Annotated in this window: 54 protein-coding genes, 1 tRNA gene and 1 pseudogene (2 of these 56 only partly in view); 10 read left to right on the top strand and 46 right to left on the bottom strand. The window is 31.0% G+C overall.

The window, feature by feature from the left end; translation table 11 throughout:
- From psmA to MSM_RS09315, 11 genes and pseudogenes are all read right to left on the bottom strand, one after another.
- A protein-coding gene (psmA, locus tag MSM_RS01190; protein WP_004034323.1) for an archaeal proteasome endopeptidase complex subunit alpha crosses the window boundary here: on the bottom strand, positions 1-585 show its 5' portion. The gene continues 168 nt to the left of window position 1, outside the view; 585 of the gene's 753 nt are visible here — the first part of the coding sequence; it begins with the start codon at positions 583-585; the stop codon falls past the left edge of the window.
- A 694-nt stretch (positions 586-1,279) separates the two neighbouring features.
- Positions 1,280-1,642 carry an Rpp14/Pop5 family protein gene (locus MSM_RS01195; protein ID WP_011953780.1) on the bottom strand — a complete coding sequence of 121 codons (363 nt, stop codon included), beginning with the start codon at positions 1,640-1,642 and terminating at the stop codon, positions 1,280-1,282.
- Positions 1,632-2,336, bottom strand: a complete 705-nt coding sequence (gene rnp3, locus MSM_RS01200; RefSeq protein WP_004034331.1) for a ribonuclease P protein component 3 — start codon at positions 2,334-2,336, stop codon at positions 1,632-1,634. The genes MSM_RS01195 and rnp3 overlap by 11 nt, the downstream gene beginning before the upstream one ends.
- A gap of 114 nt (positions 2,337-2,450) precedes the next feature.
- On the bottom strand, positions 2,451-2,726 hold the full coding sequence (locus tag MSM_RS01205) for a hypothetical protein (RefSeq protein WP_004034333.1): 276 nt from the start codon (positions 2,724-2,726) through the stop codon (positions 2,451-2,453).
- 222 nt (positions 2,727-2,948) lie between these two features.
- Entirely contained in the window at positions 2,949-3,668 is a 720-nt protein-coding gene (locus MSM_RS01210; RefSeq protein ID WP_011953781.1) for a zinc ribbon domain-containing protein, read from the bottom strand.
- Positions 3,669-3,677: 9 nt separating this feature from the next.
- Positions 3,678-4,286, bottom strand: coding sequence for a zinc-ribbon domain-containing protein (locus tag MSM_RS01215; protein ID WP_011953782.1), 609 nt, complete (start codon positions 4,284-4,286; stop codon positions 3,678-3,680).
- 77 nt (positions 4,287-4,363) lie between these two features.
- On the bottom strand, positions 4,364-4,897 hold the full coding sequence (locus MSM_RS01220) for a zinc-ribbon domain-containing protein (protein ID WP_011953783.1): 534 nt from the start codon (positions 4,895-4,897) through the stop codon (positions 4,364-4,366).
- 186 nt (positions 4,898-5,083) lie between these two features.
- Entirely contained in the window at positions 5,084-6,448 is a 1,365-nt protein-coding gene (locus tag MSM_RS01225) for an MATE family efflux transporter (RefSeq protein ID WP_011953784.1), read from the bottom strand.
- 7 nt (positions 6,449-6,455) lie between these two features.
- The gene (locus MSM_RS01230) at positions 6,456-6,749 is read right to left on the bottom strand and encodes a 2TM domain-containing protein (protein WP_004034823.1); all 294 of its coding nucleotides are present in this window, start codon (positions 6,747-6,749) and stop codon (positions 6,456-6,458) included.
- Positions 6,750-6,906: 157 nt separating this feature from the next.
- A pseudogene (locus MSM_RS09415) lies at positions 6,907-6,963 on the bottom strand (hypothetical protein); the annotation flags it as partial.
- Positions 6,964-7,003: 40 nt separating this feature from the next.
- Positions 7,004-7,207, bottom strand: a complete 204-nt coding sequence (locus tag MSM_RS09315; RefSeq protein ID WP_011953785.1) for a hypothetical protein — start codon at positions 7,205-7,207, stop codon at positions 7,004-7,006.
- Between the two features lie 522 nt (positions 7,208-7,729).
- Here MSM_RS09315 and MSM_RS01240 point away from each other — a divergent pair.
- The gene (locus MSM_RS01240) at positions 7,730-8,017 is read left to right on the top strand and encodes a winged helix-turn-helix domain-containing protein (protein ID WP_004034351.1); all 288 of its coding nucleotides are present in this window, start codon (positions 7,730-7,732) and stop codon (positions 8,015-8,017) included.
- Positions 8,018-8,086: 69 nt separating this feature from the next.
- Here the strand turns inward: MSM_RS01240 and MSM_RS01245 are convergent, their stop codons facing one another.
- From MSM_RS01245 to MSM_RS01295, 11 genes are all read right to left on the bottom strand, one after another.
- Positions 8,087-9,292, bottom strand: coding sequence for an ISNCY-like element ISM1 family transposase (locus MSM_RS01245; RefSeq protein ID WP_011953615.1), 1,206 nt, complete (start codon positions 9,290-9,292; stop codon positions 8,087-8,089).
- Positions 9,293-9,457: 165 nt separating this feature from the next.
- Positions 9,458-10,432 carry a zinc ribbon domain-containing protein gene (locus MSM_RS01250; RefSeq protein WP_011953786.1) on the bottom strand — a complete coding sequence of 325 codons (975 nt, stop codon included), beginning with the start codon at positions 10,430-10,432 and terminating at the stop codon, positions 9,458-9,460.
- Positions 10,433-10,441: 9 nt separating this feature from the next.
- On the bottom strand, positions 10,442-11,344 hold the full coding sequence (locus tag MSM_RS01255) for a double zinc ribbon domain-containing protein (protein ID WP_029143404.1): 903 nt from the start codon (positions 11,342-11,344) through the stop codon (positions 10,442-10,444).
- Positions 11,344-11,853: a zinc ribbon domain-containing protein gene (locus tag MSM_RS01260; RefSeq protein WP_011953787.1), complete on the bottom strand. Its 510-nt coding sequence runs from the start codon at positions 11,851-11,853 to the stop codon at positions 11,344-11,346. The genes MSM_RS01255 and MSM_RS01260 overlap by 1 nt, the downstream gene beginning before the upstream one ends.
- A 1-nt stretch (position 11,854) precedes the next feature.
- Positions 11,855-14,113 carry a DHH family phosphoesterase gene (locus MSM_RS01265; RefSeq protein ID WP_011953788.1) on the bottom strand — a complete coding sequence of 753 codons (2,259 nt, stop codon included), beginning with the start codon at positions 14,111-14,113 and terminating at the stop codon, positions 11,855-11,857.
- Between the two features lie 29 nt (positions 14,114-14,142).
- A complete protein-coding gene (locus MSM_RS01270; protein WP_048058664.1) occupies positions 14,143-14,592 on the bottom strand; it encodes a hypothetical protein in 450 nt (149 codons plus the stop codon).
- Positions 14,593-14,869: 277 nt separating this feature from the next.
- Positions 14,870-15,262, bottom strand: a complete 393-nt coding sequence (locus tag MSM_RS01275) for a desulfoferrodoxin family protein (protein ID WP_011953789.1) — start codon at positions 15,260-15,262, stop codon at positions 14,870-14,872.
- Between the two features lie 193 nt (positions 15,263-15,455).
- Positions 15,456-15,824: a Fe-S cluster assembly scaffold protein NifU gene (nifU, locus tag MSM_RS01280; RefSeq protein WP_011953790.1), complete on the bottom strand. Its 369-nt coding sequence runs from the start codon at positions 15,822-15,824 to the stop codon at positions 15,456-15,458.
- A 15-nt stretch (positions 15,825-15,839) separates the two neighbouring features.
- Positions 15,840-17,027 (bottom strand): cysteine desulfurase family protein, encoded by a 1,188-nt coding sequence (locus tag MSM_RS01285; RefSeq protein ID WP_004034366.1) that lies wholly within the window; start codon positions 17,025-17,027, stop codon positions 15,840-15,842.
- A 33-nt stretch (positions 17,028-17,060) separates the two neighbouring features.
- A complete protein-coding gene (locus MSM_RS01290; RefSeq protein ID WP_004034368.1) occupies positions 17,061-18,359 on the bottom strand; it encodes an O-acetylhomoserine aminocarboxypropyltransferase/cysteine synthase family protein in 1,299 nt (432 codons plus the stop codon).
- Between the two features lie 317 nt (positions 18,360-18,676).
- Positions 18,677-24,871 (bottom strand): Ig-like domain repeat protein, encoded by a 6,195-nt coding sequence (locus MSM_RS01295; protein ID WP_048058601.1) that lies wholly within the window; start codon positions 24,869-24,871, stop codon positions 18,677-18,679.
- A 217-nt stretch (positions 24,872-25,088) separates the two neighbouring features.
- Here MSM_RS01295 and MSM_RS01300 point away from each other — a divergent pair, with 217 nt between their 5' ends.
- Complete coding sequence (locus MSM_RS01300) at positions 25,089-25,613, top strand: flavodoxin family protein (protein ID WP_011953792.1); 525 nt, start codon at positions 25,089-25,091, stop codon at positions 25,611-25,613.
- Between the two features lie 7 nt (positions 25,614-25,620).
- Here MSM_RS01300 and cysS read toward each other — a convergent pair whose 3' ends face one another.
- The 9 genes from cysS to MSM_RS01345 form a co-directional block, all read right to left on the bottom strand.
- Positions 25,621-26,967: a cysteine--tRNA ligase gene (gene cysS / locus MSM_RS01305; RefSeq protein WP_011953793.1), complete on the bottom strand. Its 1,347-nt coding sequence runs from the start codon at positions 26,965-26,967 to the stop codon at positions 25,621-25,623.
- Positions 26,968-27,002: 35 nt separating this feature from the next.
- Positions 27,003-27,074 (bottom strand) — tRNA-Cys (locus MSM_RS01310).
- 53 nt (positions 27,075-27,127) lie between these two features.
- Complete coding sequence (locus MSM_RS01315) at positions 27,128-27,511, bottom strand: transcriptional regulator (protein ID WP_004034373.1); 384 nt, start codon at positions 27,509-27,511, stop codon at positions 27,128-27,130.
- A 9-nt stretch (positions 27,512-27,520) separates the two neighbouring features.
- A complete protein-coding gene (cysE, locus tag MSM_RS01320) occupies positions 27,521-28,234 on the bottom strand; it encodes a serine O-acetyltransferase (RefSeq protein ID WP_011953794.1) in 714 nt (237 codons plus the stop codon).
- A gap of 90 nt (positions 28,235-28,324) precedes the next feature.
- Positions 28,325-29,272 carry a cysteine synthase A gene (cysK, locus tag MSM_RS01325; RefSeq protein ID WP_011953795.1) on the bottom strand — a complete coding sequence of 316 codons (948 nt, stop codon included), beginning with the start codon at positions 29,270-29,272 and terminating at the stop codon, positions 28,325-28,327.
- Between the two features lie 148 nt (positions 29,273-29,420).
- Entirely contained in the window at positions 29,421-30,050 is a 630-nt protein-coding gene (gene nth, locus MSM_RS01330; protein ID WP_029143406.1) for an endonuclease III, read from the bottom strand.
- 6 nt (positions 30,051-30,056) lie between these two features.
- The gene (gene aroA / locus MSM_RS01335) at positions 30,057-31,373 is read right to left on the bottom strand and encodes a 3-phosphoshikimate 1-carboxyvinyltransferase (RefSeq protein WP_011953797.1); all 1,317 of its coding nucleotides are present in this window, start codon (positions 31,371-31,373) and stop codon (positions 30,057-30,059) included.
- Between the two features lie 91 nt (positions 31,374-31,464).
- A complete protein-coding gene (locus tag MSM_RS01340) occupies positions 31,465-32,184 on the bottom strand; it encodes an SAM-dependent methyltransferase (RefSeq protein ID WP_048058602.1) in 720 nt (239 codons plus the stop codon).
- Positions 32,185-32,287: 103 nt separating this feature from the next.
- Positions 32,288-35,005: a valine--tRNA ligase gene (locus tag MSM_RS01345; protein WP_011953799.1), complete on the bottom strand. Its 2,718-nt coding sequence runs from the start codon at positions 35,003-35,005 to the stop codon at positions 32,288-32,290.
- Between the two features lie 449 nt (positions 35,006-35,454).
- On the opposite strand from MSM_RS01345, the gene MSM_RS01350 reads away from it, so the two are divergent.
- Both MSM_RS01350 and pheT read left to right on the top strand, forming a co-directional pair.
- On the top strand, positions 35,455-35,814 hold the full coding sequence (locus MSM_RS01350; protein WP_004034808.1) for a hypothetical protein: 360 nt from the start codon (positions 35,455-35,457) through the stop codon (positions 35,812-35,814).
- Positions 35,815-35,839: 25 nt separating this feature from the next.
- Positions 35,840-37,501 carry a phenylalanine--tRNA ligase subunit beta gene (gene pheT, locus MSM_RS01355; protein ID WP_011953800.1) on the top strand — a complete coding sequence of 554 codons (1,662 nt, stop codon included), beginning with the start codon at positions 35,840-35,842 and terminating at the stop codon, positions 37,499-37,501.
- Between the two features lie 109 nt (positions 37,502-37,610).
- On the opposite strand, the gene MSM_RS01360 is transcribed toward pheT, so the two are convergent.
- The 4 genes from MSM_RS01360 to MSM_RS01375 all read right to left on the bottom strand — a co-directional run bounded on the left by MSM_RS01360 (position 37,611) and on the right by MSM_RS01375 (position 41,811).
- Positions 37,611-37,793, bottom strand: coding sequence for a hypothetical protein (locus MSM_RS01360; RefSeq protein WP_004034384.1), 183 nt, complete (start codon positions 37,791-37,793; stop codon positions 37,611-37,613).
- 2 nt (positions 37,794-37,795) lie between these two features.
- On the bottom strand, positions 37,796-38,209 hold the full coding sequence (locus MSM_RS01365) for a secondary thiamine-phosphate synthase enzyme YjbQ (RefSeq protein WP_011953801.1): 414 nt from the start codon (positions 38,207-38,209) through the stop codon (positions 37,796-37,798).
- Positions 38,210-38,329: 120 nt separating this feature from the next.
- Complete coding sequence (locus MSM_RS01370) at positions 38,330-39,784, bottom strand: ATP-binding protein (RefSeq protein ID WP_011953802.1); 1,455 nt, start codon at positions 39,782-39,784, stop codon at positions 38,330-38,332.
- Between the two features lie 248 nt (positions 39,785-40,032).
- Entirely contained in the window at positions 40,033-41,811 is a 1,779-nt protein-coding gene (locus MSM_RS01375; protein WP_011953803.1) for a right-handed parallel beta-helix repeat-containing protein, read from the bottom strand.
- 253 nt (positions 41,812-42,064) lie between these two features.
- On the opposite strand from MSM_RS01375, the gene MSM_RS01380 reads away from it, so the two are divergent.
- Positions 42,065-45,214 carry a right-handed parallel beta-helix repeat-containing protein gene (locus MSM_RS01380; RefSeq protein ID WP_011953804.1) on the top strand — a complete coding sequence of 1,050 codons (3,150 nt, stop codon included), beginning with the start codon at positions 42,065-42,067 and terminating at the stop codon, positions 45,212-45,214.
- Positions 45,215-45,266: 52 nt separating this feature from the next.
- Here the strand turns inward: MSM_RS01380 and MSM_RS01385 are convergent, their stop codons facing one another.
- The 4 genes from MSM_RS01385 to MSM_RS01400 are packed head-to-tail and all read right to left on the bottom strand — an operon-like array spanning position 45,267 to position 47,662.
- Positions 45,267-45,485: a hypothetical protein gene (locus MSM_RS01385; protein WP_004034393.1), complete on the bottom strand. Its 219-nt coding sequence runs from the start codon at positions 45,483-45,485 to the stop codon at positions 45,267-45,269.
- 10 nt (positions 45,486-45,495) lie between these two features.
- A complete protein-coding gene (gene rpiA / locus MSM_RS01390) occupies positions 45,496-46,161 on the bottom strand; it encodes a ribose-5-phosphate isomerase RpiA (RefSeq protein ID WP_004034778.1) in 666 nt (221 codons plus the stop codon).
- Between the two features lie 20 nt (positions 46,162-46,181).
- Positions 46,182-46,619: a UPF0179 family protein gene (locus MSM_RS01395; RefSeq protein WP_004034396.1), complete on the bottom strand. Its 438-nt coding sequence runs from the start codon at positions 46,617-46,619 to the stop codon at positions 46,182-46,184.
- Positions 46,616-47,662: an NAD(P)-dependent glycerol-1-phosphate dehydrogenase gene (locus MSM_RS01400; RefSeq protein ID WP_011953805.1), complete on the bottom strand. Its 1,047-nt coding sequence runs from the start codon at positions 47,660-47,662 to the stop codon at positions 46,616-46,618. The genes MSM_RS01395 and MSM_RS01400 overlap by 4 nt, the downstream gene beginning before the upstream one ends.
- A 151-nt stretch (positions 47,663-47,813) precedes the next feature.
- On the opposite strand from MSM_RS01400, the gene proS reads away from it, so the two are divergent.
- Genes proS through thiD form a run of 3 tightly spaced genes read left to right on the top strand, consistent with a single transcriptional unit; the run spans position 47,814 to position 50,649 of the window.
- Positions 47,814-49,223 carry a proline--tRNA ligase gene (proS, locus tag MSM_RS01405; protein ID WP_004034774.1) on the top strand — a complete coding sequence of 470 codons (1,410 nt, stop codon included), beginning with the start codon at positions 47,814-47,816 and terminating at the stop codon, positions 49,221-49,223.
- Positions 49,224-49,233: 10 nt separating this feature from the next.
- Positions 49,234-49,908 carry a 2-phospho-L-lactate guanylyltransferase gene (cofC, locus tag MSM_RS01410; protein ID WP_011953806.1) on the top strand — a complete coding sequence of 225 codons (675 nt, stop codon included), beginning with the start codon at positions 49,234-49,236 and terminating at the stop codon, positions 49,906-49,908.
- Positions 49,909-50,649 carry a bifunctional hydroxymethylpyrimidine kinase/phosphomethylpyrimidine kinase gene (gene thiD, locus MSM_RS01415; protein WP_004034405.1) on the top strand — a complete coding sequence of 247 codons (741 nt, stop codon included), beginning with the start codon at positions 49,909-49,911 and terminating at the stop codon, positions 50,647-50,649.
- Positions 50,650-50,652: 3 nt separating this feature from the next.
- On the opposite strand, the gene MSM_RS01420 is transcribed toward thiD, so the two are convergent.
- Together MSM_RS01420 and MSM_RS01425 are read right to left on the bottom strand one after the other, a co-directional pair.
- Positions 50,653-51,411: an ABC transporter ATP-binding protein gene (locus MSM_RS01420; protein WP_004034406.1), complete on the bottom strand. Its 759-nt coding sequence runs from the start codon at positions 51,409-51,411 to the stop codon at positions 50,653-50,655.
- Between the two features lie 10 nt (positions 51,412-51,421).
- Positions 51,422-52,162: an ABC transporter permease gene (locus MSM_RS01425; RefSeq protein WP_011953807.1), complete on the bottom strand. Its 741-nt coding sequence runs from the start codon at positions 52,160-52,162 to the stop codon at positions 51,422-51,424.
- Between the two features lie 169 nt (positions 52,163-52,331).
- Here MSM_RS01425 and MSM_RS01430 point away from each other — a divergent pair, with 169 nt between their 5' ends.
- Entirely contained in the window at positions 52,332-53,267 is a 936-nt protein-coding gene (locus MSM_RS01430) for a CPBP family intramembrane glutamic endopeptidase (RefSeq protein WP_004034408.1), read from the top strand.
- 17 nt (positions 53,268-53,284) lie between these two features.
- Here the strand turns inward: MSM_RS01430 and MSM_RS01435 are convergent, their stop codons facing one another.
- A complete protein-coding gene (locus MSM_RS01435; RefSeq protein WP_011953808.1) occupies positions 53,285-55,408 on the bottom strand; it encodes a heavy metal translocating P-type ATPase in 2,124 nt (707 codons plus the stop codon).
- Between the two features lie 10 nt (positions 55,409-55,418).
- The gene (locus MSM_RS01440) at positions 55,419-55,679 is read right to left on the bottom strand and encodes a DUF6110 family protein (protein ID WP_011953809.1); all 261 of its coding nucleotides are present in this window, start codon (positions 55,677-55,679) and stop codon (positions 55,419-55,421) included.
- Between the two features lie 174 nt (positions 55,680-55,853).
- Here MSM_RS01440 and fdhD point away from each other — a divergent pair, with 174 nt between their 5' ends.
- The gene (gene fdhD / locus MSM_RS01445) at positions 55,854-56,684 is read left to right on the top strand and encodes a formate dehydrogenase accessory sulfurtransferase FdhD (RefSeq protein ID WP_011953810.1); all 831 of its coding nucleotides are present in this window, start codon (positions 55,854-55,856) and stop codon (positions 56,682-56,684) included.
- 2 nt (positions 56,685-56,686) lie between these two features.
- Here fdhD and MSM_RS01450 read toward each other — a convergent pair whose 3' ends face one another.
- The 3 genes in view from MSM_RS01450 to MSM_RS01460 are tightly spaced (at most 59 nt apart) and all read right to left on the bottom strand, a layout consistent with a single transcriptional unit that may run on beyond the window.
- Positions 56,687-57,013: a carboxymuconolactone decarboxylase family protein gene (locus tag MSM_RS01450; RefSeq protein ID WP_011953811.1), complete on the bottom strand. Its 327-nt coding sequence runs from the start codon at positions 57,011-57,013 to the stop codon at positions 56,687-56,689.
- A gap of 59 nt (positions 57,014-57,072) precedes the next feature.
- A complete protein-coding gene (locus MSM_RS01455; RefSeq protein ID WP_004034457.1) occupies positions 57,073-57,498 on the bottom strand; it encodes an RNA-binding protein in 426 nt (141 codons plus the stop codon).
- A 30-nt stretch (positions 57,499-57,528) separates the two neighbouring features.
- A protein-coding gene (locus tag MSM_RS01460; protein ID WP_004034464.1) for a 50S ribosomal protein L15e crosses the window boundary here: on the bottom strand, positions 57,529-57,671 show its 3' end. Its footprint extends 412 nt past the window's final position; the window shows 143 of its 555 coding nt (coding positions 413-555); its start codon lies beyond the right edge, outside the window — the gene reads right to left on this strand; its stop codon occupies positions 57,529-57,531.

The following is a 57,671-nucleotide window of genomic DNA, read 5'->3' on the forward strand; positions in this document are numbered from 1 at the left end:
TAGTGCTAAATTAATAGCTTCATTTAAATTCATGTCATCTTTATATTGATCTTCAAAGATATCCATAGCTGCAGATCTGCCTGATCCAATAGCAGTTGCTTTATATTCAATTAATGCTCCACTAGGATCTGTTTCGAATAATTTGCAAATACCGTCATATACTCCACCAATGATTAAAGCAGAACCGAATGGCCTTACCCCACCGTTTTGAGTATACATCTGTAACATATCACATAATTTTTTAGATAAGCTATCTACCCTAATAGGTTCACTGTATGTGATTTTATTTATTTGAGCTTCCACTCTTGCTCTTTCAACTAAAGCTCTAGCATCAGCAACAAGACCTGAAGTTGCTGCTCCAATATGTTCATCTATTTTGAATATTTTTTCAATAGATGTTGCTTCAACTAAATTAGAAGTAGTTCTTTTATCAACTGCTAAAACAATACCTTCAGAACATTTAATTCCTATTGAAGTGGTTCCTCTTTTAACAGCTTCTCTTGCATATTCTACTTGGAAAAGTCTTCCATCTGGGCTAAATACAGTAATTGCCCTATCATATCCAGCATTTTGTAAAGGTTGCATAAATTAATACCTCACATTTTTTTAATATTATAATAAACTTAAGTTCAACTACTATAAAAATACAATTATTTTAAAAAATAAACCAAATTCTCCATGAAATGGTATTTCATTACATATCTGTAATGATATAGTTTTTTAAATCTTTTTTCCATAAATTCAATTCATATTTATATGCGTATATTATTAATAAAGTTTTCTATTTTAAAATAACTAAAAGTTATTAAAAACTTTTTCATAACCAAACAGCAAAAAATTAAGGAAAAAACCAATTAATAATTCACTATTTAAAAGAAATTTTTTATCAATTTTCACTTTTAGTGTTTTGATAAAAAAGAGTCTAAATCTCATGGTTTTGTTTGTAAACTTTCCAATAGCTTACAAACGTTTTTAGACTCATAACAACTTTTTTTAAAATAATTTTTTTCACAGTTTACATAATAATAAAAGTAATAAAAAAATTATAAACTTTACCAAAAATAAACGGATGATGTAAAATGATAAAGTTAAATTTAAGTTTCACCTCTCCAAGAGGTGAATCATGTGTTAAATCATATAACAATAATTTTAGATGTAATTTTAATCATATTACATATTATTAATCTAATAAGATAAACGATTAAAATAATTGATAGATGAATATAAAAGTTTTTGATTTTTTACGCCCACGAGCTGAAGTTTTGCGTAATTTTTCCTTTTATTTTTCAATAAATTTCTGACAGGCTTTGATAGTTCCGGATAAACCGATAGTTGAAACTGAAATATCTTTTCTATTATGTTTATAAATTAAAGCAAGAGAAGCCCTTACCTCATCAACATACTCTCTTTGGCAGCGAAGAATTGCCTGATAATGATTATACTCATCGGTTTTTTCAAGCTCATAAAACTTCATAACCCATAAACTAAAATTGCCTGTTCCATTTTCACCAAAAAAGCGAATACATCCATTCCAAACAATATTAACCAAATCATCTTTAGAAATAACACTTTTAACTTTAATATCCAATGCCAAATACCTGTTATTTTTCCTAAGTGTAGGGGGAAGAACCTTAAGCTTCATCATTAACCTCCCTAACTCCTTTTAAAACCATGTTTTTCCTGTTTTTATTAAATTCCAAAATGTTTTCAGCTGAGGTAAATGATTTGTCAATTTCACTTTGAGTTAATCCAACTGAAAGAAATACTGAGCTGAAATCTTTAGTTGTCTTAATATCAAAAACGGACTCTGCTCTTGAAGACAAAATTAACGGGAAGTCAAATTTCTTATGTAATGAAATTACATCCTTAATATTAGCTATTGTTTTAGCCCTATATGTTAAATAAGATTTCAAAATATCTATAAAGCAAATTTCAACAGCTACATTATTATTCAAAGATTCTTTAGCCAAAACCTGATTAAGACCACTGTCATATCGTTTTAAATAAGGTCTTGATAAAACATCCAACTGGATATTTTCCAAAACAGCCCGATTTACTTTTAAATCTCCACCAATTACACTAATGCATGATGATTTATTTCTGAACTTTCTGGCTATTTTTCTAATTTCATTAACATTGCCGGAATCTATTTCTAAAGTATAATCTATGCCAATGTCCAAATTATCCTGCAAATCCTTTTTAAACTCTAAAGCTTTGGCAAATTTATTTTGATTATAAGAAAAATTAATATGATCCCAACCATACTTTGAAGCTTCCTCAGCTAATTTCAAATTATTATCATAGCTGTTTCCTTTAACATTTAAATCAAAAAACATTTTAAAAATCCTATTGAATCATTTATATTAAATATTAAATTTTATTTATTATTAATAGTTATGGAAAAAGCATTAAAAAAAAGAAAATAAATTTTTGTAGACTACTACAAAAATCTAAAAAATTCCCAATGGAGGAGAATTAAATATTGCATAGACAATTAAAGCCATAAATACAATATTTATAAGAACTCCAAATTTTATAGAACTATTAATATTTTCCCGCCTGGAATATTGGAAAACAATATAAAAATAATCTGCAGAGATTAAAAAGAACAATAAAAACATGAAATAAGTAAATGGGAATAGACTTACATCACTTCCAGTTACCAAAGTTCCTATCATAGCTAAAACAAGCAGGAAAATAAAAATATTACCATATCTAATATTCATATCTAACACATATTTTTTTAAAATATTTATTCTTTTATTTAAAAAAACTAGAATAAATTATCACATTCATCAGATTATTACTTAAAAATTTGATGATTATTATATTATTTATAATTAGGATAATAAATACTTTTATAATTTTAGAATAAACATGAAAAAATAATTGACAGAATACTTAAAAAATGAACAAAAAAATAAAAAATAAGTGATTGCAATAATCACTTAAACAGAAACCGATGACGGCAAAGTACCGGTACTTCCATATTGAAGCAAAATAGCTATTTCAATATCCAACATTTTAGACGGAGAAATATCTGGAACACCACCTGCATAAATTCCGACATAGTTTGGAACCTGACCGTTTCTATCAATCCATGAAGCAAATCTGTCAGACATATCCACATAATTAGCCTGAGCTATTGAATTTGAATAATCACGACCGCTAGGATGAGGTGCATAAGACGGATTTCCAACAGAAATAGTTGCTCCGCTATCTCCATGACCAATCAGGGACACGGATTTTGTTAAAATATAGAGACACTGTGATTTGGATAAGGACAATGACTTATAATTAACCGGGAAATTGCCACCATTATCTTTAATAGCCTGTGCTAATCCAGGTGCTTCAGAAACTGGAAAACTACTTAAAGACAGTGACTGGACTCCGGAATCCCCACTTACAGAAGATGATGATGAAGAAGCATCTGAAGACATCCCCTCATCAGAACCGCTGAACATTCCAGTACCGATAGCTGCAAAAACAACAATCAAAACAACTATCAATGCAACTAAACCTACAATAATTATATTTTTGCTTTTTTCGTCATCTCCTGCAGATGCAGGAACATGACTTAAAGTTCCTTTATTTTTAATTTGACTTCCACAATATTTACAAAATTTTGAATTATCAGGTAAATCTTTTCCACATTTAGGACAAAACATTAAAACTCCTCATTCGTATTTATAAAATTCAACAGACCAACTTACAGTTTCATAATAATCAATATTGAAAGTTTCTGAAGACGATGATTCATAAGTAAGAGAATCATACCTACTTGCAACTGCACTTCTAGAACCCCAATCAACACCAGCTGACTGACCGTTAGAACCTGAAACATATAAATGATTAGTAGCATAATTTTTAATAGGATATGCTGTAATCTTAACCATTATTTTACCTGCAGGAACACTAACAGCCTGGGAACCTGAACCTGAACCCGAATATGAACCTATTAATTTCCATTCACCAGATTTGCTTGAGCTGGATTCAGAACTTGAAGTGGAACTAGATTCATCAACTGAAGATGTGGAATCAGCTGAACTATCTGAAGAATAGTCGCTTGACTGATCTGCACCACCTTCATTTAAATTTATTGCAAAATAGCCGATTGCGCATATAAGAACAATAATAATTGCAGTTAAACCAACAATCAAATATTTTGTATTATTTCCATTTTTTTGTTGAGTCGGGGCTTCATTTTGCTGGACTAACGATGCACCGCAACGGGTGCAAAATTTAGCTTTTTCATTATTTTCAAACCCACAATTTTCACATTTCATAATATCAAAAAAATTTTAGTTAATCATTATTATTTTTAACACAAGATACATATTAATTTAATTATATGATTTTTAGATTAGGTAATAATCTCTTCAATTAAAGATTCACTAGATGTGCATATAGTTACTTCATTACCTGTGTTCTTATCATAATACACAAACATATATGAACTATATACATCAAAAGGCTCTTTAATCCACCCTTCTGTTCCATCAATGAATTTTCGAGAATATAATGCATCTTTAGACATTTCATTTAGCCAAGACTTTGATTCAAATTTTACTGTAATAAGAAAACAATCATTATCACTATTTTTATAAATATATGTGTCACCACCATCAGTTTCATTTACTTTACTATAACCTGCAGGAATATTAAAATCAACTCCATTGATTGTTTCAATATGTGATGTTGACATAGCTAAAACAATTAATAAAATAACTATTGCTGCGACAATTAATCCACCAATAACAAGCCCATTATTTCCTAAAATCTCATTATCTGATGATTTAATTGTTGGAGATTTATTATTTTTAATATCAAAACCACATTCACTGCAAAAAGTAGCATCATCATCTAATTTTCTGCCACAGTTTGGACAAAATTGCATTAATTACACCTTTTTATTAAATTTCCATCGTAAAAACACTTTTTAACATTACAGAAAAAACAAAATTGTTTTTATGTTGTGTTTATAATTTATATTCCAATTAAAATATAAATATTTCTTTTTAAAACCTATAAACAGATTTAAATAAAAGTATAAAAAGTAAAAATAAAAAAAAGATTAAAGAAATTAGTTTCCGAGTGTTTCTCTAATTCCCTTAATAGTGTACCTTGCATAGAGGTAATTTAAGATACTGGCAGCAGCACGTCCGATAGCCAATCCTGCCCAAATACCAATTAATCCCCAGCCCAAATAAATTCCGAAGAAAAATGTGGCTCCGACAGTGAAAATAACTTCCCTTATAATTGTCCAGGATAAACTGATTGTTCCTTTTCCAATTCCCTGATAAAAGAAAGTTGAAGCCATTCCTGCACCGGTTAAAGGTAGAGAAAGACAGGCTATTTGCAAATATCTGGTTATTTCCGGAACCAAATGTGCAGTTTCAGCAGTATATGCAAATATAGTAGATAACTGAGTTGCAAAAACTACTAAAATAAGAGTTACACATGTTCCAAATATTATTCCAAATTTTGCACCGAATTTATGTGCTCTTGAAATATACTCTCCGTTTTTAGCTCCAAATGAACTGCCTACAACTGCTGTAACTGCTGTTCCAATAGCTGTAAGCGGCATTATTGCAAACAAGTATAATCTCTGACCTGATGTAAATGACGCTATTCCAAATTCTCCGGCAATTGAAGAAATAAATATCATATACAAAGACATTGCAATAGACATTACAAGCATATCCATTGATGCTGGAATACCTACTTTTAAAATATCTTTAGCTATGCTGGAATCAAATTTAAATTCACCTAAATTAACATCCACATATGTGTCCTTTTTAACTAAAATCCAATATAATATAACAATAGCTGAGCAGATGGAACTTAAAATTGTTGCAATAGCTGCTCCTGCTGATCCCCATCCTAAAATGTAAATACATATCGGATCTAAAATTGCATTTAATATTACAGAAACAACAACTGCATACATTGCTCTTTTCATATCTCCTTCTCCACGAAGGATACCACTTGCACCATTTGCAAATATAAAAGCAAATAAACCTAAAAATAGAGGAGTTCCATATTTAATTCCCTGAGCTAATGACTCACCACTTGCTCCGTATAATTTAAGCAAGGGTTCCTGAAGAATTAACAATACAATTGTTAAAACTACGGAAGCTATTAAAAAAATCAGCAAAGAATGTGCTGCTGACTGACTGGCTTTCTTATGATTTTTAGCTCCAACAAAACGACTTATACTACTTGTTGCACCACTTCCAAGTCCTACACTTACCCCATTCAATATCATGAAAATCGGAGTTATAAAACCAATACCTGCAATAGCTTCCTGACCAAGCCCTGCTATCCATACCCCATCAATAATATTATATGATGCTGTTAAAAGCATAGAAATCATAATTGGAATCGCCAATTTCTTAACAGCTGTTTCAGGATTACCTCTCATTACTTCAACATTTTTATTAGCCATAATTACCCTATTTCCTCATTTTATCCATTTCTTTTTGAATTTTCTCTTCCATCCAATCATCGTCAAATCTGTCGTGAAGAACAAATACTTTAATATAATGAAATATTAACCAGACTCCCCAAAGAACAGTTACCCATAAAAACCACCACTGGTGTAAATCAGTCCAATTTCCGTGAATTTCTGAAAGATTAATAAAAAATAAACATACATTTACAATAATATAACAGTATAAGTATCTGTAAAATTTTACTTTTTTATTAACAAGGTTTTTAGCTTTTTTATAAAGTATCTCTTCATCCATTATTTAAACCTCATTCATTTACTAAATTGTAACTCTTTCTAGCTACAGCCCTTATTACATCCATAGTTTCCTCACTTACTTCAGCAAGTCCGACTGCATTATGCCAGTAATCCATCTCTCTTTTTAAAACAGAAATTACTTCTTCACCTTTTTTAGTTAATTTTAAGATATATTTTCGTCTATTATCTTTATTTATTATTCTTTCAATATAACCTTTGTCTTCTAATTTTCTAAGAGTTTTAGCTACAGTTCATTTACTTTGGCAAAATATCACAGAGGTCCTCCTGTGACAACTCCCTTTCAGAATAATAAATTTTAAGCAGATAATAACACTCACGAATATTAGTCAGTTCCTTTGATTTTAACCTTGCAAACTTAATTCCATTCTGAGATATATTATACATCAATAAGATTAAAGACATTTCATCAAATATATCCTTTTCTTCACCCACACCCATTTTAACCACATTATTTTAAAAAATATCTATTTTTTCTTTATCACTGTTCATTTTTTATCCACATTATTTTAAAAAATATGTATTAATTGTACAGTTAAACATATAAATGTTTTTAAGGAAACAGCTGTTTAGGCAATCATTTTTTAAATTAAACAATTGCTAAAAAGTTCAATTAAAATATTTCAAAGCTTTTTACCCCCCCCAAAAAATCAAATCAGCAAATGCCTGAAAAAATTTTGAAAAAAAATGTACAACTTCCAAAAAAATAGCCAAACTTATAAAAATTGTTTCAAAATAAACAGTTGAATGTTGATATAATCAACAGTCCTTTCAAAAAAGCTAAAATAAACACCATATATAAAATACAATGAAATACCAAACTAATATATAACAAAATTTAAATAAGATAAACAAAATTATAAAAAAATTAAAAAAATAATATTAATTGTGTTAAAGATGACCATAGGAAGAACATATAATAGTACAAAACATTTTATATTATGAGATATAAATTATACTAATATGTCACAAAAAGATGACGAACTTTTGAAATTAACTTCATATGTTGAAATTTCAAAGTACAGAGAAAAAACCTTAAAATCTATTGGAAATAATGTTAAAATACCAACAAATATTGCAAAAGACAGTGGTATTAGAACAAACCATATTTCTAAAGTTTTAAGTGAACTTAAGAGTAAAGAAATTGTAGAATGTATAAATGAAGAAGCTAGAAAAGGAAGATTGTACAGATTAACTGATACAGGTAAAGAAGTATTGGAATCTATAAATGAAAAAGAGGAAGAAAACTGAAACTGCACTTTTCATACTTCCTTTAACAATTACATTTTTCTTTTATTGAGTCTGTAAAATTTTATAGGCTTATTTGATTTTAATGTGTTTTTCAGTCCAATTTTGCATTTGATAGTCTAAAAATGTCAGGATTCCATTTTTGGTTTTGTATATTTTCTTTATTTTTTCAGGATTGGTTTGTCTGTAGTAATTTTCGACTTTATTTGATGTTTTTTCTATATTTTCATCATCAAGATATTCTACGTATCTGTGGAAGTGATTTATGATATGTTTTCTTATGAAATCTTTTAAAACAACTGGTATGGCCGTATATTTTTGTAAATATTGTTTAAATTGTTCTATTGCTTCTTTTTTTGAGTTTTGTCTGAAACAGTTTTTTAATTCTTGTGCATTTTCGTAAATATGGTCTCTTTGTTTTCCATTAATCTTGTTTCTTCTACAATATACTTTTAATTTATGGTTTATTGTTTGAAACAGATGAAATATGCACAATTGATGTTTTACTTCTATTTCATCTGCTACATTACGATACATTGGGAATAAATCGGTTGTTAGGCAAATGAATGGTTTATTTTCTGTTGATTCTAAGATAAATTTTTTCGTGTTTTTTGGTATTCTGCGACGTACTATTCGTTCTGTGACTGGAATATTGAGTATTGCATCAAATAAAGTTAATCTGTAGTGTCTAGTTCCATTAAGTCTTAAAAATTGCTCATCATATAAATAATAGCCAGAATATTCAAATTTTTCATTGCTGATGCTTTCTTCGTGATTTTTGTCAGACCAGTTCTTGATTGTTTGATGAGATATTCTGATTCCAAGGAATATTTCAAAGTATTTACTTATTTTACGAAGTGATTGGTACCCTATTTTCATTATTCCTGGAATTTTATCCATTATTTCTTGTAAAAATTGTTTATTTTCACCAATTAATGGATTATTGTATATTCCGAATTTTTTTCCACATTTTTTGCATTGATATTGCTGTTCTTTGAATTCTGTTGTTTTTCCATTAGTATTTTGTTTGTTTTTCTTTATTGTGCCTTTTTTGATTATTTTGTGGCTTCCACAAACTGGACAAATGGGATTATCATATTTAAAAGTATTATTTTCATCTAAAAATAGTTTATGATTAGTATTTTCAAAATTAGGTGTTTTATTCAATCTTTTTGAAATAATTTTTTCTTGATCAATTTTTTCATCAAAAAAATCATAAAGTTTAAGTTGTATGAAGTCTATATTACTATTGAGGGCAGATTTGTTTTGTTTGGTCATAAAATATTATTTGTCCTCACTTATTAAAGTATTTTACTATTTTTAAATCATTTATATTAAAATTAAAGAAAAATTAGAATGAAATTTCATCAAAATGAAAGTTCAACTGTAAAAAATTAAAAAACAAATAAGCCTATAAAATTTTACAGACTCAAAAAAATTAATTTAAACCCTGTTTTTAATACCTTCTTTTAAAAATTCCAAATTTTCACGATTATTAACATCTGAAGCTTCATCAAAGCTATCAAATAAATAATTAAATATAATCTGATTTTTAACATCCGTTTTCACAGAGTCCATAGACTCGTAACCTATAGAATTATAATCCGGATTTTTTAAATCTTTTTTATATTGCAGTTTAATAGCTTCCCTTAAATCATGATCAATATAATCTTCCAGCTGACCAATTATCTCTCCGGCAAAAGTATTGCCCAGCACCATCAAAACCCCAATTTTTTCATCATCAAAAGTTGTTTCTTCAAGCAAACTTTCAAAAGAAGCATAACGCTGATATCCATGAGGAATAAACCTTCCTTCAACAGTATGAGCACAATATTCATTCATTAAAGCCAAATCATTAGACAAACAATACCAGACAAAACCTTCTAATGTAGAAGACTGCTTTACTTGAAACACATCACAAAGCAAACTTTCAATTATGTCAAACAATAAAAAATGAGTCAATTCATGAATAATAGTAGCTATCTGAACTGAATCATCCAAACGGTCATCATAATACAAAACATGCCCAAATTCAAATCCGAATTCTTCACCTCTGGCCTTTGGCCTGCATTCAGCAAATACTCCTGCTATACTTAATATTTTTTCTTTAGGAGTATGACCTGCAATTTTTGAAAATTTTAATTTCCTAAAAATATTTGACAATAATTTACTATAATCTTCATCAGAAATTTCAGCTTTGGCCAGCAATAATTTATTATAATCAGTAAACAGCTTTTCAAAGCTATCAATAGAGACAGGACGAATTTGTTTATTGCAATTGCTGCAATAGCTACTGTCATCTGAATTTAATTCCCCGCAAAATGGACAGATATTATCCATAGCTATTCTATTTCCGCAGTGAGTGCAGTAATTATTTGCTCTAAGATTAGGAGTTCCACATACATCACATTCTTTCATAACTACACCTTATCTGAAAACATTTCTTATAGATCTTCCGGCATTTGACAATTTAATTTTACGATTCATGGCTTTTTTAATGTTTTTACCACAATTAGGGCAAAATTCAACATCATAATCTACAATTTTTCCACAACTACAAACCAATTTGGATTTAACAAAACGTTTTGGATTCAATTGTCTGTCACAGCTGCTGCAAAATTTTGCAGATATGGGATTTTTAGTTCCGCAAACACAAATTAAAGCTTTATTTTCATTTTTTAAATCAATTCCACAGTCAACACAGAAATCAGCAGTAACATCATTTAATGTAGAACAAAAACATAATTTTTGAATATTTCCATCAGTTTTTTCAAAATTATCTAACGGAAATCCGCAATTACTGCAAAACTGACTGAATTCATCATTTTCCTGTCCGCAAAAACAAAAAATAGGATAATCACATTCAAACTCAAAATTACTGTAAAGATCTTTTAATGGAGTCTCTTCATCTTCAACTAATTTCTTTCCACACATTTCACAAAACAAGTTTTCTTTAGAATTAACATGCCCGCATTCACAGCTAACGGTTGTAAATGAAAATGTAGGTTTTGGTTGGGATTTGAAAATTCTTCTTAATTTACTGTGTGTTCTTTTAACACCGCAATGATAACAGTAGTCATTTTCTTTTAAATTCAGATATCCGCAGGAACAGACTTCATATTTCAAATCTTTTCTGGTGCTTTCAATATAAGGTGAAAAGTCTATATCCAAATCAAAAAATCCGATGTCGTAAATTGGAAGCGTAAACATATAATCATCACCAGCATCTACAAAAGCTGTTCTAGCTCCACAGCCTTTACAGTACTCTTCATTAAGTGATAATCTTTTGCCGCAATTGCCACAGTAGTTTTGTAAAACCATATGCATCATCATTTAGTCAAGTAAAGATAAATTCTTCTTAAAATCCATCCTATAATCCCTGTAGGAATTACGAATATTCCTGCTATAACTATACTTGCACAAATCAACAGCAAAATCGCAACAACAGGATTAACCGCAAATTCACTTGAAAAAAATTCAGAATCTACAAATAAGGAAATATAAACAGAAACTGCAAAAAAGAAAGCAGCTTCCATTGCTAAAATTACTCTTAATTTGCTAATCCTGTATTTATTTTTTCTCTCATCAAATATATGAAACAATTTGAATTTAAAAGTTGGTTTAGTATGCCCATTATCTTTAAAATGTGATTCATTAAATGTATTATTAACCTTTTTCTTTTGTGAAATTTCACTTGTTTCTTTTGAATGCATGGAATTCATAATTGAATTATGTTTTTTAATTGTATTAATGTCCATGTCAACAAAAGAATTGCCACATTTTACACAAAATTTGGCATAATTAGCATTTTCAAAACCGCATTTAGGACAATATTTCATTTTAAAGTTCACTCATATTTCTTATTTCATTAACAAATTCACTTAAAACTTCTTCCCCTAAACCTTCAATGTATTTTATAGATCCGGCACATTCATGGCCTCCGCCGTCAATACCTGCTGAAGGTATCATTTCAGCCAGTTTAGGAACAATATTATTGACGCTAAATCCAAATCTTTCATTAACAGCATCAGTAGCTCTTATTACACCAAAATCAGGACCATGTCCTAAAGTTATAATTGGTTTATCCTCACCTAATGCCTGAACTACACTATCATGAACAAAACCACAGGTTTTTCCAGGAGCAGGGAATGTAAATTTATGAGCATATTTTTCAACATCAATCATATTGAAGTAAATGCCATTCTCAAAATGAGTTTTTTCAATATTAGGAATAGCTGCTTTAAGCTGAGTGTCAACACGTTTTAAATATTCCTTGTATAAAGAATCAATCATCTTTTCATGCTTATCAATATTGTCAACAGCTAAAATAGTGTCCATAATTCCCCTACCATTCATGAACCTAAGGAAATAAGCTTCAAAGTCAACACATTCGGCTATTTTAGCTAAATGTTCTTTAGTAAATCCTTTTTCTGCTGCCAATTCAAGGTATTGGTAAACTTCACCACATTCAGCATGATCTCCCAAAGCTGCAATAGCCGGAAGATGTTTGATTAAATCTTTAATTTCAGGATTTATAATATGTGCCACTTCAGTAGCCAGTGCTCCTGCAGTTAGCTGAGAATCTCCTCCAACCAGATAAGGGTTTACATGAGTGTCAACATATTCATCAACAGCAACAGTTCCGCCAACAATTTCCCCGTCTTTTTCCTCTTTAGTAATTAAATCTCCAGGAGAGTGATGGTCTATTACTACAACTTCCACATCATAAATTTTAGCCTGCATCAAAGCTACAATGTCCTCTTCTGTAGAACCATTATCCAGCAAAACAATTAACGGCAATTTTTGACCGTGTCTTTCCTTGTCTTCAAGAGCAAAGGACAAATCCTTAACTACATCTTCCAATTCATAAAATGGAGCTTTACTTGGAGATCTTTTGAAATAATAATACTGAGCATCATTACTTGGATTTACCTGTTCGACAAGAGGAACAATAGCTTTTTCCATAGCTACTCCTGAACAGATACCGTCTGCATCGTTATGATGTCTTAATAAAATAGATCTGCCATCTAAAATAGCTCTCCTAATTTTTTGAGCTGCTTCCCTCATTTTAGGTTTCAATCTGTTTAAAACATCACTTTTAACCAGGAAATCAACATCATCAGGTTCTGCCCTTTTATTTAATGCATCTTCAATTAAATCATGAAGTTTGGCTTTTTTCTCACCTTCCAATTTGGAAATAGACTGAGATTCAATTTGAGGCTTGCCTCCATGCTGATTAACTTCACCTAAAACTTCCACAGCATCCCCAACATCAATATCTGGATATGCTCTAACTCCAGCTTCATCAAAAGCAGCTACCCATGTAATATTTGATTCATCAGTAATTGTAAAAATAGTCGGTCCTGAAGTTTGCTGAACCTGTAGAACTTCACCGTCAACACGAACCAATTTGCCCATTTTTTCTTCCAGATCAGAAATAATGGTTCTTGGAATGCTTTTTGTCTGTTTTACAATATTGTAATTTTTAACATATGCTGGAGCCAAATCAATTTTTCTTTCCCTTGATTTAATAGCTGTTATAAATACAATAACATCATCTCCAACTTTATAATTAGAGATATCTCCCCTCATAAGTCCCCAGACATTATTATTTAATGTTACAAAAGCACCATATTTTTCAACACGGGTAACTCTGCCTTTATAAAGTCTATCCTTGTCCATATCCCTCATTTGACATAATGAATCCAAGACATAAACATCTTTAACTTCGTTTTCCATCTCCCGTATTTTATCACGTTTCATTCTATCTTCCTTCCTTTTGGTATGGCAATCTCTACATAAATCATATTTTTCACTGATTGGTTTGCCGCAGTCATTACATACATTAATCTGACCGCTGCCATGACAATTAGGACATTCTTCAAAAACTTCAATCTGACCTTTTCCATGACAAACTTCACATGGAATATCCTGATCTGCCCCTAAATCAAATTTAGCTTTCGCATTACTATTAACTCCTTTAAAATGATTTCCTACATCAAAGGAATCTTGGTAACCAGTTCCGCCACAGCTATCACAGTCTTTATAATCTACAACTACAGAACCTGTTCCTCTACATTTTGGACACTTTTTTTTCAATTTAAAAACCTCATTTTAAAGTAAAAATTTTATCTAAATAAATTTGGATTATCATTAACTAACTTATTTCTTGCATTTTGATACTGAATAGCTTCATCCATTAAGCTATTTGCCTTATTACCATAACTACTTCCAGTAGAATTATCATTATTTTTAAAATAATAAATAGCATGAACCAAATTAGATGCAGCATCCTGTTTTAATTCCACTTCATCAATAGCAGTAGCTAAGTATTCTTTATGAACTTCATTAAAATTATAACTACCATTCTGTATATCTGACAAATCTCTGGAACTTTTATTAAAATCATCACTTGCATAAAGTGCTTTTTCTAATGCTTCATCATAATTTTTATTATTTATTAAATTTACAGCATCATTATACTCTTTATCACCATTAGATATATTATCGCTAATTTCAGCCATTGAATTATCAAGAGAATTCATAGAAAATCCAACATAGACAATAGCTATAGCTATTATAACTAAAAGAAAAATAAAAACTAATGCTCTCTTATAGTCTGACACATTAATAATTTTTATAAAAACAAGTACTTAAAATTTTTTTTATAAAATATTAATATAAAATTCGCTATTTAATCAGAATATGTGTGCATAATTAATACCATATTTTTCATAACATTAAACATTAATTAAACAAAATAATAATAGCTGTCAAATAAGCTGCTCATCTATGAAAATATCCTATTCCACAGTAAAAAAAAAGAAATAAATTTTAAGAAAAGCATCTTAAAATTTATTGGCTGGCCCAAAGGCCGTGTAAGTTACAGAATTCCCTTGCAATTGCTTCGTTTGCAGCAAGTAAATCTGCATCAACAGTAAATGTAGCTTTTGGAACATCGCCTGGTTTGAAATGTTTGATATATCTTTCATCACCAACGATTAATTCAACAAATTGGATGAAATGGTCATCGTCCATCGGATGTTGAACTTCACCAACAGCAACTGTAACTTCGTTCCCATCAACTGATATAACCGGAACATGTTTAGGAGCTTTATCTCCTTCAGTTTGAGGTTCGATTATATTTTTAGAAGAGTCACAGCAAACTTTTTCTTCGTGTGCATCTACTAAAACTTCAACTATGCTTCCGCAGTCTTCACATTTGAATATTTTTCCATATTCTACCATACAAACATCTCCTCATAATAATTTAAAGAAAGTTTATATTTTAAAGTATATAATACTATTGATTATTTTCACAATATTAATAAACTCGTGATTATTTTTTAATATTCAAATAGCTTGGCGGTTTAACTTTTTAAAAGATTAACGCCACCACTTGCCAATCAAGGAAAATTATGATTGTAAATCCTGAACAAGTTTAATTAGACTTTTCATAATAGTTATCAATAGCTGCCTTAAGTGCATCTGCAGCCAAATTGGAACAGTGCATTTTAACTGGTGGAAGACCGTCCAATTCTTCTGCAACATCATTACGGCTAATTTTTAATGCTTCTTCCAATGTTTTGCCAATAGCTATTTCAGTAATCATACTGCTTGTAGCAATAGCTGCTCCGCAACCGAAGGTTTGGAATGAAATATCAGTGATAACATCATCCTTAACTTTAATATAGATAGTCATCAAATCCCCGCAGGTTGGGTTTCCTACTGTTCCTACTCCGTCAGGATTTTCCATTTCTCCTGAATTTCTTGGATTTGCAAAATGATCCATAACTTTTTCACTGTACATATTTAACACCTTAATTTATTTACTTTGACCCATCATTTCTTCATATTTTTCATCAGAATTCCATAAAGGAGACATTTTCCTTAAAGTAGCTACTGACTCTTTAATTGCTTCTACTAAACCGTCAACATCATCGAAGTGAGTTTGGGAACCTAAAGATATTCTTAAGGAACCATGTACATCAACATCATCAAGATTAAGAGCTTTTAATACAGGAGATGCTTCTAAAGTTTTAGATGAACAGGCTGACCCTGTTGATGCCTGATATCCTTTTGCATCTAAAAGGAGGATTAATGATTCACCTTCAATAGATGAGAATCTGAAATTAATGACATTAGGCAGTCTTTCATTCCTATCACCATTAAGATAAGATTCAGGAACTGCATCCAATACTTTTTCAATAATTTCATCTCTTGTTTTAACTAATCTTGCATAATTTTCTTCCAGATTATTATTAGCTATTTCACATGCTTTACCGAATCCAACAATACCTGGAACATTTTCAGTACCTGACCTGATTCCTCTTTCCTGGCCACCACCATGAATAAGAGGAGTTATTCTAACACCTTTTTTAATATATAATGCTCCAACACCTTTTGGACCATGGACTTTATGAGATGATAAGGATAATAAATCAACGTTCAATTCTTCAACATCCACTTTAACTTTACCGAATGTCTGGACTGCATCAGTGTGGAAAAGAATTTTACGTTCTCTGGCTAGTTTACCAATCTCGGCAATTGGCTGAAGAGTACCAATTTCATTATTACCATGCATAATGGTAATTAAGATTGTTTCTGGAGTAATCGCATCTTTAACATCCTCTACTTTTACAATACCGTTTTCATAAACCGGCAGGTAGGTTACTTTGAAATCTAAAGTTTCAAGGAAATGGAGTGTTTCTTTAACTGCAGGATGTTCAATTTCAGAAGTGATAATGTGGTTTCCTTTACCTTTTAATTTTAAAGCAATACCTTTAATAGCTAAATTATCAGATTCTGATCCTCCACTAGTGAATATTATTTCTTTAGGATCTGCATTAATTGCATCAGCCACTCTTTGTCTTGCTTTATCTAAACCCTTTTTAGCTTCGCGGCCAACAGAGTACAAAGTAGACGGATTTCCATAGGCTTCCCTGAAATAAGGCTCCATTTCGTTTAGTACTTCCTCACTAACTGCAGTAGTTGCTGAATTATCCAAATACATCTTATAATCTCCTTTTTATTTTTTTATTAAAATTTAAATTTTATCTAAAGCACGTGAAAGATCATCAATCAAGTCATCTGCATCTTCAAGACCAATAGATAACCTTACAAAGTCCGGTGTAACACCAGTAGCCAATTGTTCTTCTTCTGAAAGTTGCTGATGAGTAGTACTTGCAGGATGTATTGCTAAACTTTTTGCATCACCAATATTTGCAAGAAGAGAGAATAATTCCAAGTTATTGATGAATTCCTTACCTGCTTCCTCACCGCCTTCAATACCTACACCTAAAATACCTGCATAATAACCGTTTAAGTATTTTTTAGCAGTTTCATGTGAAGGGTGAGATTCCAAACCAGGATAACTTACCCATTTAACTTTAGGATGTGATTCCAAGAATTTAGCTACTTTTAAAGCATTTTCAGAATGTCTTTTTACTCTTACATCCAAACTTTCAAGTCCCTGTAAAAACAGGAAACTGTTAGTTGGTGCCTGAGTTGACCCCAAATCACGTAATAATCTTGCTCTGGCCCTTAAGGTAAAAGCTATATTTCCAAGTTCCGGAACATCACCAAATGCATCCCAGAATACCAATCCGTGATAACTTGGATCAGGTTCTGTAAATTGCGGGAATTTACCATTACCCCAATTGAATTTACCTGAATCTACAATGTATCCTCCAATGGAAGTTCCATGACCTCCAACATATTTGGTTGCAGATGCTGCAATAACATCAGCACCATGTTCCAAAGGTCTTACCAAACCTACACCAATTGTATTATCTACAATTAACGGAATGTCATGACTGTGAGCAATTTCAGCTAAAGCTTCAAAATCAGGCACATCCAGTTTCGGATTGCCTATAGATTCACAGTAAATTGCTTTGGTTTTATCAGTAATTGCATCTTCAAATGCCTGCAAATCACTTGAATCCACAAATTTAACATTTCTTGCCAAATCTTTAAAGGTGTAATCAAACAGCTGGTAAGTTCCGCCGTAAAGATTATCTGCAGATACGATTTCATCACCTGGAGATGTAATGTTTAAAATTGCATAAGTAATTGCTGCAAGACCGCTTGAAGTACCTAATCCAGAATTACCTCCTTCAATAGCAGCTATTCTCTTTTCAAATACTTCAGTTGTTGGATTAGTTAATCTGGAATAAATTTGACCAAATTCCTGTAATCCGAACCTCCTTGCTGCTTCTGCAGCGTCCTTAAATACATATGAGCTTGTTTGATAAATCGGTACAGCACATGCTCCAGTAACCGGATCCGGTTCTTGACCTGCACGTACACCTAATGTGGATGATTTGTATTGTCTTTTTTCTACCATATAATCACCTGTAATTTTTTTAAATTTAATATTACTACACTATAACATATATTTTTAAAAATCCCATATTTTTTTTATCCCTTCTAAACTAAATATGATGTGCATTATGATTTTCAATATAAAATATATCACATGTTATAATGCTATATAACAATAGTTATTTAACATATATAAATGTTTTGGGTAAACCTAAAAATACAATTTACGAAAACTAAATGAAATTATAATGCGTGTTATAATATCATATAACAATAGACATTTAAAGTATATAAAGGTTTTTATTAAAAAAAGTAAAAGAGAATTTGAAATCCTCTTTTTTAAGCAATTGTAATGTTGTTTCCTATTTGGTATTCGTTCCAGATAGATGTGATGATATATTTACCTGGATTTAAACGGATATTTAAGTTTGCTATACCGTTTTCATCTGTTGTTTTATGGTAGAATACACCATTTACGTTAAATGATACATTTTGGTTAGCTAATGCTTTACCTTGACCGTCAAGTGTTTTTGCAGTGAAATTACTGCCGTCTAAGTATTTCATGTCAAGCTCTTTAGTAATTAAAGTTGGCAATACTGTAATGCTGTTGGAGACTCTGCAGCCTTCGTATTCAGCTGTTACAATGTAGGTGCCCGGACGTAACTTAATACCTAAGCTAACAATACCATTGTCATCAGATACTCTGTGGTAAAAGACTCCGTTGATGTTGAAGGTTACTTCCTGACCAGCTGCAACTTTACCGTCTTTACCTATTACCTTAAGAGTATAACCGGATTCATTTAAGTAATATTTAACCAAATCAGAATTACCAACAAGTAATGATTTGACAGTTACTTTATTTGAGTTTTCCTCACCAGTAACAAGATTATAATTGGTTATAATATATTCCTTAGGAAGCAATTGGATGTTTAAAGTAGCTATACCTTCACCATTGGTAGATTTAGTATAGAAAACACCATTAATGTTAAACTTAATAGTAGCATTAACTAAAGCCTTACCGTTGCTGTCCAGGAATAGTGCAGAATACTGAGTTGCATTTCTAAACATTTTAACAATATCATGGCCAATAACAGTAGATTTAATTGTTATATTACATTTAACAGAGATATTGTTGTAATTTGAAGTTCCATTAAACAGTACTAATCCTTCATATACTCCAGGCATTAACTTAAGTGCCATTGAAGCAGTTCCTTTATTATCAGTAATTTTAGTATAATTTACACCATTAATTACAAATATTAAAGTTTCATTAGCTATCGGATTACCTTTATAATCAGTTAAAACTGCTGTAAATCTTGTTCCATCTTTATAAAACATGACAATGTCATCTGATTTTAAGTTAAGATTTTTATTAACATCAACAGTCATGTTAAGTTGTTTAACAGAATTAAGATATTTATCATCTCCCGAATAGTACACAACAACATCATAAGTACCATTATCCAATACACCAGTGATAACTTTAGCAGTTCCATTAACTACAGTTGCATTATACTTTTTATTTCCAATGATTATTGTAACATTTCCTGTTGCATCTTTTGGCAGACTTACAGTTATTGTAGCATTTTCTCCACTTTGAACCCTGGAAATATCAACATCAATGTCATATTTAGCTATTTTGCCTACATTAAATGAGGTTATGTTTGTACTAGCTCCATAATTAGCATCTCCACTATATTTAACTACAATGTCATATTTGCCGACAGGCAAGTCACTTACAATTAAACTGGCTTTACCATCCTTAATATTAACAGTAATATTTTTATTGTTAACACTAACAACCACATTACCTGTTGCATTTTTATTGACAAATACATCAATTGTAGCATTTTCACCTACAACAATATCATTAACGTTGATTAAAATAATTGAGGTTTCTTTAGCTACAATAACTTTAATATTAAATATTTCATTACCATATTCTACAGTAATTGTGTCATTGTCAGATATTGTGTAATTAACACTAGCTGCATTATTAATAACTTTAGCCAGATTATCTGATAATGTGCCATTAATCGCACTGAATTTAACATTAAATTCAGGAAGAGCATTAGTTAAATCATAAAGTTTTCCATCGTTGCCTTGATATTTATCAAATGTTGCTTTTATAACTTGATTTCCTGTGATATTTTCAATAATGTTTGGAGTTACACTCATAATAATCCAATTTGAAACATCTACATCCTCACATGGAGTATCTTCATCCCATTTACCTGCACCAACCAATTTTGAAGGATCATTATTAGTTCCCCACCAGTTGTATTGTGCATTAGCAGAAGGATTGTATCCACAATTATAAATTACATAATTGGAGGAAGCATTTTCCAATAATACTGAATAATGAATATTTAAATTACCATAATTATAAATTGCATTTCCATAATATCCATTACCTGCAGCATTGTTTTCAAATATTGAATTTAATATGTTTACATCACCTTTAGCCAAAATAGCTCCACCATCCTTAGCAGCCATATTATCTCTAAATGTGGCATTAGTTATGTTTACTTTAGAACTTAAAGACCATAAAGTAATAGCTCCTCCATTTCCTACAGTAACTCTGTTAGATTCAAAAATAGAGTTTTCAACTATAAGGTTTCCACTGGAAATATAAACAGTTCCCAATCTTGCAATATTATTGTCAAAATCAGAATCAACTATTTTTACAGTACCTCCCGTTGAATAAACAATTCCATATGATGAAGTGCCTGAAGCGATATCATTGCCTGATAGAGTTGAATTAATCAATGCAAGATTATTGCTGTTGTATATTAATCCATGCCCAATATTATGAATTATTTTAGAGTTTTTGATTGTCATTACTCCAGTATTGTAAATAGCACTCATAGTATTAGCTAAAGCATCAGTTATTTCATTATCATAAATGCTTATATTATTTAGTGTAAAATCAGCTCCTAAATTATAAACTGCACATCCAAAGTTGCTTTTTGCTTTAGTTAATTCCAAATTAGCTAAATTAATAACTGCAGATTTATTTGTTGTAGAAATTATTTTGCCATTATTATCAGCATCAATAATGACTTTGCCTGAACCAATTATATTTACAGACTTAGTTATTTCCAATCCATATTCCAGATAAGTTCCCGGCGCTATGTAAATTGAATATCCGTCACTTACTAATTCTAAAGCTTTTTTGATTGTAGCTACAGGACTGGTTTGGCTACCATTGTTTTCATCATTTCCTTCCTTAGATACCCAGACATCTCTTTTAACTTCTTTTATAATGACATCAATGACTGAACTTTGATTGGCAGACTTTACAACAATTTTATTGCTGTTTTCTATAGTATATGAAAAAGTAACTAATCCGTTGACAGTATTTAGAATATTTCCATCAAAATCAACTGCTGTTTCCGGAATATGTTTTGTTAATGTATGAATTTTACCACCAACACCCATATAATGGTTGAAATCAACATTGACATTTATAGTTTCACCTTTTTCACCGGAAATACTTTCAGGAGCGTTCATTATTACCCAATTTTTAATATCCTTTCCCGCAGGTGTGTTGGTTCCCCACCAGTTATAATCAAGAGAAATTTCGGATTTGCCGTCTTCTTCCACACTTGTATAATTAACAAATCTGTTGTTAGTGATAATACAATAATCCACATTTAAAGAAGACCCGTCTCCAAGATAAAAAATACTGTTTTCAAGGTTATTTCCGTCAACAACAGAATTTGACATTTTTAAAATAGCATTTTTAGAAATTGAAATTAAATATCTGCTGTTTACATTGTTTATTACAGTGTTAACAATATCAACAGAACCTGAAGAAAGATACAATACTCCCAAATCAGCATTAATATTGCTGAATGTACAGTTATATATTTTAATATTATTCCCATATACTTTTAAAACTGCAGATCCGTCATTTTGTGAAAATACAATGTTATTAAATTCCACATTATCTGCTTTGCAGATAAAGGCATTATTGGTCAAAATAACTTTGCCCAAACCTGTAATAGATACTTCCTTATTTATTGTTATCTGACCTTGAGAATAACTTCCTTCCATAACATATATTGTAGATGAATTTTTAGCCAGCTCAATTGCTTTAGCTATTGTAGCTACCGGAGAGTTTTCACTGCCGTCATTTGCATCATTACCCTCAGCTGATACCCAAATAGCATCAATGACTTTGGAAATAATTTTAATAGTAGCTGTCTGGTTACCTGATTTTACAGTAATTGTATCATTATTATTTACAGTATATGGAACACTAGCTATTCCATTAACACTATATGCAACATTGTTTAACAAAGTTCCATTGATTGTACTGAATTTAACAGTTATTGGAACATTTACGGACAAATCATAAATTTTACCACTTGCATCTGTATAATGATTGAAATATACTCCCACATCAATTGTTTTACCTTTTTGAGCAGTTATATTATCTGGTGTGGTCATTATGATCCATTTACTGATTTTATCATTGGAAACAGTATTATTTCCCCACCAGTTATAATCCATAGTAACTGCAGCATTTCCTGATTTAACATTGAATATTTTGTTAACTTTATTATCAACAATGCTGGAATAAGATACATCAAGAGTATTTCCATTTGTAAGCTGGAAAATTTCACTCTCAGAGCTGTCTCCAGCAGTATTGTTTGAAATTACCGTGTTTTTAATATTAATATTAGCATTTGCACTTGATCCGTAAATAAGATACTGACCAAAACCAGTAGAAGTCATACCAACAGTATTATTCACAATTACAGTATTTAGGATATTTAATTTACTTCTTGACTCAACAACTGATTGCATTGGACCGGATGAACCTCTAATAACAGTATTATTTAAAGTTACAACTGCATTTTGATTATCAATATAAAATATTCCTCTTAAATATGCACACTTATCATTTTCTACAACATTATCAGCTAATTTGGAATTTGAAATAGTTAATCCGTCAAAAATATACTCCCCACTTCCAGAAACATGAATAATAGCTGATCTGGAAGCAGTTCCTACTACATTTTCAAAAGTACAGTTTTTAATTTCTGCATCTGCTGTAGTGCCTATGTCCATAGCACCATATCTGGCTCCAATATCTTTAAAAGTACAATTAATTACTTTAAGAAAACCATCACCTTCAATATATAATGCTGCAGATCTTGTTTCTTCAGATATTAAATTTGCAAAAGTAATGTTTATAAATTCCAAATTGCATCCGTCTTCAGTACATGAAAATGCACGGTTTCCAGTTCCTCTTATAATAACATTATTTCCTTCACCAATAAATGACAGCGTTTTATTGATTTCTAAAACTTTTTGAGAATACTCCCCATCCATTATATGAATAGTATAACCTGATTTTGCTATTTCAATAGCTTTAGTTATGCTGGCTAATGGTTTGTCTTTACTGCCGTCGTTAGTATCACTACCTGTAGTTGCTACCCATAACTCATCAATACTTCCGTCAAGATTAATTTTAATATTTTTAGTATTGGAATCTTTAATTAAATTTTTACCAACACTTAACGTTGCAACACCATTAGCTTTAGGGCTAACGCTAACTTCTGCAGCTCCGTTTTTGACAGTTATACTGTTCTGATTCAAGGTAGCATATTTTTCATCGATAATTGCATTAAGATTAAATACAGGCAGTTTTGTATTATTAAATACAATCTGATAAGCAGAATCTCCAGAAATAGTATTATTACCGACAATACTTAATTTAGCTATTGTAAAATCACATTTATACAATATTCCAACAGAACCATAGGTAGCTGCATTTGTACCCCAGTAATTATCCCTACAGCTTTTAATATATTCAATATTTACATGATTGATATTGTTTATAAAAACATTATTGTCAATAGTGTTTACATTCAATCCATTTTCAAGTAATGCATTGGAAATATTGTTATTCATTATTACATTACTGTTTATAAAAACAGAATTATATCCGCTGACTCTGAATATGTTAGTTGCAGTATTATTGATAAAATAAGAATTAGTTACAGTTAATGAACCTCCATCAGCCCATATTAAACTTTTATATCCTGACTTTTGAAAAGTAACATTATCCAGTACAAGATTACCTCCATTTTGATAAATTAACCCTTTATCATCTGTATTATAATTCAAATCAGTTATTATAACATTTTTTAAAGTTAAAGTACCTTTATTAACAGCAAACAGCCTTACATCTTTGGAATTGCTTCCATTTATTATGTGTGATGCACCATCAACAGTTGTATCTTTATCAATTATGATACCTGATGATAAAGAACCATCACTTGAAGAATCATATTTATAATCCTTATCCAAACTTATGTTCGGATTTGCCTGAATATTCGAATTCAAATCACTAAATGTTCCAACATCCTCAGGAGCAGTTAAAACATCCTCAGAATATGTGGAATTAACTTGCAAGCCATCATTATATCCAACATTATTTAAATCTTCATTAGCATTAACTAATGACATGGAAAATGTTAAAATAATCATGATAACTAAAATAAATCTTTTTTTAATCATCATATCCCCGTTAACTTCATTTTAAATTAATATACATTGAAACTTAAAGTTTTTTATTGAAATAAAATAATTCTTAAGTTTAATCAATATATTTATAATACAAGCATATTTATGATTTGTCAAAATATTTTGAGCAAATTAAGGAAAAATGTTGCAAAAAACAATAATTTAAATATAACACAAACATAAATTTACAAGTATAGGAGAGTGTAAAATTATGAAAACTGTAGCAATCGTAGGAAGTCCTAGAAAAGACGGAAACTGTGATATTTTAGTAAACAAAGTATTGGAAAAAATTGACGGTGAAAAAAGCATTTACTATCTTAATGAATTAGATATTGGTTTTTGTAAAGCCTGTCAAGCCTGTCAAAAAGGCGACTGTGTAAAAGATGATGATGCAAGAAAAATCATTGATGAAATGCTTGAAGCAGATTTATTTATTTTCTCAAGCCCAATTTACTATGGTCAAATGAGCGGACAAGCAAAAACATTAATTGACAGATTCTATCAAGTTTCACAAAATCCAAATAAAAGCTTAGAAGGTACAAAAGTAATAGAAATATTTACCCAGGCTCAACCAAGCGATGCATTTGCAGCCTACATTGATTCAATGAAAGTTATACCATTTGGATACATGGGTATGGAAATAATCGATACCATTGTTGCAAAAGGAGCTGCTGGAAAAGGTGACGGATTAGAAGAAGCTATTGCACAAATAGAAAAAATAGGAGATAAATTATAAATCTCCTCTAATCACTTATTTCATAACCTAAATCAGTTAGCTGATTTCTTATTTTATCAGACAATTCATATTGTTTGTTGTTTCTTAATTCTTGTCTAACATCTGAAATTAAAGTTAATAATTCATCAGAAGATCCTGTATCTTTTAAAACAAAATCAATACCTAAAATAAAACCAACATCATCTAAAAATTCACGAATAGCTGAAACATCTTCATCAGCTAAAGAATCAATTTCACTTTTGGAATCATTTATTAATCCGAAAATAGCTGCAATAGCTTTTGGAGTGTTGAAATCATCATCCATACTTTTAAAGAATTCTTCTTTAGCAATTTTTAATGGAGCATAATCAGAAGTGGCATTTTCTATGATTTCACATTCTAATGATTCATAATATTTTTTAATTTTATCTAAACTTTTTTCAGACTGATGAAGTGACTCTTTTGAAAAGTCAATTGGACTTCTGTAATGAGTAGACAATACAAAGAACCTGAATACATCAGCATCATATTCTTTAAGTAATTCACGAATCGTAATGAAATTATTTAAAGATTTGGACATTTTTTCTCCTGAAACATTTAAAAATCCGGTGTGTAACCAGTAATTTACCATAGGACTTTTTCCGCTAACTGCTTCCATTTGGGTGATTTCTGCTTCATGATGAGGGAATATTAAGTCAAGCCCCCCTCCATGAACATCATATTGCGGTCCGAAGTAGTATTCAGTAATAGCTGTATCTTCAATATGCCATCCAGGTCTTCCTTCACCCCATGGAGAGTTCCATACAGGTTCATCTACATTTTCTCTTTTTTTCCATAATGCAAAATCAATCGGATTTTTCTTAGTAGTTTTAGCTATTTCCCTATGGGATTCCAATTCTTCAATGTTTCTATTTGATAATTTTCCAAATTCCTTAAAATTGTCTATTCCAAAATAGACTCCGTCTTCAGTTTCATAAGCAAAACCTTTATCAATTAATCTTTGAATCTGATCAATTATTTCGCCCATGTGGTCAGTAGCTCTTGCAAATAAATTAACTCCTGTGACATTTAATTTAGCCATGTCTTCAATATATCTTTTTTCAAACTTCTTAGCTATATCACCTGCAGGAATTCCAGTTTCTTTTGATCTTTTAATTATCTTATCATCAACATCAGTAATGTTCTGAATATAAAATACTGTATAACCTTTATATTCCCAGTATCTTTTTATTGTATCAAAAGAAATGTAAGTTCTTCCATGACCAATATGAGCATCATCATAAACAGTAGGTCCACAAACAAATAAATTAATTCTATTATCATTCATGGTTTCAAAAGTTTCTTTACTACGAGTTAAAGTAGAATAAATTTCCATAAAATACCTCAAAAAAAGCAATAATTAATAAATGAAGGCAAGCTAGGGATTTGAACCCCAGTATCATGGTCTGCAGCCACGCACCTAAGCCGCTCGGTCAGCTTGCCACAAAAAATAAAACAGTAATTAATAGTTTGACTATTATTACATATATAGTTTACTATTTACATTCAGTAACTTCAGAACCTAAACAACCCTGACAGTCTTCATCAAGATCATTCTTATCAATGTTTAATTGTTTTAAAACATCCCCAATTTTAATATGTTTACAAATGGAACATGTTCTACCAATTATTTCAGTTTTTTTAGCTTCACCATTACGTAACTGAACAGCTAATTCCTTAACCATTTCTTTTACATTTGGACTTAATTCAATACCGCTGCCCCTTTTATCAGTAATATACTGAGACACAGCAGGCTGAGTTATATCCATAAGCTCGGAAACATCTTTTTGTTTCATACCTAAAGCTAGCAAATCTTTAGCTAATTCTGATCTGATTGCAGGTATTACATACCATACAACAATTTCACAAGGCGGTTTCATGTTAATCTCCTATTTTTTCAATAAATCATCCAATTCGTCTTCATCATCTTCAGTTAAACAAATTGAATTTTTTTCATACAAAATTTTAATGTGTTTATCATTTTCTTTAAGATGCTTTGTAAGAGTATTGATTGCATCAGCGACAGGATCCGGAAGCTTATTATGGTCCAAATCAACAGTCTTATGCTGAATTTCAATATTTTCAGCATTTTTACTTCTGACAATTCTTCCAGGAACTCCAACACATGTGGAATCCGGAGGAACATCCTTTAAAACAACTGCACCGGTTCCTATTTTAGAATATTGGCCAACAGTAATATTACCCATTACTTTAGCTCCGGCACCAATAATTGCTCCTTTTTCTACAGTCGGGTGTCTTTTAGTTTTTTGTGTGCTTGTTCCTCCAAGAATTACTCCCTGATAAATAAGTACATCATCACCAACAATTGCAGTTTCTCCAACAACAACACCCATTCCATGGTCAATAAAAACACGTTTACCTATAGTTGCGCCGGGATGGATTTCAATACCTGTTAAAAATCTGGCTAAATTTGAATTCATTCTAGCCAATAACTTTAAAGAGTGATTCCATAGATAATGGCTGACTCTATGCATAATAATAGCATAAAAACCAGGATAACATAAAAATATCTCTAGAGTACTGCGTGCTGCCGGATCCTTCTCCTTTATTGTCTTGATTTCACTCTTTAATCTACCAAGCATTAACAAACCCCAAATTGTATTTAGAATATGTATATCTATAAAAATATAACATATAGTATATACATTTTCTATAATACATAATATATAAATTTATTCAAATAACCAGTCAACAGATAAATATCTTGAACCGTCATCAGGTAAAATAGCCAATATTCTTTTACCTTTATTTTCATCCCTTTTAGCTACTTGAATTGCAGCCCATGTTGCTGCTCCAGATGAAATTCCTGCAAAGATTCCTTCTTTTTTAGCTAAATCAAGTAAAGTGTTACCTGCATCTTCATCTTTAACAGGAATAATCTCATCAATAATATCAGAATCATAAATAGACGGAACAAAACCTGCACCAATACCTTGGATTTTATGAGGACCTTTAACTCCTTTTCCTAAGGTTTGGGAAGACTCAGGTTCAACAGCTATAATTTGAACATCAGGATTTTCCTCTTTTAATACTTTTCCAATACCTGTAATAGTTCCCCCAGTTCCTACACCAGCAACTACAGCATCAATTTTACCTTCAGTATCTCTTAAAATTTCTTTAGCAGTAGTTTGAGAATGAATTCTTGTATTAGCTTCATTATCAAATTGATGTAAAACAATACCATTTGGAATTTCTTTTTCCAATTCATCAGCTTTAGCTATAGCTCCACCCATACCTTCTGAACCTGGAGTTAATACTAATTCTGCTCCAAAGATACCTAACAATTTCCTTCTTTCAATAGACATGGTTTCAGGCATTGTTAAAATTAATCTGTAACCTTTAGCAGCTGCAGCAAAACCTAATCCAATACCGGTATTTCCACTAGTTGGTTCAATAATTACAGAACCTTCTTTAAGCAAACCTTTTTCTTCAGCATCTTCAATCATTGCAACTGCAACACGGTCTTTTACACTTCCAGTTGGATTGAAAGATTCCATTTTTACATCTACTTCTGCATCTAAATCTTCAGTTATATTATTTAATCTTACAATAGGAGTATTTCCAATAGCATCAATAACACTATCTAAAACTCCTCTTTTTAATTCTGGGACATTTACCATAATTATTTCTCCTAATTAATTCCATTTAAGGTATATTATAAAGGGTTAATCATTAATTGTCATATTTTGGAATACCTAATATAACAATAGTTATTGTTTATAACTACTGTTATATAACAATGTTTTTATTTATAAATGTTTCGGAAAATCAGCAGTAATCACAAATATCTGAAATCGGACACATTTCACATTGAGGACTCATAGGTTTACAGATAGTTTGACCAAACTGAACCATCAAATCATTTAATTTAATCCATAATTCCTTAGGGGCAATTTTAGCCAATTCCACTTCTGTCTGTTCAGGTGTTTTGGTATTTACCAAACCAATTCTGTTGGAAATTCTGTGAACATGAGTGTCAACAGGAATAGCCGGAAGTTCAAATGCATAAACCAGAACACAATTGGCAGTTTTACGGCCAACACCAGGAAGCTCAACCAACTCCTTTAGATTGTCCGGAACTTCACCACCATACTGATCAATCAAAATCCTTGAAACCTCTTTAATTCTAGCTGCTTTTACACGATAAAAACCTGAACATCTAATTAGCTCTTCAACATCATCAGTTGGAGCATCAACTATTTCATAAATGTTTTTATATTTGCCAAATAAGTTTTTAGTAGCCTGGTCTGTATTTTCATCTCTTGTTCTTTGAGATAAAATTGTCCTGACTAAAACTTTGTAGGGATCCTTATTTACAAACTCCCTGATTTTATATAACTTATTTAACTCATCTACAATTTTAATAACCTTTTCAGTTTCTGTTAATTCCAACACCAACACTTCCTAAATTAACTCCAGTTCAACTCCAATTTCTGACATGGCTTCAATGAAATTAGGAAAAGACACATCAAAAACTTCCCCATTTTTAATTTCTATATCATGTTTTAGACCAACCAATGAAAATGCCATAGCCAGCCTATGATCTTTATGTGAATCAACAACACCTGAACGGATTCCTCCTTCAATAGACATGCCGTCTTCAAATTCTTTTAACTTGCAGCCTAATTTCTTAAGTTCACTACATGTAGTAGCTATCCTATCTGTTTCTTTAACTCTGGCATGTTTAACACCTGTAATATTAGTGGTTCCATCAGCCAGAGCTGCTAAAATAGCTACTGTAATTAATAAATCAGGAGCATTTGACAAATCAACATCAATACCTTTTAAATTACCTTCAGATGAGATTTCCACATAATCATCAAAAATCTCTATTTTTGCACCCATCTTCTTTAAAATATTCAATATTAACTTATCTCCCTGTTTAGAATCTTTAAATAAATTTAATATTTTTGCATTTCCACCATAAATAGCTACAGCTGCAAGCAAATAAGATGCTGATGAATAGTCGCCTTCAACTACATAGTCACAGGATTTATATTCCTGTTTAGATATTTTAAATTCATCAATGCGGCAATTTTTAGATTCCCTGTCACAGTCATCATGACGTACAAAGAATTCATTTTCAATTTTAACACCAAATTTAGCCATTATATCACAGGTCATATTTACATAAGGGCGTGACTTGAATTCAGGCAGTACAAATAAATCAACTCCATTTTCAGATAAAGGAGCAGAAATCAGAATTGATGAAATAAACTGAGAACTGACATTGCCTAAAATATTAGTTTCACCACCCACATAACCTGGCTTGATTAAAATAGGTGCTTTCCCATTACCATTAATTGAAGCTGCACATACACCTAATGAAGCCAATGATTCTGTTAAAATCTCCATAGGCCTTGTCTGCAAAGAGTCATCTCCTGTTAATATAACTTCATTGTCAGCCAAACTGGCTATGCTTGTCATTAATCTTAAAGTAGTTCCGGAATTACCTAAATCAATAGGAACTTCTGATGAATTGTGCAATTTACCATTGGTTCCGATCACTTCCAAATAATCATCTTTTTTAGTGATATTTGCTCCTAAAGCTCTGCATACATTAATGGATGACAAAACATCCTGTGAAAAAAGCATATCATGAATTTTGGATGTTCCATCAGCTAAAGAAGCTAATATAACTGCCCTGTGAGAATAACTTTTAGAGGGTGGTGCCTTAACTTCACCACCAATATTGGAAATAGTTTTAACTTTAAGATTCATACTGATAATTATATTTTATAAATTATTATATTTATCTGAAAAGTAAAAAATTTGAAAAAAAGAAATGAAGTGAGGTTTTTTTTCAATTAAATTATTTAACTCTTTGAAGTACAATTGATATGAAATTTAAATATTTGCAAGCTCCTGCATCAACAGCTTTTTTATCTCCGGCAGCATATTCATTATCACAGTTAATCCAATCTGTCCAAAGTTCTTCATTTCCTTCCATTTGTTTAATTGAAATAACCTTTGATTTATTGGATTTATCAACTATATTCTTCCAATAATCCATATCATGAATATAATCTAACTGTTCCTCATTCCAGGAAAGCAATAATTCATCAGGCAAATCATCATGACAATCTTTTTTCATGCCAGGAACTGCAATATACACATAACCCCCAGGCTTGATAAATGGAATTATTTTTTCATCTAAAAAGTTATCATCTCTTCCAAAGTAATTATATGAATCTGCACAAATTATCGCATTAAAAAATTCATGTGCAAATGGTAAATCATTAGCATCAGCTTTAATAGGAATTATTTCATCACCTGAAAGTCCCATTTCATCAAAAAATTTCTTGTTTTCTGTTGGGTCGCTCCACAAATCAGTTGGAAAAACTTTAAAACCATATTCTTTTACAAGAAATACTGAAGTTAAACCATTACCACTCCCCAAATCCATTACAGTAGCAGAATCAGAAATATTGTGATTCAGTAATAATTCTTCAACTAATTTTAAAGGATTTGGACCCATAATTTTATTTTCAACTAAATTTTTATCATACTTTTTTGATTTCTCATAATTCAAGGTAATCACTTAAAAAATTGTTAATTTAATAAAAACAAATTAATTTTAGATAAAAAAAAGAATAAAAACTTTACTATTAAAAAAAATAGGAATTGAAGTAAAATTATCTAATTACTTCAACAATAACATCTAAATTTTCAGACTGCAGGATATCCACTTTTTTACCGGAAGCTCCTACAATTTCTTTTGAGATGTTTAATAAATCTTTACCAACAGTAATCTCCCCAATAGCCAATTCACCTGAATTTTCTAATTCATCAGCTATTTCTTCAATGTCCCTGGATTTTAGGTAACCTATGATTTTTCCGGCATCTTTTTTAAACATCGGTCCGATTTGAGACATGTCAGGTTCAACTTCAATGATTTTTTCATGGACTTCAGGTTTTCCTGTTTTAATAGCCAAATCATCAATTTTAAGAGTTCCTTCAATATCCTGTGAAAATTCATTGAACACTTCAACTAAATTGCCGTCATTGGTATAAACATTGACTTCAGATAACTGAGCGTTAAGAGGTATTTTTGAACTGGATTTGAATCTTCTTACTTCATCGATTAAATCTACAGTGATATTACCTTTATTTTCGTATTCTTCACTTACCAAATCTTCATTAACTTCAGGCCAGGAGGTTTTATGAATAGATTCCCCGTCACCGAAGTACTGGTAAACTTCCTCTGCAAAGAATGGTACAATTGGAGATAATAATTTTAATGAAGTTTCAATAACATTTCTTAAAGTGTATTTAGCTGCTTTTCTTGATGAATCGCTTACATCATCATTGTACAATCTGTATTTTACTGCTTCAATGTATTCATCACAGAAATCATGCCAGATGAACTTTTCAATTGATGTGATTGTAGTTGCAAAATCATAATTTGCAAATGCATTATCTACAACTTTATTGAGGTTATTTAATTTAGATAAAATCCATAAATCAAGGGGATCAAAGTTATCTTTTATTTCATCATAGTTTACCTCTTCATCAAATATCTGCATACTAATGAATCTGAATGCATTCCAGAATTTTCTTAAGAATCTGTAACCGTGTTTAATGTCTTTCCAGTCAAATATTACATCTGAACCCGGTACACTGTTAGCTGCCCATGTTCTTAAAGCATCTGCACCATACTGTTCAATTACTTCATCAGGTGCAATTACATTTCCTCTGGACTTACTCATTTTGTATCCGTCTTCACCAAATACCATACCATTGATTACAATATCATCAAATGGTTTTTTACCGGTTAAAGCAAGACAACGAAGTGTCGTATAAAATGCCCATGTTCTGATAATATCATGTCCCTGTGGACGGATATTTGCCGGGAAATTGTTTTCATAACCTTCATTAGGCCATCCTGCAATTGAAAGCGGTGAAATGGAACTGTCCATCCATGTATCTAAAACATCCTCTTCTCCGATGAATTCTTCACAGCCACAGCTGCATGCTTTTTTAGGTTTATCATGAGTCGGATCAACTGGCAAGTCTTCAACATCAGGAAGCATTACTTTACCACAATCTTTACAGAACCAGACAGGTATAGGAGTTGCAAATAACCTTTGTCTTGAAATACACCAGTCCCATTCCATAGAATCTGCCCAGTTAATCATACGGCTTTTCATGTGTTCAGGAACCCAGTTCATTTCTTCTGCTGCTTCTTTAGTTTGCTCGATTAACTTATTTACAGCTACAAACCATTGTTTTTTAACTAAAATTTCAATAGGAGTTTTACATCTCCAGCACTGACCAACATTCTGGTCAACTTTTTCCTGTTTTAAAAGATATCCTTCATCTTTCAAATCTTCAATAGTTTTAGCTTTACATGTAGCCAAATCCATTCCTTCATATCTTCCTGCAACTTCAGTTAATCTGCCTTTTTCATCAATAGCATCAAGAATTTCCAGATTATGTTTATTTACCCAGGCTACATCTGTTTTATCCCCGAAAGTACAAACCATTACTGCACCGGTACCAAATTCAGGGTCTACTTCTTCATCAGGGTAAATTTTTACTTTCTGATGAGATAAAGGCACTTCAACATATTTATCAACTAAATGAGCATATCTTTCATCATCAGGATGAACTACAACAGCTACACAAGCAGACATTAACTCCGGACGGGTAGTTGCAATCATTACTCCTTCATCTTCAGGATTAGCCTCTTTGCCTGAAACTTTAGAACTGGCTATATTATCATAAGAATCTTCCATAGCTGGCGGGAAGTTAACATAGTTTAAAAATGTTTCATTATCGCTGTATTCCACTTCTGCAAAAGCAATAGCTGTTTCACAACGAGGACACCAGTTAACCGGATGGATTCCCTGGTAAATCAATCCTTCATCATACATTTTTAAAAAGGAATACTGTGTCCTTTTCATGTATTCCGGAGTCATTGTAATAAATTCACGGCTCCAATCCTGTGAAAAACCTAAAGCTTGCATCTGATCTTTCATTTTAGCTATGTTCTGGGTAGTTAACTCAATACAATACTCTCTGAATTTAGCTCTTGAAACATCATTTTTCTTAATTCCATGAGTTTCTTCAACTTTAACTTCAGTAGGAAGACCGTGACAGTCCCATCCCTGAGTAAATAGAACGTCTAATCCTTTTAATCTCCTATATCTTGCATTCATATCAATATAAACCCAATTCAATACATGGCCTAAATGAATAGAACCTGTTGGATATGGTGGTGGAGTATCAATTATATATCTAGGTTTAGTTCCATCACCGAGGAATTTATAAAGTTCCTCATCTTCCCATTTTTGCTCCCAAATCTTTTCTTTTTTAAAATCATAGTCTTTAGGAATATTCTCATTTGACATATCTTTTCTCCAAATAATTAAATAAAAATAATATTATTAAATATGTATTTCTTTATTTAAAAATATATAAGAAAAATTTAAATTATCCGGAAATCCTTTTTGAAATTTTGTTGAATCAAACTAATATTTTAAGATGCATTCCTTATTTATACATCCATACGGTTTAGTGCTGTTTATTCTACTGAATTTTCATTTTATTTTTATTTAACGATGAATTTCAAGAGGTATTTAATTTCTTCATTAATATCTCATCAGATAAATTCAGTATCACAGAATTTAAAAACCATATAACAGATTAATAATTAAAATAAATCAATATGCAACTTCTGCTGTAAAAAAAATTAGAAAAATTTCAACAGAGTCAGAAACTTAATAAAAACAGATACTTTAATAATGATTAACTACACTAAATAATAAATGTATAAAAGAATATAAAAGGACTGTTAAAAATGGAATTATTATGGTTTTATGTTGCAATCGTATTAGCTATAAGCGACACAATCCACACACAAATCGTATGGAAAATCTTTAATAAGTTCTACCTTATTTTAGGAGGAATAATTAATAATTCAGTAAATGCTCCATGGAAAACATGGATTATACATGAATTAATGGAAGCAGGATTCCACTTTATTTTTGTGTCTATAGCATTTTTAAACTTAGAAATAGGAATATTAGCAGCATTTATTCATTTTGTGATAGATGTAAGCCACACATTACTTATTAGCAGTCATATGAATGAATTAGAACACAGATCATTACATTTTGTAATTGAATCATTATTCTTCATAGCTATTTATGGATTATAAAAATAATTTTATTGGAGTATATTAAATGCCAGTTATTACATTCAAATATCAAGATTTAAAAGATTTAGGAATAGATATGGAAAAAGACGAATTGATAAACACTTTACCAATGATGTCAAGTGATATTGAAGACTTTGATGATGAAGAAATCAAAGTGGAATTTTTCCCGAATCGTCCGGACAATTTATCTGTAGAAGGAGTTGCCAGATCTTTTAAAGGCTTTATCAATCAGGAAACAGGACTTCCAAAATACGAAGTTACACCATCAGATGAAAGTGTAATTGTAGATGCCAAAGTAGCTAAAATCAGACCTTATATTGCATTTGCAAAAATCGAAGGTGTGGATTTTACTGGTGACAAACTTAAATACATTATGGATTTCCAGGAAAACCTCCACTGGGTAATCGGAAGAGACAGAAAAAAAGTAGCTATCGGTATTCACAATGCAGATGTTGTATCCCAGCCATTTAATTACATAGCTACTCCTAAAGATGAAAATGCATTTGTTGCTCTTGAAAAAGATACTCCAATGACTCCTGAAGAAATATTAACCCAGCATGAAAAAGGAGTTGCCTATGCTCATCTTCTTGAAGATTTTGATAAATATCCTTTAATTTTAGACAAGGATAATCAGGTACTTTCCATGCCCCCAATCATCAACGGAGAACTTACAAAAATTGATGAAAATGTGAAAAACATTATTGTAGATGTAACTGGAACTGACGAACGTGCAGTTAACCAGTGTTTAAACATTATCTGCAGTTCATTTGCAGAAGTCGGCGGAAAAATAAAAAGTATGGAAGTTAAATACGAAGACAAAAGCATAACTACTCCTGATTTAACTCCTCAAGTAAAAAATGTCCATGTTGATGTAGCTAACAGTTTAATTGGTGGAACTGACTTAAATGCTGAAGATATACAACAGTTATTATCCCAGGCACGTTTTGATTCAGAAATATTAAATGACAATGAATTAAAAGTTTACATTCCATCCTACAGAATAGATATCCTTCATGAAGTGGATGTTGTTGAAAACATTGCGGTACAATACAGAATTAATGATGTTGAAGCTAAACTTCCAGACATTTCAACAATAGCTTACGAACATGACTGGTTCAGATCAGAATCCCTTATGAGAGAAGTTATGATTGGATTAGGATTCCAGGAAATCATGAGTTTAATGCTTACTAATGAAGATGCACACTTCAGCAAAATGAAACAAAAGGAAATTGACCACGTTCAGGTAGCAAGACCTATTACAATTGACAGAACCATGATTCGTACCAGCCTAATCAACAGTTTAATGGAGTTTCTAGAAGACAATAAACACGAAGATTTACCTCAAAAAATATTTGAAATCGGTGATGTCCTATACATGGATGAAACCCAGGAAACTAAAGTAAGAGCTTCCAAAAAACTAGCCGGATTGATTTGCCACTCAAGTGCGAACTTTACTGAAATCAAATCTGTTGTAACCAGCTTACTTCAAAACTTAGGTTATTCCATGGAAATCAGCGACAGCAACAATCCCAGTTTTATAGCTGGAAGGGTAAGTGATGTAAAAGGAACTTCAGCTAATGGAAATATATCCGGTTTCTTCGGCGAATTCTCTCCGGAAGTAATCACTAACTTTACCCTAGATTATCCTGTAATCGGATTTGAAATTGAATTTAACCCACAGGAATAATTCAATTTTCTAATTACTCTTTTTTTAATTTTATTTTATCAAAGGATTTAAAGATAAATCACTTATAAACAATTTTTCCAATTATTAGACAATTTAGATAATTATCCTGTCAATACCACAGTTTTTTCATTTGAACATCAATTTCAGAGTAATTTACATCAGGATTATTCTGAGAAGAATTGTTAACTGAAATGCTTTGTGAATCTTCACCAGGCTGTGCTGTTTGCTCAACAGCTATCAAAACACCGCCAACAGCCATAATTACAATTAAAAATAAAACCCAGTTATTCATGGTTATTCTCCGATTACAGTTATATTAATTATCCTGTTGTGTCTTGGCCCGTCTAATTCTATAAAAAATACTGACTGCCAAGTTCCCAAATTTAATTTATTGTTAGATATTGGAACAGACTCACTAGAAGAGAGTAAAAATGATTTTAAATGAGATTCAGCATTATTATCAATATTATCATGTTTATAACTAAATTTATTGGAAATTATATTAGATAACACAAATTCCAAATCTTCAAGCAGACCTTCCTCATTTTCATTTACACAAATAGCTGATGTGGAATGTTTGGAAAATATATTTACAATTCCATTACTGATATTGGAATTAGCTATTATTTCATTGATTTTAGATGTTATATCAATAATTTCAAAAGTCTTATTTGTATCCAAATTAATCTCAATATTTTCAATTAGCATTATAAAAATATTATATGAAACTAGTATTTAAAAATTAAAAAACAAATAAAACCTGTAAAATTTTACAGACTCGAAAAATTAAGAAAAATTCATAATCTAAATAAAATAACCTGTAATATATTACATAAATGCAAATGTTTCAGGAGGTAAATAAATAATATTATCTTCTTTGACAATATTTGATTTGGTATTTGAAATAATTATACCATGAGAAGAATTATATGTACTAATAGCACGTTTAATTTGACTTTTATCCTTTTTACCACAGCTTACTTCAATTGGAATAGGTTTTTCTAATCCTCTTTGAACAATAAAGTCAACATTTTTCCCACTACTTTTTTTATTGCTGTCATCATAGTATATTTTATAATTTATGTGATTTTTATTATCCAAATCATGAAAACTTGAAGCTACATAAGTTTCAAGCAGTTTTCCCATATATGCTGTTTCATCCTCAAAGGTAGCATTGCCTATATTTAATATAAGATTATGTTTTAAACTTGATGTTGCAAAAAAATATTCATAAGGTTTTGTTGTTCGTTTTACTGATGAAGTAAACGGTTCAATATGAAATATTAATTGTGTTTTTTCAAGAATATTTAATACTTTAGTGACTAAAGCAATCTTGGCATCAAAATGATTTGAAAGAGAACCTTTTGAAACTTCACCGGGATTTTGAAAAGCAAAAAAATTCAAAATCTGAAAAGCAAGATATTGTGTATCATTATTTATACCTCCAATATTGGCCATATCCGTTGTAACAACTTTATCCACCATATCAACAATTTTTTTAGTTATATCATTAGTATTTTGATAAAATGAAGATGGAAAACCTCCAAATTCTAAGAAATTTTTCCATTCAGACATGTCATAGTTTGAAAAACTTGAATATATATTAATTATTCTTCTTTCTAACTCTGCAATATTTTGCACATTTCCGTCAAAAATCATTTGAATTAATGACTCTGAAATATCATTTTTAAAATTTCCATATTTTAATTTTAAATGTTCTGAATATGTTAACGGGTAAATTGGAATATTTAATAATCTCCTTGCAGCATCAGGATTATAAGAAAGTTTTAGTGCAGATGATCCACTGAAAATCATGAAAATATTTTTAGTACCGTCAAATATTAATTTTCCATTTAATACCCATTCTTTATCATATTGTGCTTCATCAATTAAAATGAATACTGGTTTAGATAATGTTTCAATTATTGAATTATGATATGTTTCTAAATAGGAATTGACAACACTAAAAATATCCGCATTACCTATTTTTTTTAATCGATCACAAGAAAAATACAAAATATTTTCAGGAGATATCCCTCTTTCTTTTAGAAGATATTCATATACCTGAAATAGCAGAGTTGTTTTTCCAACATCACGTACCCCCGGTAAAACAAGAAAACGATTTATATTATCTCCTTCAAGAAAATTATCAATATATTTTATAATATTATCATAATCAGAACGTTTATTAAATTTTTTATCTTTGTGTGTTAACTCCTGATTTAATTTCATAGGTACTGACAATATTTGATTTCTAATATATTTATTTTGCAATTCGTTCATTGTTTTGCCCCCTCAAAATAATAACTATTACTATATATAGTCATAGTTATTTATATATACTACTATTTTTAACAGTTATAGTTATTTATATATAACTAACCTTTTTAATCATCATAGTTTTAAAATTTAAGGTTACATCATCATTTAGTTTATTTGTATCCAAATTAAACCTAATATTTCCAATTATGAAAATATTATATAAAACCAGTATTTAAAAATTAAAAAAAAGAAAAATGAAAAAATGTTTATCACATTTTATTTTTACGTTTATATCCTATTATTAATAAAACCAATAAAGCGATTATTGCAAGAATAATAACTCCTGATGTATTTTGAATTACTTTAGATATTTTATTTGGAGACACTAGCTCATAGGATTTTCCTTCTTTTGATGAACCGTCATCACTTGGAGAACCACTGCTGTCTGAAGATTTTGCTGCACTTTGATCTCCTTTAGCCATAGCATCTTTACCGCTTAAAGATTCATATTTCTGATAGTAATCAGAACTATTTGTTCCAAGATTTTGTGAAAATTCATCAGAGTTTTTGATATTTGCAATACCACTCTCACCAGAAGCATCTCCTGAACCAGAACTGTCACCAGTTTTATTACCTGAGTTATCACCATCAGAACCAGACGGTTTGCCGTCAGATCCCATGTTGTCATCTTTACCAGAATCACCATTACCTGAATCGTCTTTTTTATTATAAGAAATTACATTCTGCTTTATTTTTTTAATTTCCTGATTATGTTCTCCGCCAACCTGAATTTCAACTTGGTGGTCAACATTAGGATCTACTTTAATTACTGCCTTACCATTTTCCAAAGTTGCAGTATACATATTACCGTCAACTTCAACCTGAACTGCAATAGTTCCAGCTTCTTTTACTGGAGTATCATCTTCAACCATTTGAATTCCTATACCGTTAGGTAATGATATTGCATTTAACCTTAAGATTTTGGCAAGCAACAGCGGGCAGACAAATGTGTTTTCAGGGTCATCAGAATTAAAAAAATTCGGACCTAATGTAATCATATTCTGTAAAGGATTATTTTTAGCCTGGAAGTTTTCATTATGTGCAAATGAATTATATGACACATAAACTCCATTATTAGCTACAGCACTATATGCATCCCCGAATAAAAGACCATTACCAGATTCAAAACCACCCAATTCACAGTCAGGGTTTTGAATATTGTGAATCATGGTATTTGCTTTAATTTCATCTCCCCAGGACTGACAATTTATATAAATACCATTTGTATTGTAATTAAGGAAATTATGAGTATAGGAATTGTTAAAAGATTTGCCGTATAATGAAATTCCGTTAAAACTATTATTGCAGCAATAATTTGAAGTTATATTGGAATTATCAATATCATAAATCTCAATTCCTGATCTGCCATTGAACATCATTGTGTTATTGGCTACATAACAACTGGAAACATTTTTAAGCTGAAGCCCGTTTTCCTTGGCATTATTTAAAACATTTCCAAATAAAGTTACATTCTTTGAGTTTTTAACCAAAACATTATTTCCGGCATCAACAATAGAATTTTCCCTAATAATGGTATTGTCCGAATTATCAACAATAACTCCATAATCTGATGATGCAGCTACAATATTAAATCCGGATAAGACACTGCCTGCACTATTTTTTGTGAAATAAAATCCAAAAGTTTTATCAATATTTAACTCCTGAGCTTTATTGGACAGCTCTCCAGATGTATAAACCGTGCTGTTAACATTAGAGATAATATTTACTTTTTTGTCAACAACTAATGAAATCCCCTTATATTCCTTGCTAACAAAATTAAATGTATCTCCCTGTCCAGCATTATCCAACATTGATTGAATGTCATCATTGGACAAGTCGGAAGAAACATCATAGATAGTAGTTCCCATAACAATGTCATCATTACTGTATTGTAATTCATCAGCTCCGTAGACAGATGAAATCAGGATTAAACCTAAAAGACATATGATAAAAAGATTTAACAGTTTTTTATATTTCTTTTCAATCATGTCAATCTACCATCAACATACATTATAAATCAATAATTATATTGATTAAATTTGTATATGGAAATCAAAGCATATAAATATTTTCAAATAATTTAGCACTTTATAAACAATTTAAACAAAAAATAACAATTATACCCTACTTTTAAAGTAAATATATTAAAAATTCAAATCGAAATATTTATTATAACTATAAACAAACGATATATCATTAAGTACCTAACAAGTATTTAATATCATTAAATGAGGTAGAATAATGAATAAGAAAGGATTGATATTATCCATATTCATATCATTAATTGTTATTTTATCTTCAGGCTCTGTTTTTGCAGAAGACATAAGCAATGCAAATTCTGATGACAGCGCTTCAAGTCCAATAGCAAATGATGCAGTTTATGGAGAAATAACAACATCTTCAAATTATACTGTTCATACTGGATCAAATAGTTCAACTATTCAAAACATTATAAACAGTATGCATGACGGGGATGTATTGAATTTTGAAAAAGGTGAATATAAAGACATTTGCATATATATTGATAAAAATATTACTGTAAACGGTAATGGTGCACAATTAATCGGTTATCAAACACCGGGAATCAACAATACAAATATTCCAGATATTGTTAAAAACACAACAAAAACTGGAGGATACGGAATAAGTAATTTTGCAACTGTTTATATTCTTAAAACATCAAATGTAAAACTTAACGGATTAACTATGATTAGTTTAAACAGCACAACTTATTCCAATGCTGTACTTTACGCTTACCAATCCAAAAATTTAGAAATAATCAACAATACCATAATCGGATCTTCATGGGGTATTTATTTACAGACTTGTGTAAATACTACAATAAATCAGAATACCATTAAAAATCAGGCAACAACCGGTATTTTAAACTTTGGATCTGCAAAAAGCATAATAAAAAATAATAAAATTACAAATGCTGTAAACCACGGTATTGACATAAGACACGGAACCGGACCAAACGTAACAGTATTCAACAACACCATCATCGGTTCAAAAGAAGGAATATACCTTATGCATTCCGGAGGACATACTGTATATAACAACACCCTTATTAACTGTACCATCAGTTCAATAACCTGTTATGGTTCTTCTAATATTTACATATACAATAATACAATGTTCAAATCAAGAATGGGAGTATTATTGGGTTCAGGATTTTCAAATATTACCATTGGTGAAAATAATTACAACTTAGCTAATTTACCTTACCCTCCTACTTTTGTATATTATGTTGGAATCGCAGATTCTGCATATCAAAGTCCGCAAAGTGTAAGTGGAACTTATAGTGACAGCAGTACTTATTCTCCAGAATACACCAATAAAATTGATATTGAAGCTCCTAAAGATATTGTAATTGATTATAATGGAATATTAAAACCTACTGGAACTACCTACACTGTTCCTGTCGGCACTGCAAGTGAAGATATTCAAAAAATGATTGATTCAATGAAAGACGGAGACACATTATCCTTTGAGAAAAACGGAATTTATGAAAATATCTGTATTTATGTTGATAAAAACATTAAAATACTTGGAAATAATGCAACATTAATCGGATATGAAACAAAAGGTGTTAACAACTCCAATATTCCTTTAAAAGTATGGAAAAAAACTAATGAAGGAGGATATGGATGCGTTTACTTCTCAGTATTATATTTATTCAATACCGATAATGCAGTTGTATCTGATTTGAATATCGTTGGAAAAGCTCCAGGATATAATCCAAATACTGTTGGTACAACTACTGACGAATATAAAACTACTTCAATTTACTCAGAATCCAATAAAAACATAACAATTACCAATTGTGATGTAAAAGGATCATCATGGGGTATTTTCTTACAATATAATAAAAATGCAGTTATTGCAAATAACAACATCCATGACCAATACACAACAGGATTAATAAACTTCGGATCAGCTAACAGTATTATTGCAAATAACACAGTTACCAATGCTGTAAACCACGGTATTGATGTAAGACACGGAACCGGACCAAACGTAACAGTATTCAACAACACCATCATCGGTTCAAAAGAAGGAATCTACCTTATGCACTCTTCCGGACACAAAGTATACAATAACACTATTATTAAATGTACTTTAAGCTCTATAACTGCATACGGTTCAGGTAATGAAGCAATATTCAACAACACATTAAGTGGAAGCAGAATAGGCATAATTGTTGGTGGCGGATACTACAATGTAACCATCGGCAGCAATAATTACAATTTAGACAGATTACCATTCCCTCCATCATTCCCATACTACATTGTTCAGGCAGACAATAAATACCAAACTCCTGACAAAACACAGGGAACTTACTATGACTCTGCAAAAGAACCAAAAGCAGTTATTATCGTTGATGACATTACCATGTATTATAAAAATGGAACTAAATTACATATTACTTTAAAAGACAACAAAGGATATAATTTAGCAGATACTCCAATTACAGTTACAATAAATGGTGTTTCTTACAATAAAACCACTGATAAAAATGGTGCTGTTGAAATGAATATTTATTTAAAACCTGGAGTATACACTGCAACAGTTGCTTATGCAGGAAATAAAACAATTGGAGCAAATTCCGTAGATGCTAAAATTACTGTTTTACCAACTATAACAGGTAACAACATAACTAAAATGTATCAAAATGGAACTCATTTCTTCGCTGCATTTGTAAACGGTCAGGGAAAAGCATTGGCAAACACCAAAGTTACATTTAATATCAACGGTGTATTCTACACCAAGCAAACCAATGATAAAGGAATAGCCAATTTAAATATCATGTTAAGACCTAATCATTATATTTTAACTGCATACAATCCTGTTACCGGTGACGAACAAGGATTTAGCGTAGATGTCAAATCTTTAATTGAAGCTAGTGATTTAACTAAATATTACTTAAACGCTTCCAGATTCCAGGCAACAATATACAACAAAGACGGATCTTTAGCAGTAAATAAAGAAGTAATCTATAACATCAACGGTGTTTTCTACACCAAAACTACTGATGAAAACGGTGTTGCAAGCTTAGGAATTAGCTTAAGACCTGGAAATTACATTATTACAACTATAGTTGACGGCTTGGCTATGGGTAATAACGTAACTGTTATGCCAACATTAGTAACTAAAGATTTGGATATGAAATACCTTGATGGAAGTGACTTTACTGCACAAACCTTAGACGGTCAAGGAAATCCGTTAGCTAACCAGAATGTATCATTTAACGTGAACGGTGTATTCTATCACAAAGTAACTGATAAAGACGGTATTGCATCATTAAAGATAAGATTAATGTCCGGAGAATATATCATTACTTCATACTGGAACAATTTCCAAACTGGAAACACAATAAAAATAGCATAAAAAGAGGTTAAAAACCTCTAATTTTTTCTTTTTTAAAAAAATAATTTTAAAATCAGTAACTGTTTCTTCTAGAATAAGCTATATAAACAATGAATATTCCTATTAAAAGAAGAACTATTTGTGGAAATATTGCAAATAAAACAACCGGAATCAATTTCAATTCTGCTAAAATCCATAAAAGGGCATAAACTACAATTAAAATTCCCAGAAGCATAGCCATTTTATTAGCTATTTCCCTAAAATCATATGGAATTCCACTTGGTATTGGCATTATAACACCTTCACAATTCTTTTATACCTTCAGAAGTACCAATTATGACTTTATCAACCATCTGAGTAAAAATACCATTTTCAACAACACCTGGAATAGAATTTAAATCTATTTCCAAATGCATAGGGCTTTCTATTTTTTCAAATTTGGCATCAATGACAAAATTTCCATTATCTGTTATAACCGGTCCGTCCTTACGCTCACCCATTCTTATTTCACATTCTGCACCCATGTCCTCTAAAGTTTGTATAACCACACGTGATGCATCAGGAATTACTTCCACAGGTACCGGAAAGTTTCCAATTTCTTCAACATATTTTGATTCATCTACAATTACAATAAATTGTTTTGCAGAGTAATCCACAATTTTTTCCTTGGTGTGAGCTGCTCCTCCACCTTTAACAAGGTTAAGGTTTTTATCCACTTCGTCTGCACCGTCAACAGCCAAATCAATGTCATGCTCTTCCAAGCTGGTAACCGGTATGTTCCACTGTTTAGCAAGCAGTAATGACTGGAATGAAGTAGGAATTCCCATGACATTTATTCCTTCATCAGCTATTCTTTTGCCTACTGCTTCAATGAAATAATGAGTTGTAGATCCGGTTCCAAGTCCTAAAATGTCTCCGTCTGTAACATATTCTGCTGCTTTATAACCTGCTTCTTTTTTAAGATTCATATTTATCATATCCTTATTTTTTAAATAACAAAACCTAATGTAAGTTTATTAAGTTTATATCCTTTTTTGCATTCACCTTTATGTTTCCCATGATTTTTCAAAACAATACATTTGTCTCCGTCTACCAGTCCTTCAGGGAAACAGTAATCATAATATTCACATTCTTCATCACAGTCAGCAGATTCATAGGAAAATGTAGATCCTTCAAAAATACTTTTTGATGAAGAAAGTAATGTTATGTTAGATCTGTCAACTTCCACTGGAATAACTGTATTTTCAGCATGAACCGGGCACTTTTGTTCATTGTCACGAACATCAATGATTTTATATTTCCTATTTTTTTCTAAAGAGTCAACACATGATGCTTTAAATCTACAATTTTCGCATTCATCTACAGAACCATAAAAAATAAACTCATTACCCTTTTTTGCCAAATCTTTACCAATTAATGTAATCATTTTATCACCCCAGTTTTTAGAGCTAACTCATAAGCTGCATCTTCAGATATACCGTTATCACCTAAAATTGTATATCTTTCAGGTCTAATAGTATGTGCCATTGTTAATGCATCAATGACATTTTCATCACTAATTCCCAATTCCTTAGCAGATGTTGGAGCTCCAACAGCTTTTAAACTATCTCTAATAAATTTCCAGTCCCCACCATATAAATACATCATCAATATAGTTCCAACACCGCACTGTTCACCATGCAGACAGGGTTTATCTAAAATTTTATCCAAAGCATGGGAAAATGTGTGTTCTGATCCGCTAGCAGGACGGCTGGAGCCTGCAATACTTATAGCCATTCCACTGCTAAACAAAGTTTTAACAACAAGACGTGCACTTTCCTCCAAACCAGGTTTAATACTGTCAACATTGTCAGTAATCATTTTTGCAGACATTATAGACAATGAAGCTGCAGATTCACTATATGACTCGTTTTTTAAACGGTGAGCCAATTGCCAATCCTTAATAGCTGTGAAATTTGAGATTAAATCAGCACATCCTGCAGACAATAATCTGAAAGGTGAATTTGCAATAATCTTACTGTCTGCAATAACAGCTATCGGTGCATGGGCTTTAGCAGATGTTGAAGTTTTAGGATTTTTTATTGAAGCTAAAGGAGATACAATACCGTCATGTGAAGCAGTAGTTGGCATTGAAACAAAAAATACATTTTTATCATATGAAGCTAATTTAGCTACATCAATAACTTTTCCTCCCCCAACACCTAAAACATTAGTGCCTGAAGTAATCATTTCACTGACTTCTTCTACTGAATCATATGATACTTTTTCAACAATTTTAACATCCACTTCAATATCCTGATTTTCAAGACTTTCAATAGCATGTTTTGCTGCAATATCATATGTATTCGGACCTGTTAGAACCAAAACTTTATTGTCCAAATGCAAATCCTTGCAGATTTCGCCGGTTTCATATATAACATCAGGTCCGATGTATACTTCACGGGGCATTTGTATTTTTCTAGTATTCATAATATCTCCTAAACATAATATACATTTGTATATCTTTAATTAGTAGTTATAAATAACTTATTATTTTAGACTGTAAAAAATTTTCTTTAAATAGATTTAATAGGCATTAACAACTGATATATAATTATTATAAAAATTTAATTAAGGTGATATGGTGGAAAATTTTAGTGAATGGTTTCATGACATATTAGAAGAAGCTAACATAACTGATTCAAGATATCCTATTAAAGGAATGGCTGTATGGATGCCTTACGGTTTCCAAATAAGAAAATATACAACAAATTTAATAAAAGAAGTATATGACCGTGATCATGAAGAAGTTTTATTTCCACTTCTTGTTCCAGAAGCAGAACTGGCTAAAGAAGGATTACATGTAAAAGGATTTGAAGATGAAGTTTACTGGGTTACTCATGGAGGTAAAACACAATTAAATGAAAAATTAGCCCTAAGACCAACTAGTGAAACATCAATCTATCCAATGTATTCACTATGGATTAGATCCCATATTGATTTGCCGTTGAAATATTATCAGATTGTAAATACATTCAGATATGAAACAAAACATACAAGACCACTTATTCGTGTTCGTGAAATTACTACCTTTAAGGAAGCACATACTGCTCATGCAAGTAAAGAGGAAGCAGACATTCAGGTTCAGGAACATATTGAAAACTATAAAGAAATCTTTGATACATTAGGTATTCCATATACTTTAACAAAAAGGCCGGAATGGGATAAATTCCCAGGGGCAGACTATACAATGGCATTTGATGCAATTATGCCTGATGGAAAAACCCTGCAAATCGGTACTATCCATAATTTAGGCCAAACCTTTGCAAAAACATTTGATATAACATTTGAAGATAAAGACGGAGAACATAAACTGGTTTATCAAACATGCGCAGGTTTATCTGATAGGGTAATAGCTTCTGCAATTGGAATTCACGGAGATGAAAAAGGATTACGTCTTCCACCTGAAATTTCACCAAAACAAATAACTATAATTCCTATTTTATTTAAAAAAGGAAAAGAAGAAGTTTTAGCTAAATGTGAAGAGCTTAAAAAAGAGTTTGAAGCTGCAGGATTACGTGTAAACATTGATAATCGAGACATCAGGCCAGGTAAAAAGTTCTATGACTGGGAATTAAAAGGAACTCCAATAAAACTTGAATTAGGCCCTAGAGATTTGGAAAACAACAAGACAATAGCTATGCGTAGAGACCAGCTGGAAAAAATCGAACTTGATTTAGATGAAAACCTCGTAAGCAATGTAATCCGTTTAATTGATGAGTTAAATGAAAATCTCGCTGAAAGTGCAAAAGAATTCCACACAGACCACATCAAATTTGCATCTGATATTGATGAAGTCAGAAAGCTAATTGAAGAAGGTAATGTTGTAGCAGTTAACTGGTGCGGAGACACTGACTGCGGAGAGAAAATAGAAGAAATCACTGGTTATTCAGTTTTAGGTATCTATGAAGAGCTTGAAGAAGCAGGCAAAAAATGTATACTCAGTGACGAAGATGCAAAATATGTTGCATTAATAGCTAAAACATACTAGAGATGAAACTATGGATGACATTTATGGAATAATACCTGTCAGTAAATTTAAAGAATGTAAAACCAGATTATCTCCATTTTTAAGTGAGGAAGAAAGGGAAAACCTTCTAAAAGTCATGCTTAAAGATGTTACTGATACTTTAAGAAAATATACTGATAAAATAATTATAATCAGTGCTGATGAAGATGTTTTAAATTATGCCAAAAGCTTAAATTTAAGTGTTTTGAAAGAAAATGACAATTCAAATTTAAATAAAGCATTAAAACAGGCTATGGAATATTGTAAAGGCAAAACCAAAAAAGTAATCATAATGCCATCCGACATTCCACTCATCGGTAAAACCAACCTTAAAATGGTAATTGATTCAAGCAAACAGCTTGATTTCATTATTATTCCTTCAAAAGGCGGGGGAACAAACACTATAATTATGAAACCACTGGCTATCAGAACCAAATTCGGAGATTTCAGCTATAAGGAACATGTAAATGCCGCTGACAGGAAAAACTTGAATCCGCAAGTTCATGACTCCTTATTTATGGCTTTAGACGTCAATACAACTGAAGATTTAGGGGAAATAATAGTTCATGGTGAAAATACTGAAACCAGACGTTATTTAAAAGAACTGAAAATAAATGTTGAATCAGTACACGGCAGCGAACGTTTGAAAGTCACAAGAGGCAGTTAAATGATTGTAATGTCAATAGCTGGAGTAGACCCTTCAGGAGGAGCAGGTATCCTTGCAGACATCAAAACATTTCAGGCACTTGGTGTTTACGGAACCGGAATTGTAACTGCACTTACTGCCCAAAACCCCCAAATGATGTACTCCCTAAAAGCTATTGAAACTGACTATGTTGAAGAACAAATTGATGCAGTTTTAGACAGCTACAATGTTGAATATATCAAAACAGGAATGTTATATTCAAAAGATATCATCAAAACAGTTTCTAAAAAAATCAGAGAATATAATCTGAAAGCTGTTGTTGATCCGGTTATGGTGGCAACATCCGGAGGAGAATTAGCCAAAGATGATTTGAGTCAAAATCTGCTTAAGTATTTACTTCCGAAAGCCATCCTAACAACTCCAAATGTTTCTGAAGCTGAAAAATTAACCGGGATTAAAATTGCTGATGAAGAAAAAGCTGAAATAGCCTGTGAAAAATTAGGAAAAATCTGTAATAACATTATAACCGGCGGACATCTAAACGGAACAAATATCACCTGTATTGATGGAAAAATCAGTACATTTAAACAGGAATTACTGAAAACAGATAATGTGCATGGCAGCGGCTGTAATTTCTCAGCAGCTATTGTAAGTTATTTAAGTCAAAAAAACGATTTGAAAACAAGTATTTTAAAAGCTTCAGAATATACTTACGAAAGTATAAAAAATGGAAAATATGGAACTTTAATAGCTAAATTATAGCTATTAGAAATCTTCCACATTTAATTTATCAAGTACTTCTTCTTGAATTTTAATAAATTCTTCGGATTCTCTTTTTCTAAGTCTTGGCATATCTACATCAAAGACTTCTTTAATTTTACCCGGATTTTTATCCATTATAACAATTTTATCTGCAAGATAAATCGCTTCATCAACATCATGAGTTACAAAAACAATTGTATTTTTAAATCTTTTCCAAACTCCAATCAGCTGTTCCTGAAGCATGTGCCTATTTTGCATATCCAATGCAGAAAATGGTTCATCCATAAGCAAAATAGGTGAATGGTTAAGCAAGGATCTAATAATTGCAACCCTTTGTTTCATACCACCTGAAAGTTCATGAGGATAACTATCTTTAAAGTCAATTAAACCAACACTTTCAAGATATCTTTCTGCAGCCTTAAGATTTTCCTCTTTAGTTCTGTCTTTTTTGAGATTAAGACCGAACATCACATTTTCCAAAACTGTCAGCCATGGAAATAATGAATATTGCTGAAAAATAACTGCCCTATCACCAGATGGTTTTTTAACAACTTCACCATCTGCTATAACTTCCCCTGAAGTCGGTTGGTCAAGACCAGCTATCAAACGAAGCAGAGTTGTTTTACCGCAACCGGAAGGGCCTAAAAGACAAACGAATTCACCATCCCCAATATTTAAATTAACATCATCTAAAACTTTTATATCATGATCCAAACCGCGGCCATGAAAAGATTTATTTATATTTTTAATTTCAATTGCCATTTTAAACTACCTACCAGAATACTCTTTTTTCTATAAGTCCGAAGACATAATCAAGGATTAAACCAATCAAACCAATAACCAACATACCTACAACAGTAGTACCTGTATCAAATAAATTTGTAGCTGTTAAAATTAAATATCCTAAACCGCTACTTGAACCTATCATCTCTGCAGAAATAGTACACATTAAAGCTATTCCCACACCAACTTTAAGTCCGGAAACTATAGGCGGTACTGCAGAAGGTAAAATAACCTGTGTAAGTACTGTTTTATCATCTGCTCCCAGTGTTTGTGCAGATTCAATTAAAACTTTATCGGTTCTTTTAACTCCATCAATTGTGTAAATAAGAATCGGGAAAACACAGCCTATGAAAATAATAAATATAGCAGGAGCTGTTCCGATTCCAAACCACAATATTGAAAATGGAATCCAAGCTATCGGAGGTATTGGCCTTAATATACTGATTACAAAACTACATAAAGTTTCCAACTTGCTATACCATCCAAGCAATATTCCTAAAGGAATAGCTACAATAGATGCAAGAATCATACCACCAAATACTTTAAATAAAGTATCCATAGTATCAACAAAAAGTTTTCCAGATTGTATTATATTCCATGCAGAATTGCAGACACTACCTGGACTTGGTAAGAAATAAGGATTAACTAACTCTAAAACAGAAGTTATGATATACCAGATAATTATAATTAAAATTGGTAAAATTATCGGTGTGAACTTATCTTTATTCATTAAATCACTTACATAAAATTTTTTTTACAATTATTAATATTGATTGTATTTTTATATAAATATTTCACATGATTTTAAGTAGATAATCACAAATCAAAATTGTATCCAAAGGTATATATATTGCAAAAGGTAAAATAAATGTTACATAAAATAAAAGTGAGGTGTAGCTTTGGAAGCAAATAGAAGATTTTTTTCAAAAATTGGATTTAATTATTTTGCACTTGGAATAATCGTATTGGTGCTAAATCTATTCATCGGATTATTTATAAGCATAATTAATCCAAATCTTTTATCTAATCAAACAATGATGACATTTTTCTCAGCTATTTGGACTTATCTCTTACCCTTACCAATATTTATTTATATAATGAGAAAAACAGAAGCAAAAACTCTTGAAAAACATAAAATGACCGTTAAAACATTTGTAATATGCATATCAATTACAATGTTTTTAATGTGGATCGGAAATATAATGGGAGTTATTATAACTTCAGGAATCGGCTCACTGATACAGCATGAGGTAGCCAATCCTATTAATGATGTGATAAACAATTCCGGTTTAGTTGCAAACTTGATTATAATAACCACAATAGCTCCAATCTTTGAAGAACTTATATTCAGAAAGTTATTAATTGACAGAACTATAAAATACGGAGGTACAATCTCAGTACTTCTTTCAGGATTATTATTCGCATTTTTCCATGGGAATTTAAATCAGTTTTTCTATGCATTCCTTCTTGGAGGATTTTTTGCAATAATCTATATAAAAACAGGACAAATCAAATATACAATAGGATTACATATGATTATAAATTTCATAGGATCAGTTGTCAGCCTATTTGTCTCACAACCATTAATGGACTTGGCTAACGGAAGTGTGATTTCACCAACAAGCACATTTGGTGTTATTTTATACATATTAATAACTTTAGGATTAACAGTTATGGGTTTGATTTATTCCATCAAGTATTTCGATAAAAGCCGGTTTGACGGAAGCGAAAAGGAAATAATTCTAAAAAATCCAGTAAGTACAATCCTTTTAAATCCGGGGATAATCTGTTTTATATTACTGATGTCATATACAATATTTACATCAATAGCTTAAAAAATAAAATAAGAAGTTTATGCAGTTTCTACTACATTAACTTCTATTTCCCTTGGTTCTTTTAATACAGAACGTGTACTTAAAGCTCCTAAAAGCATAGTTGATAAATTATGTATCAATGAAGATGTTGATGGAGTTATAATTCCAAACATACCCAGTGCTATTAAAGAACCGTTAATGCCAATTATACTGTGATAATTAGTATCTATTTTATTTAACATACCAACACTCAATTTTCTAAGTGTTATTAAATCATATAAATTATCAGACAATAAAGAAACATCTGCAACTTCTCTGGCAATATCTGAAGAGTTTTTCATTGAAACAGACACATCAGCAGCAGCCAATGCAGGAGAATCATTTATTCCATCTCCGACCATAATAATAGTTCTGCCTTCTTCTTTTAAACTTTCAACAATACTGGCCTTATCTTCAGGAAGCACCTGTGAGCGGTATTCAGTTATGCCCAATGCTTCAGCGCTGCTTTTTGCACCACTTTCACTGTCTCCAGTCAACATGATAACATTTTCAATACCTAATTTTTTAAGCTCTTCAATAACATCCCTAGCTTCTTTTCTTACAGGGTCGTTAATACATATGATACCTTCAAGTTTATTATCAATAGCCAAATAAACAACCGAATATTCACAGACTTTTTCGTCAATGAGTTTTTCATCTTCTTTGGATATTTCTACACCTTCATCATCAAATAAAAAGTGTCTGCTTCCTATAACAGCACGTTTGCCATTATAACTTGTTGCAATACCATGAGCTACAATATATTCAACTTCACTATGGTCTTCATCATGTTTTAGACCTTCCTCTTCAGCCTGTTTTACAATAGCCGTAGCAATACTATGTGCAAAATGCTCTTCAATACATGCAGACATTCTTAAAATTTCATCTCTGGAGTAATCTCCAAGAGAAATTACATCAACAACTTTTGGAGTTGCATTAGTAAGAGTTCCTGTTTTGTCGAACACTATTGTATCTGCAGTTGCATATTTTTCAAGGAATTTTCCACCTTTAACCATCATCCTATTATCTGAAGCTTCTTTCATTGCTGAAATAACAGATAATGGAGTTGTTAATTTAAGTGCACATGAGAAATCAACCATTAAAACAGACAATGCTTTTGTAGTATCCCTTGTTATCAGATAAGTAAGGAATGTTGTAAGGAAACTGTATGGCACAATAGAGTCTGCCAATTCCTCAGCTTTACTTTGAGCATCTGCTTTTAATTCTTCTGAATTCTCAATAAGATTTATAATTTTATTTAATCTGGTTTCTTTATCAAAAGAATAAACTTGAACAATCAGATTACCTTCTTCAACAACAGTACCTGCATGAACTGTTTTTCCAGGCATTTTATGGACAGCCAATGGTTCTCCAGTCATGGTTGCTTCATTAACCATCCCTTCACCGTCAACAACTTTACCATCTACAGGTATTACATCACCCATATGAACTTTAATTTTATCATCTTTGTTAATTTGGGATATAGGTTGTTGTATTTCCTCACCATCTTCATTTACTACCCATACAGTATCAATATTTAAAGTTAAACTTTCTTTTAAAGTATTTTTTGTTTTTTGTAATGTGTAGTCTTCAAGCAAATCGGAAATTGATAATAAAAACATCATAGAACTTGCCGGATCGAAATCTCTTTTAAGAAGTGATCCGGTAACTGCTGCACCATCAAGTAGAGCAACATCCACTCTGAAACTTGTTAAACTGTCTAAAGCATGCCATATATACTTAATAGCTCTATAAACAGTCAATAAATTCCTAATTGGAATAGGCAATACAATTTTACCTAATACCCTTCTCACAAGCATACCTGATAAACTAACCCAAAAATTATTAGTTAACTCATTTGAACTCATGTACATGTCAGGTTCAACTTCAACCAAATCATCCTCAGTTATTTTATCAAGTGCTGCAAAGACTTTGTCTCTGTTTTTAACATCATCATAATAGATTAAAATACTTCCGTTTCTATGAGATGTGAAAACTTTTTTAATAAAATTATTTTCTAAAAGCAATGAAGAAATACCATAACCCTCCTTTTTGGTGAAGGCAGCCTGGCCTGAACGAACTCTGATACGAGTTCCGTTATTATACATTACTTGGTATTTCATGTTTTAAACCTTATTCGTCATCTTCAACATAAATTGCTTTTTTATCATCTTTATTAGCATCAACAACAATGTCCTCCGCATTTTGAACCATGTCCTGGTAACATTCTTCAGCATCTTTTTTTGCAGCTAAAACAGCAGCCATACCCTTAGTACATCCTTCTTTTACTGCTTTAGATTCAAGGATTTTTTTACCTGCAATAGCTGCAGCTATTCCTCCAACAAAAATTAATGCGTGTTTATGTTCCATTAATTTATCAATGTATTCTTCCATATTATTTCCTCCGTTATAAAATATTATTAATTAAAACCTAAATTATTTAGGTCTACCTAAAACTTATATTGGTTATATTATATAAATGTTAGGTATACCTAAAAAAAACAATTATGAAAACAGATAATTTAAAATATAACAATTGTTAATAATATCTAATAAGAGGGAGTTCATATGGAATTTATCAAAACAATAGATGCAATTAAATGGAAAGATGGAAATTATGAAAAAACAGAAGAAAAAACTGTTGAAGACGAATATGCTTACTTATTTATTGACTGCCTACCTCCAAGAAAGTTTTCAGTTTATCCGAAAAACTTAGATGACTTTGCAATCGGATATTGTCTTGGAGAAGGTTTAATAAAAACAAATGAAGATATAGAAGAAATTAAAGTAAGTAAAACAAATGTATTAGTTAAAACTCGTCTTAACCATACTCCTGAAGAGGATTTTGAACAGTACGATATAGTTCAAAAAAGAAAAGGAGAGTGCGAACATGCCTGCGTTTGCAGATTACTTGAATATCAGGGAGTAAATTCAGACAATGCCGGAGGAATAAGATCCCAGTTAAAAACAGTGACTCCAAACAATTCCACTTTAAAAATTGATGCAACACAGATTATAAAAGATATGGATAATTTAAAAGAAAATGCCAAAATCTGGCAGGATACAGGAAGTGTTCATGTAGCTCAGCTAATTTATAAAAATAAAAGCATCATAAGAGAAGATGTAAGCAGACATGTAGCTGTAGACAAAGTCATTGGAGCTGCTTTTAAATCAGGATATGATTTGACACAATCATACATCACATACAGCGGAAGAATGCCTGCAGATATGCTTATAAAAGTAATAAGAGTAGGAATTCCAATCATCATATCCAATGCAGCACCTGCAGCTTCAGGATATGAAATAGCTAAAAAAGGCAATATAACAATGGTTGGATTTGTTAGAAATAACAGATTTAATCTCTACAGCGCACCGCAGAGAATAAATCTTGAAAAATAAAATTATTGTGTTTCGATAACACTATTTAAAATTTGAACAGCTTTACTGAAAGCAGGCATTCCAGAAGTTAAAAGGACAATTTTTAAAACATCCATTATTTCTTCTTTGGTAATGTCCAATTCTTTCATTCCGCTTTTTATTTGTTTTTTAGTAGCTCTTGGATCTGCTCTTGAAGCTGTAATTCCAATAGCTATTAATTTTTGAGTCTTATAATCAAGTGCATATCCGTCGTAAACTACTTCACTTATATCTTTAACAAGCTCGTAGAGGTCAGGATATTCCCCTTCAAGTTCATGAATTCCTTTTCCATAAAAAACTTCATCTTTCATATAACCACTCCCTTAATTGATTGGTTATTATATAAAAAATAAGTTATATATAAATGTAATCAGTTATTTTCAATAGCTTCACGAACTTTTTTAATAGCGATTTCCTTTTTAGCCGGATATGCTGCTATTTTAACTTTAAGATGAATTGAATCTCCAGAATCTACAATTGTAATTTTTTCGTCAACTGCATCTTCTTTAGATAATCGTAAAAATAAATTTCCTTTATCATCAACTTTGCGTTCCAAATCATTATTTAATTTATCAAGTTGATTTTGGTCTAATTCTAAGAGTAAATTAAAAAAAGCTTTTGTTTGTCTTTTCTTATCTACAACACCTGAGAGTATAATGATTTTATCTTCCATTAATCCTTCTGCATCTTCACTTTCAATTTCAGCATCTGGAAATATGTTGTAGATGGCCTGAGTTAATTCATCGAGATTTTCACTCTCATAAACAAACTCTCTAAATCTGATATTATGAATCATTTTATCAAAAAAGGTATTAAGAAAGGAGATTTATTTTTTTCTCCTTGCTTGTTCACTACCTTTTCCTTTGGAAGTTAATCCACGTCCTTTAGTTCCAGCACTAGTTAAGCCTCTGAGAGCTCTGTTAGTGTGTTTTTTGGAGCAAATCCAATTGATTTTTTCATCATTAACAA

This window comes from Methanobrevibacter smithii ATCC 35061, assembly GCF_000016525.1.
In the GTDB taxonomy this organism is placed as follows: Archaea; Methanobacteriota; Methanobacteria; order Methanobacteriales; family Methanobacteriaceae; genus Methanocatella; species Methanocatella smithii.

Bases quoted from the DNA above. Each gene is read 5' to 3' on its own strand.
- MSM_RS01205 (WP_004034333.1), bottom strand. From the start codon at position 2,726: ATGAATATTAGATATGGTAATATTTTTATTTTCCTGCTTGTTTTAGCT.
- MSM_RS01315 (WP_004034373.1), bottom strand. From the start codon at position 27,511: ATGAAACCGCCTTGTGAAATTGTTGTATGGTATGTAATACCTGCAATC.
- cysE (WP_011953794.1), bottom strand. From the start codon at position 28,234: ATGCTTGGTAGATTAAAGAGTGAAATCAAGACAATAAAGGAGAAGGAT.
- MSM_RS01380 (WP_011953804.1), top strand. From the start codon at position 42,065: ATGAATAAGAAAGGATTGATATTATCCATATTCATATCATTAATTGTT.
- MSM_RS01275 (WP_011953789.1), bottom strand. From the start codon at position 15,262: ATGGTAGAATATGGAAAAATATTCAAATGTGAAGACTGCGGAAGCATA.
- MSM_RS01195 (WP_011953780.1), bottom strand. From the start codon at position 1,642: ATGAAGCTTAAGGTTCTTCCCCCTACACTTAGGAAAAATAACAGGTAT.
- MSM_RS01360 (WP_004034384.1), bottom strand. From the start codon at position 37,793: ATGAATAACTGGGTTTTATTTTTAATTGTAATTATGGCTGTTGGCGGT.
- MSM_RS01215 (WP_011953782.1), bottom strand. From the start codon at position 4,286: ATGAAATGTGAAAATTGTGGGTTTGAAAATAATGAAAAAGCTAAATTT.
- MSM_RS01290 (WP_004034368.1), bottom strand. From the start codon at position 18,359: ATGGTAGAAAAAAGACAATACAAATCATCCACATTAGGTGTACGTGCA.
- MSM_RS01245 (WP_011953615.1), bottom strand. From the start codon at position 9,292: ATGACCAAACAAAACAAATCTGCCCTCAATAGTAATATAGACTTCATA.
- MSM_RS01400 (WP_011953805.1), bottom strand. From the start codon at position 47,662: ATGAATACTAGAAAAATACAAATGCCCCGTGAAGTATACATCGGACCT.
- MSM_RS01395 (WP_004034396.1), bottom strand. From the start codon at position 46,619: ATGATTACATTAATTGGTAAAGATTTGGCAAAAAAGGGTAATGAGTTT.
- MSM_RS01455 (WP_004034457.1), bottom strand. From the start codon at position 57,498: ATGATTCATAATATCAGATTTAGAGAGTTTGTTTATGAGAGTGAAAAT.
- MSM_RS01385 (WP_004034393.1), bottom strand. From the start codon at position 45,485: ATGCCAATACCAAGTGGAATTCCATATGATTTTAGGGAAATAGCTAAT.
- MSM_RS01250 (WP_011953786.1), bottom strand. From the start codon at position 10,432: ATGAAAGAATGTGATGTATGTGGAACTCCTAATCTTAGAGCAAATAAT.
- cofC (WP_011953806.1), top strand. From the start codon at position 49,234: ATGGATGACATTTATGGAATAATACCTGTCAGTAAATTTAAAGAATGT.
- MSM_RS01375 (WP_011953803.1), bottom strand. From the start codon at position 41,811: ATGATTGAAAAGAAATATAAAAAACTGTTAAATCTTTTTATCATATGT.
- rpiA (WP_004034778.1), bottom strand. From the start codon at position 46,161: ATGAATCTTAAAAAAGAAGCAGGTTATAAAGCAGCAGAATATGTTACA.
- cysS (WP_011953793.1), bottom strand. From the start codon at position 26,967: ATGGAAATTTATTCTACTTTAACTCGTAGTAAAGAAACTTTTGAAACC.
- MSM_RS01365 (WP_011953801.1), bottom strand. From the start codon at position 38,209: ATGCTAATTGAAAATATTGAGATTAATTTGGATACAAATAAGACTTTT.
- MSM_RS01285 (WP_004034366.1), bottom strand. From the start codon at position 17,027: ATGTATTTGGATAATTCAGCAACTACTGCAGTTAGTGAGGAAGTACTA.
- MSM_RS01370 (WP_011953802.1), bottom strand. From the start codon at position 39,784: ATGAACGAATTGCAAAATAAATATATTAGAAATCAAATATTGTCAGTA.
- fdhD (WP_011953810.1), top strand. From the start codon at position 55,854: ATGGAATTTATCAAAACAATAGATGCAATTAAATGGAAAGATGGAAAT.
- thiD (WP_004034405.1), top strand. From the start codon at position 49,909: ATGATTGTAATGTCAATAGCTGGAGTAGACCCTTCAGGAGGAGCAGGT.
- MSM_RS01440 (WP_011953809.1), bottom strand. From the start codon at position 55,679: ATGGAAGAATACATTGATAAATTAATGGAACATAAACACGCATTAATT.
- MSM_RS01230 (WP_004034823.1), bottom strand. From the start codon at position 6,749: ATGGATGAAGAGATACTTTATAAAAAAGCTAAAAACCTTGTTAATAAA.
- MSM_RS01240 (WP_004034351.1), top strand. From the start codon at position 7,730: ATGTCACAAAAAGATGACGAACTTTTGAAATTAACTTCATATGTTGAA.
- cysK (WP_011953795.1), bottom strand. From the start codon at position 29,272: ATGGTAAATGTCCCAGAATTAAAAAGAGGAGTTTTAGATAGTGTTATT.
- MSM_RS01220 (WP_011953783.1), bottom strand. From the start codon at position 4,897: ATGCAATTTTGTCCAAACTGTGGCAGAAAATTAGATGATGATGCTACT.
- pheT (WP_011953800.1), top strand. From the start codon at position 35,840: ATGCCAGTTATTACATTCAAATATCAAGATTTAAAAGATTTAGGAATA.
- MSM_RS01210 (WP_011953781.1), bottom strand. From the start codon at position 3,668: ATGTTTTGTCCTAAATGTGGAAAAGATTTACCTGATAATTCAAAATTT.
- MSM_RS01255 (WP_029143404.1), bottom strand. From the start codon at position 11,344: ATGATGCATATGGTTTTACAAAACTACTGTGGCAATTGCGGCAAAAGA.
- MSM_RS01350 (WP_004034808.1), top strand. From the start codon at position 35,455: ATGGAATTATTATGGTTTTATGTTGCAATCGTATTAGCTATAAGCGAC.
- rnp3 (WP_004034331.1), bottom strand. From the start codon at position 2,336: ATGTTTTTTGATTTAAATGTTAAAGGAAACAGCTATGATAATAATTTG.
- MSM_RS01345 (WP_011953799.1), bottom strand. From the start codon at position 35,005: ATGTCAAATGAGAATATTCCTAAAGACTATGATTTTAAAAAAGAAAAG.
- MSM_RS01225 (WP_011953784.1), bottom strand. From the start codon at position 6,448: ATGGCTAATAAAAATGTTGAAGTAATGAGAGGTAATCCTGAAACAGCT.
- MSM_RS01295 (WP_048058601.1), bottom strand. From the start codon at position 24,871: ATGATTAAAAAAAGATTTATTTTAGTTATCATGATTATTTTAACATTT.
- MSM_RS01450 (WP_011953811.1), bottom strand. From the start codon at position 57,013: ATGAAAGATGAAGTTTTTTATGGAAAAGGAATTCATGAACTTGAAGGG.
- aroA (WP_011953797.1), bottom strand. From the start codon at position 31,373: ATGAATCTTAAAGTTAAAACTATTTCCAATATTGGTGGTGAAGTTAAG.
- MSM_RS01425 (WP_011953807.1), bottom strand. From the start codon at position 52,162: ATGAATAAAGATAAGTTCACACCGATAATTTTACCAATTTTAATTATA.
- nifU (WP_011953790.1), bottom strand. From the start codon at position 15,824: ATGTACAGTGAAAAAGTTATGGATCATTTTGCAAATCCAAGAAATTCA.
- MSM_RS09315 (WP_011953785.1), bottom strand. From the start codon at position 7,207: ATGGGTGTGGGTGAAGAAAAGGATATATTTGATGAAATGTCTTTAATC.
- MSM_RS01260 (WP_011953787.1), bottom strand. From the start codon at position 11,853: ATGAAATATTGTCCTAAATGCGGTTTTGAAAATGCTAATTATGCCAAA.
- MSM_RS01435 (WP_011953808.1), bottom strand. From the start codon at position 55,408: ATGAAATACCAAGTAATGTATAATAACGGAACTCGTATCAGAGTTCGT.
- MSM_RS01420 (WP_004034406.1), bottom strand. From the start codon at position 51,411: ATGGCAATTGAAATTAAAAATATAAATAAATCTTTTCATGGCCGCGGT.
- proS (WP_004034774.1), top strand. From the start codon at position 47,814: ATGGTGGAAAATTTTAGTGAATGGTTTCATGACATATTAGAAGAAGCT.
- MSM_RS01300 (WP_011953792.1), top strand. From the start codon at position 25,089: ATGAAAACTGTAGCAATCGTAGGAAGTCCTAGAAAAGACGGAAACTGT.